Below are 57,671 nucleotides of genomic sequence, written 5' to 3' on the forward strand. Positions count from 1 at the left end.
GATTGAGCCTGTCAAACACATTGTTGACATTGCGTACAAAGCGATGAAAAACCTGGACATCCAGCCTGTCGTTGAACCGATCCGCGGCGGAACGGACGGTTCCCAGCTTTCCTACATGGGACTTCCTACACCGAATATCTTTACCGGCGGAGAGAACTTCCATGGAAAATATGAATTTATTTCCGTTGAAAACATGATTAAGTCAGTTAACGTGATTGTGGAGATTGCAAGGCTGTTTGAAGAACAGGCAGAATAATAACAAAACGCTTTGGAGCATGCTCCAAAGCGTTTTTCTTTTTAATTTTTGCCGTTTTCTTTTCCTTCACTTTCTTTTTCTCCAGCCTTTTCAGGTGCTTTTTCTTCAGCGGGCTCTTTCTCGTTGCCTTCTTTTTCAGCCGGCTGTTTTTCTTCCTGTTCCTGGCCTTCTTCCTCAGTGCCTTTTTCGTCTTCCAGCTCACCTTTTTCCGTTCCATCTTCTTTTTCCTCTTCCTCGCCAGCCTCATCTTGCTCCGTTCCGTCATCTTTTTCCTCTTCCTCGCCAGCTTCACCTTGCTCTTCACCCTGGCCTTCGCCTTCTCCGGCTCCTTCACCTGCTCCTGCTCCGCCGCCCTGGCCTTCGCCTTCTCCGGCTCCTTCACCTGCTCCTGCTCCGCCGCCCTGGCCTCCGCCTTCTCCGGCTCCTTCACCCGCTCCTGCTCCGCCGCCCTGGCCTCCGCCTTCTCCGGCTCCTTCACCTGTTCCTGCTCCGCCGCCCTGGCCTCCGTCTTCTCCGGCTCCTTCACCTGTTCCTGCTCCGCCGCCTTGGCCTCCGCCTTCTCCGGCTCCTTCACCCGTTCCTGCTCCGCCGCCCTGGCCTCCGCCTTCTCCGGCTCCTTCACCTGTTCCTGCTCCGCCGCCCTGGCCTCCGCCATTGCCGGCACCTTTACCTGCGCCCCCGCCTGAAAGATTTTTCACTTTAGCGTACGCATAAAGAAGAGACTGGAATGTTCTGTCATCTACAGCTCCCGTTACCGGCAGACCGTATCTTTTTTGAAAATACTTTACTCCCTGAACTGTCACGCTGTCATAGTTACCCGTAATTTTTCCGGAATAGCTTCCTACTGACTTAAGCATCCCCTGAATGACAGATACATCAGATCCGCTTGCTCCTTTACCGACTGCAGAGCCGGAAAGAGGCATTCCGACTAATAGGATAAGAGCTAAAACAACACTGCTGACTGCTTTTTTTACTGCTGATTTTTTTGTGATCATAAAGCACCTTCCATTTCAGATTTTTTAACAATCCTTACTATCCCCAAAAGCGCGTGGATTGTGCATTAAATTTGAAATTATTTCATGGAAGAAGCTTGACTTATTTTCTTGCGGTCGCCTTAAAATGAGTTCATAATGTCATATGTGGCTTACAATTCCGAATTTGGATATACTTGTGTCCTTTCATGTATAATTATTCACGTGTATACCCGCTGTTATTGAACGTTTTTTCGTATTTTTATATAGATGACTACTTGCTCGGCGCGTGAGCAAACGAAGAGGGAGAATGATCATGACAAACACCATTATTCAGTTTAAGCAGGTCACGAAGCAATACGATAATGACACTGCTGTCCTAAACAATGTCAGCTTTGAGATTGAGCGCGGAAAGTTTTACACCCTGCTCGGTCCATCGGGCTGCGGGAAGACGACGATCCTCAGACTTATTGCCGGATTCACTGAAGCTTCTGAAGGCGAGATCCTTTTTAACGGCAAAAAAATCAACGATGTGCCGGCCAATAAAACGTCAGGTGAATACCGTTTTTCAGGATTACGCTCTTTTTCCGCATTTAAATGTTTTTGAAAATGTGGCATTTGGCCTTCGCATTAAAAAAATGAACAGCACTGACATCAAGTCGAAAGTGAAGGAAGCATTAAGCTTCGTTAACCTTGACGGCTATGAAAACCGCGAGATTAGGGAGATGTCAGGCGGACAGCGCCAGCGCGTTGCGATTGCGCGTGCCATCGTGAACGAGCCTGAAGTCATTCTTTTGGATGAACCGCTTTCTGCCCTTGATTTGAAGCTGCGGACGGAAATGCAGTATGAGCTACGCGAGCTGCAGCAGCGGCTCGGCATCACTTTTATCTTTGTCACGCATGACCAGGAAGAAGCACTTGCCATGTCTGACGAAATCTTCGTTTTGGATAAAGGGAAAATTCAGCAGAGCGGAACGCCTACAGATATTTACGATGAGCCGATCAACCGGTTCGTAGCCGATTTCATCGGAGAGTCCAATATTGTAAGCGGCACGATGGTAGAGGATTACCTTGTGGAATTTACCGGCAAACAATTTGAGTGTGTCGACCAGGGTCTGAATCCGAACGAACCGATCGAAATTGTCATCCGTCCTGAGGATCTTGAAATCACGTCGAAAGAGCGGGGGAAACTGCAGGTGCGCGTAGATTCCCAGCTCTTCCGCGGTGTTCACTATGAGATAAGCAGCTACGATGCGGACGGGAATGAGTGGCTCGTTCACTCGACGAAAAAAGCGGTTGTCGGGGATGAAATCGGTCTTTATTTTGATCCCGAAGCCATCCATGTTATGAGATTTAATGAAACAGAAGAAGAATTTGATAAGCGCCTTGAGGCTTATGAAGACGGAGAAGAGCATGGAAAATAAGCTGACCCGCAATTTGTACATGGTTCCTTATGCACTCTGGATCGCACTTTTTGTTATCGCGCCGATTGTTCTTGTTCTTTACTACTCGTTTATCGATATTGAAGGCAACTTATCGCTTGCCAATTATCAGAATTTCTTTACACCTGTGTATTTGAAAATGACGCTCAGCTCCTTCTGGTATGCGTTTTTAATAACGGCTCTATCTCTGTTGATTTCGTATCCAACGGCTTATTTGCTCACGTATACGAAGCATAAGCATTTATGGCTGCTGCTGATCATTGTTCCTTCATGGATCAACCTTCTTTTGAAGGCCTATGCGTTTCTTGGAATATTCGGAACGTACGGTGTGGCCAACAGCTTCCTTGATGCGGTCGGAATCGGCTCTCAGCAGCTGCTGTTTACAGATTTCAGCTTTATCTTTGTTTCCGTTTATATTTTCATCCCGTTTATGATTCTGCCGATTTTCAACTCTCTGAATGAGCTGAACCCGACTTTGCTCGATGCAGCGAGGGACCTTGGTGCATCAAGCTGGACTGCTTTCCGGAGAGTCATTTTTCCGCTTACGATTGACGGCGTGAAGGCAGGCTGCCAGCTTGTGTTCATCCCGGCCCTGTCCCTGTTCATGCTGACAAGGCTGATTGCCGGAAACCGGGTCATTACGCTCGGAACGGCGATTGAGCAGCATTTCCTTGTTACGCAGGACTGGGGAATGGGTTCGACCATTGCGGTTTTCCTGATTATCTTTATGTTCCTGATTATTTTCCTTACTGGAAACAGAAAGCGGGGTATGTAAGTTGGATAAAAAAATATCCCCTTTGTCACGTATCTTTTTAGTGCTGATTTTCATGATTTTGTACACGCCGATCTTCTTCCTTGTGTTTTACTCGTTCAATAGCGGCGGCACGATGTACAATTTTGAAAGCTTCACGCTTGACTGGTATAAAGAGCTTTTCTCCGATACAAGGCTGCTGATCATTGTGCTGAACACGCTTGTCATCGCGCTGTTGTCCGCTTTGATTTCAACGATTATCGGGGTCATGGGTGCTCTTGCAATCCACTCGTTTAAAAGCAGGCAGACCAAAAATACGCTGCTTTCACTCAATAACGTCCTGATTGTAAGCCCTGACGTAATCATCGGTGCATCATTCCTGATCTTGTTCACGATGGCGGGAATCAAGCTCGGCTTTTACTCTGTTCTTCTTTCACACATCGCCTTCAGCGTACCGATTGTGGTCCTGATGGTGCTGCCGAAGCTGATGGAGATGAGCCCGACACTGCTTGATGCAGCACGCGACCTTGGTGCAAGCAGATGGAATGTGATGACAAAGGTTGTCCTTCCGTTCATCACACCCGGTATTTTTGCAGGGTTCTTTATGGCCCTGACGTTTTCGCTTGATGACTTTGCGGTAACCTTTTTCGTGACGGGGAACGGATTTACGACTCTTTCCGTTGAAATTTATTCCCTTGCACGGCGCGGCATCGCACTGAACATCAACGCGCTGTCCACCCTGCTGTTCCTGTTCACCGTTCTGCTTGTTATCGTCTACTACTTCATCACCCAGCGGAACAGACAAAACGGATGGGGGGTTAAAAAATGAAGAAGCTGGTTCGCGTCTTTATAGCGATCGCACTCGTTTCCGGCATTCTTTTATATACCATCTCTGAGCTGAATTCCTCTCAGGGATATTCAAGCGGCAACACCCTGACCATTTTCAACTGGGGGGACTACATCAATTCAGATTTAGTTGACCGCTTTGAAAAGGAAACCGGCATCAAGGTCATTTATGAAACATTCGATTCGAATGAAGCCATGATGACGAAAATTGAACAGGGCGGGACGACGTACGACATTGCCGTTCCGTCTGAATATATGATTGATAAAATGCGTCAGGAAGATTTGCTGATCCCGCTTGATCACTCAAAGCTTCCGAACTTGAAAAATATTGACCAGCGCTTTATGGATTTGCCGTTTGACCCCGAAAACAAGTACTCCATTCCTTATTTCTGGGGAACAGTCGGCATCGTCTACAACCCGTCCATGATCGGCGGGAAGAAAATCGAGAGCTGGAACGACCTTTGGGATCCAGAGCTGAAAAACCAGATTCTCCTGATTGACGGTGCGCGTGAAGTCATGGGGATGGGGCTGAACAGCCTTGGCTATTCCCTGAATGATACAAACCCGGAGCACCTCGAGGAAGCTAAACGGAAGCTTGATACCCTTACTCCGAATGTTAAAGCGGTTGTCGGGGATGAAAGTCGGATGCTCCTTGAAAACCAGGAGGCTGCCATCGGTCTTGTGTGGTCAGGTGTTGCATCTGAAATCATGTATGAAAACGAAGACCTGGAGTACGTTGTACCTGAAGAAGGATCAAATCTCTGGTTCGACAACATGGTCATCCCGAAAACAGCAAAGAACGTGGAAGCGGCTCATCAATTCATAAACTTCATGCTTGATGCCGAAGTGGCTGCAGAAAACACAGAGTACGTAAGCTACTCCACTCCAAACAAAGAGGCACTGAAATACATGCCCGAGGACATGGTCAGCGACGAACGCTTCTATCCTCCGCCTGAACTGACGGAAAAGCTTGAAGTGTACGAAAACCTTGGGAAAAAGAATCTCGCTTATTACAATGAACTGTTTTTGAAATTTAAGATGCATCCGAAATAATTGGGAGAGGCGCCATTCTGGGTAATGGCGTTTTTTCTTGTGGAATTGGGTGATGTAGGCTTGCGGGAATTTGAAGAATAAGCCAAATTACTTCTATGAACCTGGAAACATCACTTAGAAAGGAGCATTAAATAGGAAGTAAGAACTCTATTAAAATCTGAAGGATGCATGTTGCCCCGAAAAGCAGGCAAATGCTGAATATTTAGGAGGGTTTGGGAATCTATCTGGGCATACGACATTTTAGAAAGGTTTGCGTAGTTCCAGAATGTGATTGGAATTCTGTGAAGGAATTGTGGTTTGGGGCCGGTGCCTGTTATTTTAATCGCAACAGCAAGAGCTTGTCCGTTATCAACCTTCAAAATAAGAGCAGGGCGAAGTTTGTATCCATGATCAGGAGGATCAAAGGGGAAGACGATATCATATATTTCACCCGGCTTCAATTAATCATCCATCCATTTTTTGTGAGATGGATTTTGCGGGTTAAAATTTTCCACTATGCCGCCTTCACCAATCATTAGTGGTTCCTGCTTAGATGTAATTGAATCAAAATCAATCGAGGCTGCAAGTTTTTCATTCAATTTTCTTAGCGCAGCACTGCCGTTTCGAAAGTTCCTCTTAGTACAATTTGCATTCATGCGAGCTGCCCTGCGGCAGGCAATTGTATTAAAAGAAGTTTTTTGTCTCATACGGGAAATCCTCCTTTTTGACACACCAACACCACCCTTAACTGAAAGTGTTATTAGTATATGTCATTTAGTAAAAAGTGATCTTTTTCTTATCCTATAAAAAAGGGCAGTATCTGTCAAATCAAGGAAAACTCTATTTCATACTCGTTTCGTAAAGCACGACTCGAACTCTCTACAAACACAAAATACCTCTTTTTCTAGCAAGTTCTTGACCAATTGTCAGTTGATTTGCGGCCCTGAGCTGCGAAAGTCAGCTAAATCATTACCTGCGCAAATCCTCCACACCCAAATTAAAAACCGGCAGGAACCACTTGGTCCCTGCCGGCTTGCTATATTTACACCATAATCTTGCAGATATCGTTTGTAAACTCTACCGGATCTTCGATTGTCAGTCCTTCGATCAGGAGGGCCTGATTGAAGAGGAGGTTTGTGTACAGGGCCAATTTTTCTTTGTCGTTTGCGTGCGCATCTTTCAGCGAGGCAAAGACGTCGTGGCTGCTGTTGATTTCAAGGATTTTTTCGGCCTTGATGTTCTGGCTGTTCGGCATGGCTTTCAGGATTTTTTCCATTTCGGTTGTGACTTCGCCTTCTGTCGCGATGCAGACAGGGTGGCTTTTCAGACGCTTTGAGATGCGGACGTCTTTTACTTTGCCGCCGAGGATGGTTTTCATCTCTTCAAACAGCTCTTTGCTGTCCTGTTCGTCAGTCTCTGTGGTCTTGTCGCTGTCATCTGATTCAATGCCGAGGTCTCCGCTTGAGATCGACTTGAATTCTTTTTCTTTATAGGACATGAGCATGCGGATCGCGAATTCATCAACTTCGTCAGTGAAATAGAGGATATCATAGCCTTTATCTGCCACAACTTCCGTTTGCGGAAGCTTTTCTAGACGCTCGTGGCTTTCGCCTGCTGCGTAGTAAATGTACGGCTGGCCTTCCGGCATCGCAGCTGCGTATTCATCAAGCGTGATCAGCTTTTTCTCTTTTGATGAGTAGAACATGAGAAGATTTTGAAGGTCTTCTTTGTTCGCTCCGAAATCACTGTACACACCGTACTTCAGCTGTCTGCCGAAAGAATTGTAGAACGTTTCATATTTTTCGCGCTCATCTTTCAGCAGGGTTTGAAGCTGGCTCTTAATCTTGTTTTTAATGTTTTTCGCAATGAGCTTCAGCTGGCGGTCCTGCTGCAGGATCTCGCGTGAAATGTTCAGTGACAGGTCCTCTGAATCAACCATTCCTTTGACAAAAGAGAAATAGTCAGGTAGCAGATCCGAGCATTTTTCCATAATCAGCACCCCGTTGGAGTAAAGCTCAAGCCCCTTTTCAAACTCTTTGGAGTAGTAGTCATACGGAATCTGCTCCGGAATGTAGAGAATGGCATTGTAGCGCACAGCACCGTCGACGCTGATGTGGATATGCTTAAGCGGCTTATCAAAGCCGTAATGCTTTTCGTGATAGAAATTCTCGTAATCTTCATCCGTGAGCTCGTTTTTATTTTTTCTCCAGATCGGTACCATGCTGTTGATCGTCTGCTCTTCAACCGTCTCTTCAAACTCATCTTCGCTGCCGTCTTTTTTCTTGCTGACCGTTGAATCCATCTTAATCGGGTAGCGGATAAAGTCCGAGTACTTTTTAATGATGGCCTTCAAGCGGTACTCTTCCAAAAATTCATCATATGAATCCTCTTCTGTGTTCTGCTTGATGCTGAGGATGATTTCCGTGCCTACTTCCTCTTTTTCGCACGGCTCGATTGTATAGCCGTCTGCACCGTCAGAATGCCATCTGTATGCTTCGCTTGCGCCGATTGTCTTCGTTGTAACCGTAATCGCATCCGCAACCATAAATGCTGAATAGAATCCTACCCCGAACTGGCCGATGATGTCATGCCCGTCCTTCAGTTCATTTTCGCTTTTGAATGCAAGAGAACCGCTCTGTGCGATGGTTCCGAGATTGTTTTCAAGCTCCTCTTTCGTCATTCCGATTCCTGTATCGGCAATCGTAAGGGTGCGCTTTTCCTTATCCGCGCTCACTTTTATGTAATAGCTGCTCTGATCAAATGACAGGCTGTCATCTGTTAATGCCTTGTAGTAGATTTTATCAATCGCATCACTTGCGTTTGAGATCAGCTCACGCAAAAAGATTTCTTTCTGGGAGTAGATCGAGTTGATCATCATGTCTAATAATCTCTTAGATTCTGCTTTAAACTGCATTTTTGCCATATTAAAAATCTCCTTTCAGCTTTTTTAGCACTCATCACCTTAGAGTGCTAACCCACTAAATAAATAACATATATTCCCGTTTCATGTCAACAATCAAACCGAGCAATCCGGTTTACACGGCTGATTTTCTCTGCTATATTAGTTACTTAGGATAACTGTTATCTAAGGTAACTATTTTAAGCGGGGTGTTTTCCATAAAAACGTATCAGAAATTTTTTCAGCAGCTTCTGCTTTTATACAGACCGTTTGAAAACAGGCTGAACCTGGAGCTTGCGAAGCATGATTTATACAGGGCGCAGTGGTCGGTTCTTCATTATTTGTCCAATTACGGGACGGCGACACTTGTTGAGCTTGCCGGCTATCAGGGCGTTGAAAAGCCGACTGTGACAAGGACCATCAGCAAGCTTGAAGAGCTGAACTATGTGGAACAGGTTGCCGGAAAAGATAAACGAGAGAAACGGATGCAGCTGACTGAGGAAGGGAAGAAGCTGTATGCGAAGGTGCGGATCACAATTGATGAATATGAGCTGGACATTCTTAAAGGCATTTCAGAAGAAGAGCAGCTCGCATGTATCCGGGTGATGGAAGACATCCGGAAAAATATTAGAGAGTAAGGTGAAGTCATTTGAATAAAGACAGACTGTGGACGAAGGACTTTATCGTTGTTTCGTCCATTAATTTTTTCCTAACCCTGATTTTTTACTTATTAATGGTCACCATCGCGGTGTTTGCGGTGGATGAATATCATGCTTCAACAAGTGAAGCCGGTCTTGTGACTGGTATTTTCATCATCGGAGCTCTGATCGGCCGGCTGTTCATCGGCAGGCTGATCGCAAGCTTCAGCCGGAGAAAAATTCTTTATACCGGGCTGATTCTCTTTACGATCACCACTTCTTTTTACTTTTTTGAGCTTGGACTCGGGTTCCTTTTAGCTAACCGTCTTCTGCATGGGATTACCCTGGGCATGGCAAGTACAGCGACGGGAACGATTGTGGCACAGATTATCCCTGCCTCTAGAAAAGGGGAAGGAATCGGGTATTACAGCATGAGTGCGACGCTTGCTACAGCGATTGGGCCGTTTATCGGTCTTTATTTGAGCCAGCACGCGAGCTTTCAGACAATCTTCACATTTTGTGTCGCGCTTGGCGTTCTCAGCCTGCTGATTGCCTTTTCCTTAACGATTCCGCCACTTGCCGGTCAGCCCAAGCATGCGGCCGTCAAAGGGTTCAGCCTGGCAAGCTTTGTTGAGCCCCGGGCATTGCCGATTGCGGTCATAACCCTTGCCGTGGCGTTCTGCTATTCGAGCGTTCTGTCCTTTATCAACTTTTATGCGATGGACATTGACCTTGTCAGCACAGCGAGCTTCTTTTTCATCGTTTATGCCGCAGCTGTCCTTGTATCGCGTCCGTTCACCGGCAGGCTGCTCGATCAAAAAGGAGCCAATTATGTCATGTATCCGGCGTTTGTGCTGTTTGCTGCCGGGCTGTTCCTTTTAAGCACGGCGAGCACGAGCACGGTGTTTCTTCTCTCCGGCGTTTTAATCGGACTCGGATTTGGCAATATGCAGTCCGCCACGCAGGCAATTGCAGTTAAACTGACGCCACCGCACCGGATGGGGCTTGCCACGTCCACATTCTTCATCTTTTTAGATGCAGGACTCGGATTTGGGCCTTACCTTCTCGGGTTCGTCATTCCGGTTACAGGCTACAGCACGCTTTACGTCATCCTCGGATTTGCCGTCATTCTCAGCATCGGGCTTTACTACATGCTTCATGGAAAAAAAGAGCACGCTTCACATGCTGAGGTTCAGGCATCACTTTAACGGGCACCCTTTATGGGGTGTCTTTTTTTTTGCATGATGGAAAATGTCCAAAATTTGCTATAAACTTGAAGTATCTGAAATCTATCCTGAGTGGTGAGGCAGTTGTTTAAACTATTATTAATTGAAGATGACCTTTCTCTTTTTACGGAAATAAAAGACCGCCTGAACCAATGGTCGTACGACGTATACGGCATAACCGACTTCAGCAAGGTGATGCAGGATTTCTCGGAAGTCAAGCCGGATCTTGTGATTATTGACATTCAGTTGCCAAAGTTTGACGGGTTTCACTGGTGCCGGATGATCCGGTCTCATTCCAATGTCCCGATCATTTTTTTATCCTCACGGGATCACCCGACTGATATGGTGATGTCAATGCAGCTTGGAGCCGATGATTTTGTTCAGAAGCCCTTTCACTTTGATGTGCTGATCGCGAAAATTCAGGCCATCCTGCGGAGAGTTTATAACTACAGCACGGAACAGGTCCACCTCAAGACGTGGTGCGGGGCTGCGGTTGATTATGAGCGGAATTCCGTTACGAATGATCAAGGGACCGTCGAGCTCACAAAGAATGAAATGTTCATCTTGAAGCTGTTGATTGAACAGAAGAATAAGATTGTGAGCAGGGATAAGCTGATCAACAGCCTCTGGGATGATAAGCGGTTTATCAGCGACAACACGCTGACGGTCAATGTGAACAGGCTGAGGAAGCGCCTTGAGGATATTGGGCTCGGACGGTTTATCGAAACGAAAGTGGGACAGGGCTATGTGGCCCTGGAAGAGGAAATTCTATGATCCGTGTTTTTCTGAAAGAGCGCTTAAGCTGGATTCTCTTTTACCTGTTCATCCATCTTCTGTTCCTTTTTATCTCGTTTATTGACAATGCGGTCCCGTTTAAGAGCGTGCTGTATATCGTCTTTCTATCCCTTTTGTCTTTTCTTGTGTTCCTGGCTGTCCGCTATCAAAAAGAAACGGCCTTTTTCAAAGCGCTCCAGGACAGGGAAAGAAATCTTGATGTGACAAGCATTCCAGCGCCAGGCAGTCCTTTTGAAGAGCTGGTTGAGGAGACGCTGGTTGATCACACCGGGCTACTGAAGAAAGACGCGCAGGGCCATTTCATCTCTCTCCAGCAGGAAAAAGATGATCTCCTGTCCTGGATTCATGAGGTGAAAACGCCGCTGACGGCTATGCACCTGATGATTGAACGGATGGAGGACGGACAGACGAAAACCAATCTAACCTATGAATGGCTCCGCATTCACCTGCTGCTCGACCAGCAGCTCCATCAAAAGCGGATCCCATTCATTGAAAATGACCTTTATATTGAGATGATTGATCTTGAAGATGTTCTCTTCAGCGAGCTGAAAACCCTTCAAACCTGGTGCATCCAAAAGGGCATTGGCTTTGACATTGAGCTCCAGCAGCGGGAAGTGCTCACAGATGCAAAATGGTTTGCGTTTATCCTGAGGCAGATCCTGACGAATGCGGTGAAATACAGCGGGGCGTCTGACATTGAAATCCGTAGCTATCTCGAACATGGAAACACCAAGCTTAAAATCAGAGATTTCGGCAGAGGCATTGAGGCGAGAGACCTTCCCCGGATTTTTGACAAAGGGTTTACATCCACCGCCAATCATCAGGATCAGGCGGCGACCGGAATGGGCCTTTATTTGGCCAAGAAAGCTGCGGCTCCGCTCCTGATTGAGATTCACACAGCTTCTGTCCCGGGTCAGGAAACCGTCTTTACTCTCTCCTTTCCGAAAAAGAACGATTTCGCAGCTGTCATGAGCATGTGACAACAATGTCACATGCTTTGTTTATTTGTTCGCACAATAAAAGGAAAAGACCTTTACCTCTTTCTATAATAAAGGTATTGAATAAAGAGGAGGCACAAACAGATGTCCATTTTAGAAGCAGCCAAACTACAGAAAAGCTACGGAAACAAGTTTAATAAACAGGACGTGCTGAAAGGCATAGATCTTTCAATTTTAGAAGGTGAATTCGTGAGCATCATGGGAGCATCCGGCTCCGGCAAAACCACGCTTTTGAACGTGCTCTCGTCTATTGATAAAGTAAGCGGCGGCACCATCCGCATCGAGAACAAAGAGATGACAGGCATGAAGGAAAAGCAGCTGGCTGAATTCCGGAAGCACCATCTCGGGTTTATTTTTCAGGAATACAACCTGCTCGACACCTTAACTGTGAAAGAAAACATCCTTCTTCCGCTTTCTATTTCAAACGTACCCAAGAAGGAAGCAGATCAGCGGTTTGATATTCTTGCAAACGAGCTTGGCATTGCCGAATTGAAGGACAAATACCCAAACGAAATTTCAGGCGGTCAAAAACAGCGCACATCCGCAGCCCGCGCATTTATACACGAACCGAGCATCATTTTTGCGGATGAACCGACCGGAGCACTTGACAGCAAATCAGCTGCCGATCTGCTTAATAAACTGACAGATCTGAACGCCAAGCGCAAAGCGACCATCGTCATGGTCACGCACGATCCCGCTGCGGCGAGCTACTGCAGCCGCGTCATCTTTATTAAGGACGGGCAGATCTACACACAGCTGAACAAGGGCGGACAATCAAGGCAGGATTTCTTTAAAGACATTATGAAAACGCAGGGCGTTCTGGGCGGTGTGCAGGATGAGCGTTAATCAGCTGATTTTTAAAAATTTCAAGAAGAACCTGAAAAACTATTACCTGTACATTTTCGCGCTTCTTTTCAGCGTGGCGCTGTATTTTTCATTCGTCACCCTCCAGTATGACCCATCTATGGATGCGGTTGAAGGCTCCATCAAGGGAGGGGCGGCGATTAAATCAGCCTCTGTTCTGTTAATTGCTATTGTCACGATCTTTTTGCTCTACGCCAATAACATTTTCATTAAGCGCCGCAGCAAAGAAATCGGGCTGTTTCAGCTGATCGGGATGACAAAACATAAAATCTTCCGGCTGCTGACCGCTGAAAACTTCATGCTGTATTTCGGTTCACTTGCCCTTGGTATTTTTGCCGGATTTGCCATCTCCAAGCTGGTGATGATGATTCTCTTCAAAATTACAGGGACAGATGATGTGGCAAAGCTTCACTTTTCGAGTGAGGCCCTCGTACAGACGCTGATTGTCTTTACAGTCATTTACACGCTGATTATGCTGATGAACTATCTTTTTATTAAAAGACAGAGCATTCTCTCGCTCTTTAGAGTGCTTTCATCGGCAGAAGAGAAAGTGAAGAAAATGACCGCAGTTGAAATCATTATTGGTCTTTTAGGCATCGCCATGATTGCTGCAGGGTACTATGTTTCCTCCAGACTATTCGGCGGAGACTTCAAATCGACAACCAGCCTTTTTCTGGCGATGATTTTTATCTTAGGGTCCGTGATCCTTGGAACCTATTTCTTTTACAAAGGATCTGTCAGTTTTATTTTTCACCTGATCCGCAAGAAAAAAGACGGGTATTTGAAGGTGGATGAAGTTCTTTCTCTCTCATCCATCATGTTCCGGATGAAATCAAATGCCCTGCTGCTTACCATCATCACAACCGTTTCAGCTCTTGCCATTGGACTGCTGTCATTAAGCTATATCTCCTATTACTCCGCTGAAAAAACGGCACAGAATCAAGTGCCTGACGATTTTGCTTTTTCTAGCAGCGGCCATGCCGCGCAATTTGAAAAAGCTTTGGATGATGCGGGGATCGCTTATGATACGTCCTCTATTGAAATTGTGATGACAGCGGTGGATATCTCTGATATATTCACATCGAACATTGAAGAGATTAACTATGAACCGAGTAAGATGGTACTGGCTGTCATAAGCGATACTGCAGCCGGCAAAGAGCTTTCAAAGGAAGAAACCCTCTTTTCCGGCTACAGTGACCTGCTGCAGAAATTCATGCCGCTTGATGACAGCGGAAAGGTTACATTTCTCGGAAAAACAAGTGAAATCCCGCAAACGTATTTGGGAATGGAAAAAGAAGCTCCCGTCTTCTGGTACTTCACCTCAGGCGGATTGCCGGCAGCCATTGTCGATGATTCCGTCTTTCAGCAGCTGAAAAAAGATAAAAACCCAGAGATCCAGCTCCCTGAATCCTTTTACATCGCTGTGAACATTTCGGACAAAGAAGAGCTAAAAAGCGCCAATGACCTTTTCGTATCGATGAAGCTTGGAGAAGATGCCCCTAATGACTCCCAGCTTGAAACACTCAACACCCAAAAGCGCAACATGGGTCTTGCCATGTTTATAGTAGGCTTCCTTGGCCTTTCATTCCTTGTCACATCAGGATGCATTCTGTACTTTAAACAAATGGGCGAAAGCGAAGAAGAACAGCCAAGCTACACGATTCTGCGCAAGCTCGGCTTTACACAGGGAGACCTGCTGAAAGGCCTGCGCGCAAAACAGCTTTTCAGCTTCGGCATTCCGCTTGTAATCGGCCTGCTCCACAGCTATTTCGCTGTTCAGTCCGGCTGGTTCATCTTCGGGGCCGAAGTTTGGACACCGATGATCATTGTAATGGCCCTTTACACAATGCTCTACTCAATCTTCGGTGTGCTGTCTGTCCTATACTCTAAAAAAGTGATTAAAGAAGCATTATAAGAAGAACCTCCGGGTGGCCGGAGGTTCTTTTCATTCTTTATCAAACGGGTGCAGAATATGATCTTCACTCGTATCTATATAGAGGGAGCCGTTAGGTGCAAGAACGGCGTACATGACTCCTTCCCTTGAAAGGCCGCGTTTTGAAAGTTCCCCATCCAGCCAGCCCTCCGTCAGTCCGTTTTCCTTAAGGTTTTCAGCCATCACTTCTCCGTCCATGATGATTTCAATTGGCGGCCTCGCTTCTTTTTCGGAAGGCAGCTGCAGATCCTTTCGGGTGACGTACCTGTACTGCGGTTTTTTTAAGACCGTCAATGTCCCGTTTATTTCAAGAATCGCATAGAGCACCTCTTGAATATCGAACACGTCTTTCTCTCTCAGCTGCTGATTTAAATAATCCAGTGTGTAGCGCATCTTTTTCATATTATGCTCAAGGATTTTCCCGTTCTGAATGACAACCGTAGGGTCGCCTGCGAAAAATTTCCGGTTCTTTCTGCTTTTAAGGGAAAAAACAGCAATGAAAAAAATAATCATGACAAACATGCAGTATGCCAAAACGATATTATGCGCCTCAATAGACGTGTTAAACGCGAGATTTGCAGCGATGGCCCCCATTGAAATGGAAGCAATAAAATCAAAAATGGTCATTTGGGATATCGTACGTTTTCCAAGCACTCTTGCACCGATTAAAAGCAAGCCAAACGCCAAAAAGGATCTGAGAATGACTTCAACGTGTTCAGGCATCGTTCCTAAACTCCTTCCGTTCAGGCTGTCATTCTTAGCTTTGGCAAAATCGGGCTCAAACATGCTACAAACCGTAGCACCGCTTCAGATCCGCAGCATCCATCAAAACACTTGCCTTGCATGAGTCGGTACGGCTGCCTTCTGGTGAGAAGAGGGATACCTCTGCTTCAGCCATGCCGTTCCCTCTAATCAGCTCCATCGCTTTCAAAAGATTTTCCTCTTGATACGATTCAATGAAACTAAGGGAAATGGATTGATCATAATACGTTTCCTCGTTTACTTCCGTACGTTCATCAAGAAAGGAAGTGCCGGTCAGACCCAGTGTCCGCAGCTCATTCTTAACAGTCTCATCGAAGCGGCGGTGAAGACGGAAGGCCTGCAGCTGTTTTTCGAGCACGCCTGTCAGTTCGCCGAGTTCATTCTGTTTATATGGAAGGGATACAATTGGCTCACCCGGCTCTTCTGTCTCCATGTTCAAAGCCAGACTATATGGAACATTCTTTATAAGCTTCGCGGACATTTCAGTAAGCGCGTCTATGATTTGGCCGGCATTTGCGTTTTCGGCCTTTATTTTTCCGCTTGCTTCGATTGTTGCTTCGAACCCAGGCATGAGAATGAAGTCGCTGATTCCATTCTCTTCAAGAATGGCAGCCAGCTTCTGATACTCATCATCTTTTTTTAGGAGTGTTTCATGCTTTTTCGTCACGTAATCCACATGAAATTGAGACAGATCATCGTAAATAGACGCACTGAAACTCAGGTCATCCTCCGTTTTCAAAGTAAGATTATATGTGTCCCCGAAAAGAGAGGCCAACACAATGACAATTGTTGACCCGTACCCTTGCTGTTCCTCTATCTTGACTGTTTCGGCCTTAACGCCGTACAGCTTTTCGACCTGCTGCTCTGTATAAGCTGCCGCTTTCTCTTCATCTGATTCGCATCCGGCAAGCAAAAGGCCGGCGAGGACAGGAAGGATGAGCTTTTTCACAAAGTGAGCCCCTCTCGAATTGGAATGTTTCTCCAAGTATAGCCGGTATTTGAGAGGGCGTCTATCATCCGTTCTTTTTTATGACCGGTATCCAGATCTCACTCTTAAAATCCGGTGATGCCGTATCCTTCTGCTCATTCCAGAGAATTTCCGGACCCTCTGCCAGCTCATAGGACGAAGAAGGAAACCACTCTGAATAGATACGTCCCCATATCTCCTGAAGCGTTTCCGGAAAAGGGCCGCACGCTTCAAAAACAGCCCATGTCATAGCCGGAACCTTCAAGATATCAAGGTGATCAGGGACCTTCCTCGTCGTGGCTGCGCCAATGTAATGATCGAGCTCGCCTTTTTCCTCCATCCTTCCTTCAGAAAAATTTGCAGATGCGCTTATAATACCTGATGGTTCAGCATTAGAAAGGTCTTTTAATTCTTGAATGGCATCCATGGTCAGGCTTTGCCACATGGCGGCAATCTCAGGGTTCACCCCATTGAATATAATGGGTACTCTTTTTTTGATGCCTGCAATCTGAAAAGCTTCCTTTTCTTCTAAACGATATTTCATCTCGCTGCCTCCCTTAATGATTAACTGGAAGGTCATCCTCGGAAAAGCTTTAAGCGTATGTCTGCCTGTTCTCGCTTCAGACGGCGTCAGTCCGTGAAGCTGCTGAAACGCCCGCGTGAACGAATCCGGAGAAAGATATCCATACTTGATTGCGACATCAATCACTTTCACTTCTTTGTTCTTCAGTTCAAATGCCGCAAGGGTCAGCCTTCTTCTCCGGACATATTCAGACAGAGAAATGCCCGCAAGAGATGAAAACATTCGTTTAAAATGGTACTCCGAACAGAGAGCAATCCTGGCTGCCTCCTTGTAATCAAGCTCTTCCGCCAAATTTTCCTCTATATAAGACAACGCCTCATTCATGTGTTCCAGCATTCCCATCAGATGACCTCCTTTGATAACAGATTAGCAGGAATTTCGTGCGGGCTACCGACCTTTTTGCATTCAGTTTTGCAGGATTTTTATTATTGTTACAAAAAAACTCCCTCCCCATAAGGGAGGGAGCAAAGGACTTACTGATTACCGCCCAATACCTGCTTTGCCATTTGCTTGTAATCTTCCAGTCCTGATTTCTGCGCAAACTCAGCAATACCAATTGGATATGCTGCCGTTAATTCAATAATGTGTTTTTCCATGTTGGGCCAAACATAGCCGCCCGCTTTTTCATACTGCAAAATAAGATCCTTCAAAGCCTGTTCTCCAAAGGTGCGTAAGTGCGGTACAAAATCATTTGCAGGATCTGTTACTGAGGCCTCTGTCCAGTCAATGATACCGGTCACTCGAGCGGATGAATGAATTAAAATATGACCCGCATGCAGATCACCATGAACAAGGCACGTTTCAGCAGGCCATAGCATGTCGTTGTTCACCCAGTCCTGCCACCTTCTCCACAGCTTTTCGTTCACATCAAACTCAGCTCTTACGTTTTCCATTCGTTTCATCATATTCTTTCTTGCCTCTTCAGCGTTTTCTACTGGCAAATTAGCCGTTTCAACTGCTTTACTCTGAATGCGATGAAGCGATACCATTGCCTCTGCAAGGGTTTTTGTAAATACAGACGGCACATTCTTTTCGTCAATTTCCCACACATAAGCCATTGCCTCGTGATCAATGGTTCCAGCAGGCACACCCGTTAACTGTCTGTATGCAATTAACTCATCGGTATATACGCGCCACTGCGGAACTTCAACAGCAATACGCGGCACAATCAGATCCAATGTCCGTTTTTCCTTATCCGCAGATGGCAGAACATCTTCTCTTCTCGGAAAGCGCAAAGCCCATCTTTCCCCCTCTGCATCCTCTGCAAAAACAATAAGAAAATCAAGTCCTGACTGATTAAATGTCAATGAATCCTCTTTAACATGAATAGCATGTTTATGTGCGATTTCTATCACTTTATCTTTGTTCATATCAGCTTCTCCTTTTGATTCGTATTTTTTATAAATACAGACAATCAAAGAGGGAAATGGTGATAGAAAAAGAAGTCTTTCCAGGCGCTGTCATTAAAAAATGCCCCTTCTTCTTATGCGTATCGCTAAATAAAGGTTTCCCTAAGCAGGCAGACCACTTCCATTTACTCTGCTTGTGTGCAGAGCCTTTGATTGTATGCTAGCAAGCGTTCAAAGCCTGGAATCGAAGTCTAATAGATGCTGTCATTAAGAAAACCCCCATTTCCTGAAAGATAGATTTAACGTATCACACAAATGAGATCAAATCAACGAGTGAAGGCGTGTTCATAAAGACTCAAAACCGTGACAAAAACGCACCCGCTGCAAGCCCCGAACGAATCGCATGCTCGGCTTTAGAAGCAGAGGATTTGCTGTCTCCCTTGAATGCATCTCCTCCAATAAGCAGCGGTTTGTTCACTCCCACATTCAAAAAAGGGTGTTCGATCTGCTCAATAGCCTGAGCATAGCGCCATCTTTTCACCTGAACGCTTAGCATGTCAGGTTCATCGCCTAAAACGGTGCGAATCGATGGCATCGCCTGTGCCAGAATCTCTTCATCAGGCAGGTCGTAATGCCGCGATGACCACTCGTTATCCATATGAACGGTTAATGCCCCGGTTTCACTGATGCCTTTTGCACGATTATCAGCCATCCAGGAAATTACACCCGGAACAGGCTCCTTTTTATAGGAAAGGCCTGAGTCTCCGGAAAGCTCCATCAAAACGGCGAGGCAGGGAACATATTTCACTCTTTCAAGCTCATTTCGCTGTCCGGCTTTCAGCTGCACATTTCCTGCATCAAGAAGCTTCAGGGTTTGAGGAAGAGGACAGGTCATGAAGAGGGCGCGGGCCTTCAGGATAAACGGCTCGTTCGTTTTCTTATTCAACCCTTCGGCTGCATAATACTCTCCATGATCCACAATTCTTTCAACCTCATACTCACACTCAACGCGAAGACCTTCAGCCACCCGCTTTGCAAGCCCGTTCATGCCTTCAGCAGCCACAAACCTCACGGCGTTTTCCTCAAACCACGGACGGATCCAGCTGCGCTGCTGCCAGTCCTCCAGAAGATCTTGGCATTCCCTGCTGGAAGCAGAAAGGAACTGGGCCCCATGATCAAACGTACCGCTTCCAATCCTCCTGGTGGCAAACCGTCCCCCGGGACTCCTGCCTTTATCAAGAAGAAGCACCTTGTTTTCAGAAAGCTTCTGCACGTTTTGGGCAGCAGCCAGACCGCTGATTCCCGCTCCGATGATTAACACATCTTCAAGATTCATGAGGCACTCTCCTTTTTGCTTTTGATTTTATTATAGGAGAGTAAAAGACTTGGGCAAAATTAGAGTGTTTTTTTGAAACCTGCAGACTGCTTTACCACCTTTTCCGCCCGATCCATCCTAGAAAAAACCGCCAAAAACCCAATACCCAATATCAAACAGGAAACCCCCGCCCATGAAAGCAAATCCAGCTGTTCACGAACCAGCACCACCCCAAGCATGGCGGCGGTCAGGGGCTCTGCCAATGCCAGTGTGACAGCGGTCGAGGAGGGAACGTGCACGAGCGCCTTGGCAAATAAAAGATACGCAGCGCCTGTCACAAGCAGGCCGAGGTGCAGGCTAACGGCCAATCCACCCGGCTCAGCCATCCAGCTCATATCATAGAAAAAGAGAACCGGAGATAAAAAGACGGCACTCAGCGTAAAGACGACAGCGACAACCGATAGGGAAGATGCGGTGTGCACCAACCCTTTGCTGACGATTGTATAGACAGCAAAGGACAGACCGGCGCCAAGAGCCATAAATATGCCCGAAGGATCTGCATTTGCAGCACCTTTATTGAAAAAGAGCAGAATGCACCCGATGATGGACAGCAATGTCGAGATCCACCATCCTTTTGACGGCGTTTTTCTAAGCAGCAGCCACTCTAATGCACCGGATAAGAGAGGAGCGCTTCCGATGGCGATGACAGTTCCGACAGCCACTCCTGTCTGCTGCACGGCGGTAAAAAAGAGAGGCTGATAGGCAGCCATGCACAGTGCAGCCGCAACGGTCACTTTAATGGGCCAGCTCCGCAGATTTAATTGTCCAAACAGTATGGCGACAAGCAACAAAGAAAGACCTCCTACCGCAAGCCGCGCTGCCCCGACAGCAATAGGATGCGCCGCATCCGGTGCATACGTCTGTGCCGTGCCCGTTGTTCCCCATAGTACCCCTGCGAGCAGCACCCACAGAGGAGCAAGTTTTTCTTTCATCCCAATCACTCCAATAAAAAAGACCTTATCCTCATCATAAAGAAGAACAGGACGTTTTTCTTTACAGAGAGTAAGGTTCTTTTTAGCCGTTTTGCCTGAAGGTTTTCGGAGAGACGCCTTCACGCCCCGTAAACCATCTCGAAAACGAAGAAACGTGTTCAAACCCGATGTCTTCACTGATGCGGGAGATGGTTAAGTCCGTTCCTGAAAGCAGCCGTTTTGCTTCCTTCATCCGCAGTTCTGAGAGATAAGCCTTTGGACTTTTCCCCGTTTGCGCTTTAAACCAGGCCGCATAATAATTCGGATGATAGTGCTCAATCTCCGCCAGCACCTCCAATGTGACTGGACGGTTGTAATGCTCATGAAGCCAGGCAATGGAAGGCGGCAGTGCCTTGTGCAGTTTCTGAGTCACGTATCGCGTAAGCTCGTTCAGCCCCGACCTGCTGCCGGCCGCCTCTTCCAGCAGCAAAAAGCGGATGGCGGACCACTGCTGATCAAGATTCAGAAACAGACTATCCGTTTCATCCGGCAGATAGTACGTCGGAATATCCAAAATCAGAAATTCATTCCTATCATTTGAACGGTACACATGATTATATCCCGGCGGTATGTAAAAGCATGAATCCTCGCTTAAATGGATCTGCTGACGGTCTGTCCGGATCTCAAGCGAACCCTGCAGCGGAAAAAGAAACTGCCCGAAGTCATGCTTATGGGAGTGAAACTCTCTCGAATACGTTCTTTTTTCGCAAATTACCTGCCTGCCGCTTTCCATGCCCATCACTCCTTCTCCCCCTATTATATAGGAAACATCCAAACTGGAGTCCACCCCAAAAACGTTCTATAATGTGACATATTCCAATGAACGGGGTGTCAGCACATGCAGCTTCAGCAAATCGCCTATCAGTTTAATGACTATCCTTCTCTCTTGTTCGTACCGGCAGGCCGCAAGTATCCGGAGATCCGCTCGATCGGCCATAAAGAGGAACGCGCGGCACTGTCAAGGCTGCAGCAGGCAGCCGCGCAGGAACTCCAGTCAGTTCCTGAAGAAGAGATGACCCTTTTGAAAACCTTTCTCGGAATAGACCGGCCTTCTATTCCGCTTCCGGTCTACAAACAGGAACGGCTCTATCCGCACCTGATCAGGCCTGAAATGTTTCTCTGGAAAAAACATTCCGTTCAGCGCGGACTCCCCATCAACAGCAGCTTTTTTTATCCGGAGGTCTATGGCACCTTATCAGCTCAAGACCTCTCCAGGCATGTGAAAAAAGTGGTGCAGGAATACCTATTTTGCGCACGTCTCAACAAATTTGAACGCAAACATTGGCTCGAGAAAATAAACTCCGCCTACACGCAGCATCCTTTGATCAGGCTTGCATCAAGCAAAGAGGCTGTCATACAAGCGGTCGAAATCATGAATAAATCCTCCCTGCTCGGCGTTTTGAAATATCCGGAGGACATCTCCTATTGGCGGCACCGCGTCGAAATTGTCATGCGTCCTTACCGCAGCATTCCGCCGGCATGGCAATGGACGGTCTGCAGCCATGAAAAAGAGCTCACACTGCATGCGGATACAGATTCAATCATCTGCACATGCAGCGCCTGCCGCTACTCGGTTTCCTATCACGTTTCAAAGGATGAGGCTTCCCTTCCAGATGAAGTCAATATCCCACAGGCAACGAAGAGGATTGCAACCATCGAACGGCAGTTCAATGAAATCGCCGTACAGTCTGAAGAAACCATGGAGAAGCTGCACGCGTTAAAAGAGATCCAAACCGAATTAGCACAGCACGCTCCAATCATCACACACATTCAAGACTTCCAAACCCGGCTTGAGAACGCTTCGGAAACACACCCTGCAGCAGCAATCTACACAGAGATTGAGAAGCTTGACTTTCCAAATGCGATTCGGCCAGACCTGCTAAGTCTCGCAAACATCTCTGTGCCGGATGCATCTGTCCTTAGAAGAGCAGAAAGCTGGAGTAAGCAGCACTCTCACGATTTGGGCGAAAGCCTTGCCCGTCATCTCCAGAAGCTTCAGGAGCTTGCAGAACAACACAAACCGCAGGCAGATGACGTCATGTTTGAAATCAAAGAATTCCGGCTGCTTCGGTCACACCTTGAAAAAATCCAGCTTTTCCTGCAGGAAGAAACTGTTCCAAACCATATGCTCGTGCAGATCCTGAGGGGAGAAGCCACAAGCAAAATCCGGCGCAGCGGCTTCCATGAAGCTGAAGTCTTCGGTCTTTTAAACGAATGGCCGGCGAAATATATCACAAAAGCCATCATAAAAAGCTGCTGAGGTCATCAGCAGCTTTTTACTTTAAATTTTTCTCCTGTCTCATGACATAAAGCCACATAGACCCGTATGTCACAAAAAGCAGCAGGAGAAACACGGGTACAGATAAAACATCGCGTATCAGCATCTCGCATCCTCCTTTACTTTAGGTTTCCCCATGAAAACGGGAAGAATAAGTAAAAAAGAATGACGGCTAAAACAGATAGTAAAATAGCAATAGAAGGCTTCCTGTAATGGATGGTCAGGACGATAAACAAGAGCAGATTCAGCGGGATATTCAGCCAGCCGTTCCATCCGTTGTCATACACATACATGCCCTTATGCGAAAAAATCCACTCCAGCGCGGAATAAAAGGCCGTCCAGACCGCTATGTAGATCCACTGATTTCTTCTTTTAGCAGGAAATCTCTGCAGATAAATAATCAGCCCCATCGGACAGATGAAAAAGGTAAAAGCGGCATTGATGATTGAATGATTCAGCCATTCTGCCGTCACCCCTCTGAATGCCCAAAGCGTGTGGTCGTAATAAAAATAATTGTACGTCATATTCACGACAATAAAAAAAAGCACCGTCGGATACTGCTTTTCCCATTGTTTCCAGTCGATAAATTTATAAGCAAATAAGATCCAGACTGCGATTACAAGCAAGAGATACATCGATTCACCCCAAACGTTTAATCATACTTGCATTCTTAACGCATTATGGGGCTTGTATACACGCTCACAGCAAAAAGGTGCATTGCCCGGGGCAATGCACCTTTTCCTGCTTATAGTTGTCCAAATCCCCTTCTTTTTGGGGTCCTAGCTATAAACGAGTTCTTTTTTTTTCACAAGACCAAGCGTTTTCCCGGTCGACTCCTCCATCTTGCGGAAAAGCTCAGGATGATCCGACAGGGACAAGCCGTAGGAAGGAATCATTTCCTTAAGCTTTGGCTCCCATGCTGTCATATGCTGCGGGAAGCATTTTTCAAAGACCTCGAGCATGACATGAACAGCCGTTGAAGCACCAGGAGATGCTCCGAGAAGGGCGGCAACTGAACCGTCTCCGGCACTGACCACCTCTGTACCGAACTGAAGTGTTCCTTTGCCGGCATCCGTATCTTTGATAACCTGTACGCGCTGGCCTGCAACGACGATGTCCCATTCCTCGTTTTTGGCGTTCGGAATGAATTCGCGCAGTTCATCCATGCGTTTTTCATGCGACAGCATGACCTGCTGAATCAGATACTTGGTCAGCGCCATTTCTTTCACGCCTGCAGCAAGCATCGTCATCAGGTTGTTAGGCTTGACTGAACTGATCAGATCCATGTTTGAGCCCGTTTTTAAGAATTTCGGCGAAAAGCCTGCAAACGGTCCGAAAAGCAGGGATTTCTTCCCGTCAATGTAACGTGTGTCAAGATGCGGAACAGACATCGGCGGTGCGCCGACCTTTGCTTTTCCGTAAACCTTCGCATGATGCTGCGCGATGACTTCCGGATTTTTGCAGACGAGGAACAGTCCGCTGACAGGGAAACCGCCAATCTGCTTCGACTCCGGAATACCTGTTTTCTGCAGCAGATGCAGACTGCCGCCTCCGCCTCCGATAAAGACAAATTTCGCCCGGTGGCGCTCAACCTGTCCGAAACCGTTCTTCACTTTCAGTTCCCATGAACCGTCACGCGTCCGCTTTAAGTCCTCCACGCTGTGCTTGTAGTGGACCTCCACATTTTTTCTCTCCAAATGATCGAAAAGCATCCGCGTCAGCGCGCCGAAATTCACATCCGTACCTGAATCGATTTTCGTCGCTGCAATCGGCTCGGACGATGTACGGCCTTCCATCATAAGCGGAATCCATTCCTTCAGCTTTTGATGGTCGCTTGAAAATTCCATTCCGTGAAACAGCGGACTTGCTGATAACGCTTCCAATCTCTTTTTCAGGAACGCGACATTTTTTTCCCCTTCCACAAAGCTCATATGCGGAATCGGCATGATAAAATCCTCAGGATTGCGGATCAGATTTCGTTTAACCAAGTAGGACCAGAACTGCCTTGAAAGCTGGAACTGCTCATTCACCTTCACAGCCTTGCCGATATCTACCGAACCGTCCGCTTTTTCCGATGTATAGTTAAGCTCGCAAAGCGCAGCATGACCCGTTCCTGCATTGTTCCACTCATTTGAACTCTCTTCACCCGGACTTCCCAGTTTTTCAAATACTTTAATGTTCCAATCCGGCGCTACCTCTTTCAGCATCGCTCCAAGCGTTGCACTCATGACCCCGGCACCAATTAGAACCACGTCTGTTTTGTTCTTTAAGCTGCTCATACTACCCATCCTTATCCCCTAAATTTGCAAAAACGAGCAGGCTCCCGCATAAACATGCAGGCAGCCACCTTTGAACATACACAAGTCTTCTGAATATCAGTTTATCACAGTCTATTATGAATAGATTAAATTTTACTATTATCTGATAATTATAAACCATTTCCGGGCGGTTAAAAAGGATAAGTTCTCAGCGGATATGCAATTCCCTAATAAATGTATGAATTTTCACGGCAAAAAAGACTGATTCGAATATCCTGTGACGGCAGCTCCGCGACAAACGCATCCAAAATCTTTATAACTTAACATTTACATATCTTGTTTTTTAAGGAAAACCATGTATAATATATCTAAATGATATATATCTTTTAGATAGGGTGAAAAGATTTGAAAACCTACAACGATACAACCTACGCCATTCTTGGGATTTTAACAACAGACTGCAGAACCGGCTATGATATTAAACAGCTGATCGACAGGAGTTTAACTCATTTTTGGAAGATCAGCTACGGGCAAATCTATCCGACCCTTAAAACCATTGTCGAAGATGAACTGGCAACCGTCACGATCTCCTCTCAGCCGTCGAAACCGGAACGAAAGGAATATCATCTCACGGCACAAGGGAAGGAAACGCTTAAGAACTGGCTTGAAGAACCAGTTAAACAAATTCCGGCCGAGCGCAATGAAATTCTGCTTAAATTGTTTTTTGGACGTCATCAGCCAAAAGAAAACACGGTATCCACTCTAGAGGATTACAAGAAAAAGTTAGAGGCACGATACCTTACATATATAAACATCGAAGAAAGCATTACGGCCAACAAAGACCACGCAGAGGATGCCGTCTACTGGCTCTTCACACTGGATTACGGAAAACGGATGACAAAGGCTGCGATTGAATGGTGCACAAACACTCTTGAACAGTTACTGAATGAGGGGGATTAAAGATGACTGATAAAAAGTTTGCCGGGCGGTACACAACGGACAATCAGGACGATCTCGTTGTCTTTCTAATCGGAATGAGGGTAAACAAGCGACTCGCCCTTCATAAGTGGCTTCCCGTCTTTTTTGCCATGCCGGGAATGATCAGGGAGCTCTATATGAACAAGGATGAATTAGGCTTTCTGTCCATGGAAAGCTATTTCGGGCTGAGAACAACGGTCATGATTCAATATTGGCGCTCGACGGAGGATCTTCTTGCCTATGCAAGAAGCGAAAAGCACATGGCGGCATGGAAAAACTTCAATCAGAAGATCGGCAGCAATCCATCTGTAGGCATATACCATGAAACCTATAAAGTAAAAGCCGGAGACTACGAATCAATCTATGGGAACATGCCTCCGTATGGCTTAGGTAAAGCGCTCAACGTTATTCCTGTTGAAGCACACCGCGCCTCGGCAAAACAGCGGCTGGGGAAAAATGCAGCCAAAACCACTTCCATCTAAAACAGAAAAGAGGCTGCCACGCAGCCTCTTTTCATCAGGTCAGGGACCTTTTTTTCGCAGAATACAGGACATACAGCAAGATAAACCATACAGGCGTCAGCATCAGTGCCGGACGTGTCTCTTCCGCCACAAGCATCACGATCAGAATCAGCCCGAACAGCGCCAGCACCGCATAGTTGATGTACGGCGCAAACGGGGCCTTGAATGCGGATTTGGCATGCAGGTCACCGCGGGTTCTGCGGTATTTAATGTGACAGATCAAAATCACGCTCCATACCCAGATAAAACAGATGGCGCTGATTGTCGTCACAATACCGAAGGCCTGCTCGGGAACCAGCTTGCTTAGAAGCGCACCTGCTGAAACAACGGCAGCTGACAGCCACAGCGCATTGCCGGGCACATGCTGCTTAGTCAGCTTCCTCATGGAGGACGGCGCCTGGCCGCGTTTGCTGAGCGTAAACAAGATCCGGCTTGTTGAAAACAGCCCGCTGTTGCAGGCAGACGCAGCAGACGTCAGGACAACAAAATTAATGATTCCCGCCGCAAGCGGAATGCCGATCAGGCTGAACGTTTTCACGAAAGGACTCTCTGAAGCGTTCAGTTCCGTCCACGGATTGATGCTGAGCAGGACAATCAAAGCCCCGACGTAGAAGAACAGAATCCGGAGCGGAATTTTATTGATGGCAGACGGAATGTTCTTTCTCGGATTAGACGTTTCCGCGGCAGATACCCCGACTAGTTCCACTCCGACAAACGCAAAGACGACCATCTGGAACGAAAGCAGGAATCCGGTCATGCCGTTTGGAAACAGGCCGCCATGCTCCCAAAGATTGCTTACAGACACGGTTCCTGCATCTGTCTTGAATCCCATTACAATCAAGATTACCCCAATGACGATCAATCCCAGAATCGTCACTACTTTGATCAGCGCAAACCAAAACTCGAGTTCTCCAAAAAGCTTCACCGTGAGCAGATTGAGGCCGAGCAGCAGAAGCAGGCACACAATTGCCGGAACCCACTGCGGAATGTCATACCAGTACTGCACGTACACACCGACCGCAATGACATCGGCCATCGCCGTCATGATCCAGCAGAACCAGTACGTCCACCCTGTTACAAACGCCGCCCGCGGGCCAAGATAATCCTCTGCAATATCCGTAAACGACTCATACCCCGCCTTTGAAAGCAGCAGCTCCCCAAGCGCCCTCATCATGAAAAACAGCGCAACCCCTACAATCAAATAAGCGAAAATAATCGACGGTCCCGCAAGCTGAATCGCCTTGCCCGATCCTAAAAACAACCCCGTCCCAATCGTTCCGCCTATTGCAATCAGCTGCACATGGCGGTTCGCCAAATCTCTCTTTAATTCCTGCTGTGCCATTTTGAATTCCTCCTTCTTAGATGTAAAAAAACCAATAAAAAAAGAGACGGGAAGACTCCCAATCTCTTTTTGAAGAATACCAAAATAGCATTTGCCGCCCGAAAAACGGGTACACCAAACTCTAAATCTATACTCTTCTGTCCTTTTGCCTGAGATTGTGAACCCTTCGGCGCCGCTAAAGCGGTCTCTCCAGAAGCTGCTCCAGCTGTAGTGTGATCCACAGCTATCATAGCTTTCTCTATTAAAATTTGAGTATTTCTGAATAATGCTTAATTGTAGGCGGTGGGGCATTCCTTGTCAACAGTCCTGCAATGACAGGGATAATGTTCCATATTCTAATTGATAATTATTTTCATTGACAACCCTTCAAATTGAGGATAAATTAATGATAATGATAACTGTTATCAAATAAACTAGTGCTAAGGAAGGAACGACAAATGAATACAAGATGCAGATTTTTAACACTGGCTGTTTCTCTACTAACTGTACTTTTGATTGCGCTTGCGGGCTGCTCAGGCGGGCAATCAGGCAGTTCGGAAAAGACATCTGATAAGAAAGCTGATTCAAAAGAATCAAATACGCAATACCCAATCACGATCAAGCATGCATTCGGCGAAACGGTCATTGAAGAGAAGCCGGAACGCGTTGCGACCATTTCATGGGCCAACCATGATGTTGCACTTGCTTTAGGTGTAGTGCCTGTAGGTTTTTCAGCAGCAAACTACGGCATTCAGGATGACAGCGGCATGCTGCCTTGGACGAAAGAGAAAGTGAAAGAACTTGGAGAAGACAGCCCGAACATTTACCAGGATACGGACGGATTGGACTTTGAAGCGATTTCCGACTCACAGCCGGATGTCATTTTGGCCGCCTACTCAGGCATCACGCAGGAAGAATACGATACATTGAGTGAAATCGCACCGGTTGTAGCTTATAAGTCGGCGCCTTGGGTTGCTTCATGGCGCGAACAGGTAACCTACAATGCAATGGGTATGGGAATGGAAGAGGAAGGCAAGAAGCTGATTGAAGATACAGAAAAACTCATCCAGGAAAAAGCAGGTGAGCATCCTGAACTTAAAGGGAAGAAAGCGGCATTCGTCAGTATTTCAGCTGATGATCTATCCAAATTCTACATATACACTCCAGCAGACCCGCGCGGAGAGTTCCTGAGCGAGCTTGGGATGGAATACCCTGAAAGCATGACGAGCGAGCTTAAGGATGAAGACGGTTTCTACCTGGAATTAAGCGCAGAAAATGCGGATATGCTGAACGATGCTGAGATTCTTGTTTCTTATGGAAATGAAAACACCTTAAAAACATTGCAGGCAGATCCTATTTTCGGAAAAATCCCTGCGGTTCAAAGAGGATCTGTCGTGATCATCGGCGACAATACTCCTCTTGCAGCGGCCGGCAATCCAAACCCGCTTGCGATTGAATACTCCATTGATGAATACTTAACATTACTTTCAGAAGCTGCAGGCAAAGTAAAGTAACATGACGAACCAGTCCGTTACAGAAAAGAAGCAGCTGATGATACCCAGAAACTTCATAAAGGTTTTGATTTTCTCCCTCATTTTGCTCGGCTTATGCACAGCGGCTTCTCTTATGTTCGGGTCCCGTACGGTTGGATGGAAGGAACTCATGGACGGACTGTTTCATCCTGACGTACAGTCCCACGGAGCAAATGTTGTCCGGCAAAGAATTGCACGGACGGTATTCAGCCTTATGTGCGGCGCGGCCCTTGGCATCTCAGGCGCCCTCATGCAGTCTGTCACGCGCAATCCGATTGCAGATCCGAGCATACTGGGAGTAAACACAGGAGCGGCACTCTTTGTCGTCTGCGGCATTACCTTTTTAAATATCAGCACGGCAAGCCAGTATATCTGGCTTGCACTTGCGGGGGCAATCATAACGGCCATTTTTGTATTCGGAATCGGTTCAATGGGGAGTGGCGGAGCCACGCCCCTTAAACTCGTTTTAGCGGGTGCGGCCACAAGTGCAGCCTTATCATCGCTTGTGATGGCCATCATGATTCCCCGCTCAAGCGTCATGGATCAATTCCGTTATTGGCAGGTAGGGAGCGTCGGGGCAGGGAACTGGGACTCTATCTCTCTGTTTGTTCCGTTTCTTCTCACCGGAGTCCTGATTGCCGTCTTGTCGGCTCCTGCACTGAATGCACTTGCTTTAGGCGATGAAGCTGCGTCAGGTTTAGGCGTGCGGACAGGCACTCTCAGGCTGTTTGCTGCTTTTGGCGGCGTTCTGCTGTGCGGGGCAGCAACGGCACTGGCAGGTCCAATCGGCTTTATCGGTTTACTTTCCACTCACGTGATACGGCTCGTCATCGGTCCTGATTTGCGTTATGTCATTCCGATGTCAGCTCTTTCAGGGGCCATTATTTTAACGGTATCTGATGTGTGCGGAAGGCTTGCAGGAAGACCCGGCGAGCTTGAAGTCGGCGTCGTGACCGCCTTTATCGGGGCTCCCATCTTAATCCTATTAACTATGAAAGCGAAAATGCGTGCCTTATGATGAACGATACGATTAACCTTATTATGACAGGCAGAAAAAAGAGACGGCTCCGGTTTATCCTCGTGACTTCCCTTCTCGCAGTCATTGCGCTTGCCCTAAGCTGTGCCATGCTGATGCTCGGGAATACGATCTATCCCGTTCAGGATGTCATACGTGTCCTGATGGGGGAAAAAGTACAAGGAGCTACGTTTACAGTAGGCACACTCAGGTTACCTAGGATGATTGCAGGCTTGTTTGCCGGTTTTGCTTTTGGCGCTGCAGGAGTAGTCTTCCAGACGATGCTGCGGAATCCTCTGGCGAATCCGAACGTCATCGGGATCACCGCCGGTTCCAGTGCAGCCGCCGTTTTTTGCATCGTTGTCCTTCATGCAAGCAATACCGTTGTCAGCATTGCTTCTATCTTTGGCGGCCTTGCAGCTGTGCTCGTTATTTTCCTTTTGTCAAAAGGCTCCTCTTTTTCAATCGGCCGGCTGATCTTAATCGGCATCGGCATTCAGGCCATGCTTGATGCCGTGATTTCTTATCTGCTGCTGATCGGCCAGGAGCATGATATCCCTACTGCTATGAGGTGGCTTAGCGGAAGCCTGAATGGATCAAAGATGGAGACCCTCTATCCTCTGATCATCACCGTTCTGGTTTTCACCCCTGTCCTTATTGGACTCGGAAAGCGTCTCGACATGCTGGAGCTCGGGGAGGAGGCTGCGTCATCACTGGGCGTGGACACGGATAAAACGAGACTTGCCCTGATCATCAGCTCTGTCCTGATCATTGCGCTTGCCACCGCTGCAACAGGACCGATCGCATTTGTCGCATTTCTTTCCGGACCGATCGCAAAAAGACTGACGGGTGCCGGATTTTCATCAATTATTCCAGCAGGTCTTACAGGCATCATCCTGGTGCTGTCATCAGACCTTATTGGCCAGTTTGCCTTTACTGCCAGGTACCCGGTCGGCGTCATCACCGGCATTCTTGGAGCGCCGTACTTGATTTACCTGCTGATCCGAATGAACCGGAAAGGAGATTTATAATGAAACCGGCACTTACCTTTAAATCCGAAAAAATCACGGCTGGATACGAGAACAACCTCATCCTTCACGATGTCAGCCTTTCAATTCCAAGCAATAAAATCAGCATCATGATCGGAGCAAACGGCTGCGGAAAATCCACCCTGCTTAAAACAATGGCAAGGCTCATAAAACCAGCTTCCGGACAAGTCACCCTTAACGGAAAACCCATCAGCAAAATCCCGCCAAAACAGCTTGCAAGAGTGCTCGGGCTATTGCCCCAATCCCCGATCGTCCCTGAGGGGATTACCGTTGCAGACTTAGTCGGACGCGGGAGGTACCCTCATCAGACGTTTCTGAAAGGCTGGACAAAAAAGGACTATGAAGCCGTCGCCGAAGCCATGGAAATCATGAACATCACCGAATTTGCCGACCGCAGCATCGACGAGCTTTCAGGCGGCCAAAGGCAGCGCGTCTGGATAGCCATGGCTCTCGCACAGCAAACAGACATCCTGTTTCTCGATGAACCGACAACCTATCTGGATATCACCTATCAAATCGAAATTCTTGATCTGCTGACAGACCTGAACCGGAAGCACGGAACGACCATCGTCATGGTCCTTCATGACATCAACCTGTCCGCCCGCTATGCCGACCATATCTTTGCCCTTCAGCAGGGACGGCTTGTCGCGGAAGGCGCACCGTCGGAGGTCATCACAAGCTCATTGATCAAAGACATCTTCGGCCTCAACTGCACCGTCATACAGGATCCGGTCTCAGGCTCTCCTTCTGTGGTGCCGATTGGACGTCATCATGTGAAGAGGGAGTGCAGTGTGTATTGATGCAGGGGAAGCCCCCTCTGTTCTCAAGATTTAACCATGCTAAAGAGACTAGCTTGAAGAAAGCTAGTCTCTTATTTAGTAATGAAATAATGAGTGTAAATTGCTACAGGCGCTTCCCCCCAAGCTCCTCAAACGTCTTCCTGCTAAATTCCTTATAAGGCGAGTCCGGCATTCCCTCAAACCGCTCCACCGCTTTCCGCGCCGCCGCTAAAGCTTTTTCTGGATCCCCCAGCTTTTCATAGCACATGGCTTTGTAAGTATCCCTCAAGTAAAACTGGGACAAATCAAACGGGTGGTGATGATAAGGCGGAACTTCCGCCAGATCCAAATAGCCGATGGCTTCTTCATATTCCTTGAGGCCATGCAGGGCTTTCCCTTTTTGGAGGAAGAACCATTCTTTGAATTTCAGGCCCATTTCTGCCTTCTCCAAGTACGGATTGATCAGATCAAGCGCCGCCCGGTAATCATGTTTGACCAAAATGAAAGCTTCAATTTGAAACAGCTGATAGCTGAGCCAGGAGCCTTCATCTTCTGAGAATTCAGCATACTGCTTCAATTTCATGATGTAGTAGGTATACAGCTCTGTATCCTCAGCCATCAGGGCAGAAGCAGCTGCCATCCGGTACAAATCATCAATCAGGTAATACATTTTATTCTCTTTTGAAAAGGCGATCGCCTCATTCATCACGCGTTTTGCAGACATGGTATCGCCGACTGCAAAGTGCATGATGGCTTCATGATAATCAAGATCAAGCCGCGTGATCGGGTCAATATAGGCAAACCTTTTTTCGATTTCTTTCCGCTCAAAAAGCAGGACCTCAAGCGCCTTTTCGTAATGGTGTCCGATAAAGTGGACGATGCTCCTGAAAAGGCCCGTGCTTGCCCGCTTTTGAGTCAGGTTCATCTGTTCATAAAGCACGGTCGCTTTGTCAATTGGTTCCTTCCACTCTTTTTTCTCGCTGCACATGCTGCGGCCGTACAGTTCCAGCAGCCTTGCCGCTTCATACCCCTGCTGCAGCTTATGGACATGCGGTTCTATCAGCTTGATGAGCTTTTTATATTTATCAGCCGGATCTTCCTTGTTCTCGCTGTATATTCTCTCTGCCTCATCAAGCACCGCTCTCAGCTCATCCACATTTACTTCATTAACAAGCTGGGACACATCCACCTCAAGCCTCTTCGCGATATAGGCCAGGCTTTCCATGGACGGATTCGCTTTGTTGTTCTCGATCAGGCTGAGCATCCCTTTAGTCAGTTCGGATCCCGCAAGCTCCGCAAGAGTCAGTTTTTTCTGCTTCCGCAGCTTTCGTATTCGTTCGCCAATCATGGTTAACACCCCAATTTTTCTAATTAGTTTAATTTTATTAAACTTTCGCTTGAAATGGAAGAGCAGAATGCGGTATAATTTGTTTAATTAAATTAAACTTTTAATATATGGAGGGTTTTTAATGGATGAAATAAGAAAATTAAGAATGGCGACCTACCATTTGTTCACCTTCACCATCAGCAAGCTCATCTCAACGTTCGGCGCACAGGTGTATGCCTTTGCCATCAGCTTTCACATCCTGCAGATCACGGGATCGGCGACAAGCTTTGCTGCAAACCTGCTCTGCAACATTCTGCCGCGGACGCTGATTTCACCCTTTGCAGGCTATGTCGCAGACAAATACTCACGGAAAAAAATCGTCATCCTCGCACAGATCTCGACTACCTTAGCCATAAGCGGACTTCTTTACGTAAGCCTGACACACGGACTCTCACTGACCGCGATCTACATCACAACAAGCATCCTTGCCATCGCATCCGCCTTTTCTTCCGTCACGTTCTCATCATCCATCACCGGCTTAGTCGACGAAGCACGCATCCAGCGGGCCATGTCACTGAACCAGATGGCCATGTCCTTCGCCGCAATCGGCAGTCCCGCAGCCGGCGGATTGTTATATGGAGCCGTTTCAATGGAAACCTTTCTGATCATCTACATCGCCGCTTCCATCATCGCCGTACTCCTTGAATCCACCATGAATTTCACCCTTTTTGCAAAGCGCAAAACCGAAGGAAAGGTCAAAGAATCCATGTGGCAGAGCATGAAAGCAGGCCTGCACTACTTAAAAACAAAGCAGGTGCTCATGACCCTGATCTGGCTCTGCCTCATCGTCAATTTTCTATTCGGTGCCTTTGAGGTAGGCTACTCCTACGTCCTGATTGAAAAGCTGAACCTTGCGTCCCAGCATTTCGGATTCACCCAAGGAGCCTTCGCCGCCGGCATGCTTATCCTATCGATCTATTTCTCTGTCCGAAAAGAAGTAAAATACCCATTTCTCGTTTCAAAGCGCGGCATTCTAGCCATCGGATTCATTCTAGGAGCCACTGCGCTGCCGCTCATGATTGATTTGTCCTACTGGTCCATCTTCACCTTCTACATGATTCTGATGTTCAGCTTCGGCGCCATGATCATCATCATCAACACACCTATTCAGGTCATGATGCAGAAAATGATCGAAGACGACTACAAAGGCCGCGTCTTCTCCCTGATCGAAACGATGGCCATGGCCCTCATGCCGCTCGGGATGATCCTATTCGGATTCCTGTACGACGCCGTACCGGGCCAGTACATCCTGCTTGCCTCGGCAGCAATCCTGATTGGAGTGGTTGTTACCCTGGCAAGACCGAGCGTTGTAAAGAAGGTACATCCGGAGCTTGGCGGGGAAAAGAGAGTGCTGTCTGAAGCCGGGACGGCTGTATGAGATGATTTAAGCCATTCTAATAAGTTTGGTTCATACCTTTCTAGTCCATACCGCCCGGTGAAGATCTGCCTATATACAGCCCGGCCATTTTTTGTTAGGTTTTGGTTGTGTAAAAAAATAGGAACTTTTCAGGGAAGGATGACGAAAATGAAGAGACGATCAACATGGTTAGGTTCACTCCTGCTAGGTATCGCTTTATTGACCCCTTCACCAGGAGTGCAGGCAGACGCAAATGCACAGGCTGAGGACAAAGGACAGGAAACGTTCAGAGTCTATATCCAATCTGAGAAAAGTGATTTTATACAGCAAGCGAAAAACAAGTACGGTTCCAGATGGAACTTAGGTGATCATTCATTTTCAACAAGCGTAAACCAAAGCCAGTTTGAAGCCCTACAAAACAATAAAAATCTTTCCGTTCAAAAAGTTTCTAAAGTGAAGGTTAACATTCTCGGAGGATCGAATCAAACCGTTACCCCTGAGGATCAGACTCCATGGGGTATTGAAGCAATGTATGAGGACCCTGCCATCAAGGCAACAAGCGGCGGTGAAAACATTCGTGTAGCCGTTTTAGATACAGGTGTAAAGACCAATCATCAGGATTTAAAGAATCGCTCTGAGCAATGCAAAGATTTCACAGGTCTCCTTTTACCGTTAAAGGATGGAAGCTGTTATGATCTGAACGGTCATGGAACCCATGTATCAGGAAGCGTTCTGGCCGATGGAGGAGACAGCGGGACAGGGGTTTACGGAGTAGCTCCGGAAGCTAAGCTCTGGGCATACAAAGTGCTGGGAGATACCGGCACAGGCTTCTCCGACGACATCGCTGCTGCCATCCGTCATGCAGCTGATGAAGGAAAGCGCCTTGGCGTAAATACGATCATTTCCATGTCTCTTGGTTCTGAAGGAAAGGACGAATTGATAGCTGAGGCCATATCCTATGCAAATAAGAATGGAACTCTAGTCGTGGCAGCTGCTGGAAACTCAGGCCCTGATGAAAACACGATCGGATATCCAGGCGGTCATCCGGATGCGGTTGGAGTGGCTGCACTTGAGAACACTTTCGAAAACGGATCGTACCGCATTGCAGATTTCTCTTCAAGAGGAAATCCGGCAACTGACGGAGACTATGTGATCGGTGAACGTGACGTAGAAGTGTCTGCTCCCGGTAAAGACATCTTATCTACTTGGAAAGACGGAACGTACAATACCATCAGCGGCACGTCAATGGCGACTCCTCATGTGTCTGGACTTGCAGCAAAGATTTGGGCAGAAAATCCGTCCCTGTCGAACGCAGATGTCAGAAAGGAACTGCAAAACAGAGCGAAAGCCAAGGATATACTTGGCGGCCTGCATGCCGCTCAAGGGGATGACATTGCTTCAGGATTCGGTTTCCCGACAGTTAAATAAATCATTTATGAAAAAAAACAGCCTTCTTTCTCACATTTTTACAGTGTGGGAAAGAAAGGCTTTTTGTTTATTACATGATTTATAACGCGGACTTACCCGATATACAGGAACGTCCGCGTTTTTCTATTTATAATGATTGATAGGCCCCGCATCCATCACAACCTCAACCATATTGTCAGCGCCCATTCTAAGCATTGGTCTGTACTCTGAGTTCTGCAAGCTGTACAGCTCAAGCGGGCTGATGATCACGCCATCTGGGGTATTATGGAGAATTCCCGGCACGCACGTGTAAATCCGGTCGTTGTCATTGGCGTTTTTAGCGGAAATCGTAACGGAGGTTCCGCTATGGTTGTCGATGCTCATCGACACTTTGTATCTGTAGAAAGAACCTGTTCCGTTGGACTGGGCAGAGTAGACGACTGGCACGACGGCAAGGATGTCGTTTGTCAGCCTTAATTTAATGACCTCTTTCTTTGTTGAAAAGCTGTTGCGCCCGACATCTCCCATGTGCTCCACGGCTCCGCCTGCGAACTTCCTGAGCGGAGGGACCCCTTTAGCCCCGAACATTGCGACATCAACCTGCCTGCCGTCCTTCGTGTAAACGAGCGCATAGATATCATAATCCGTTCCGGTCTTCCAGGATACCGTAGCCGTAATTTCCGGCGTTTTTTCAATCATGATTGACTTCTGGCCCTTGTCGAGATTGATCTTGCCCTTTACCTTCTCAAGAACGATTTTTTTCTCAGGAGCAGGCGGCGCCTTTACAGGTTCTTTGACGGGCGGAGTTTGAACAGCTTTTGGAGGCGCAGTCTGCTCCTCCGGCTCCACTTCCACACCGAAATTCCTGCACAGACCTTCAAGGCCCGAATCAAATCCGCGCCAGATGGACTTCGCCTTCGTCTGGCCATTTCGCACATACAGCTCCAGCACCACAATCCCGTTTTCCTTTGAAAAACTGGAAGGCGTTAACTCAATCACCGTATCACCCGAGCGCACCTGTGCCTTTAGATTCCGCACATTCGCAAACCCCGTGTGGTTATCCTCTGTCAGTGTAATGGCGATCTTGCTGATTCCGGCAGGCGCTTTGCTCAAGTCAAACTGAAGGTTATGTATGACCGTATTCCCTGCATTTTCAGACGGCAGCAGAGTCGCAACACCGGCAGGACCATTCGGCTGATTATAAAAAATAATCCCGCTGTCCCCCTGCACTTGATCTGTATCTGTTAAAAGAAAGGCCGTTAACGAAATGTCGATTGTATTTGACCGGTCAAAACTCACTGTTACATAGCCTTTTGGAGAGCTTAATACCGTATTCCCGCCCATTTGAAGCATGGCATTCATTTATGACCACCCCTTGTTTCTATTCATCTATCACCACCGCAGAAAAAAGTCTTCTGCGTACAGCTTGCTTGTCTATTATTTCACTGTAAATTATACCATTTTATTGAAATGATGCGGGTGAAAATGACTAGATTACAAAAAAACAACCGCAATGCACCAGCTGCCGAAAAAGTTCCCATTAAACTTTTGTCCTATGTAAGGAGAGATTCCGCCAAACAATTACCAAACGTTTTATACCGTCCGCAAAGTGCATCTGTGTTATCATAATTAAATTGTTTATTGCGCAAGTTCATCTAAGAAGGAAGGTCATTATGAACACTACAGAATTGACTAAGCGCCACTGGCTGCTTATTTTAACATTATCCTTATTAACATTTGTTCTCGGAACAAGCGAATTTGTCATCGTCGGGATCCTAACCGACATTTCCTCGAGTCTTGGAATCACAAATTCGCAGGCAGGCACCCTTGTATCCGCCTTTGCGATCACGTTTGCCATAGCCACACCACTCGTCATGTCAGCAACAAGCCATTTTTCAAAGCGAAAATGGATGCTGTTATTAATCGGGGCGTTCATCATTCTGAATGCTTTGTGCATCATTTCATCAAGCTACCTCCTGCTCCTTGGTCTCCGCATGCTGACGGCCATTGTCACAGGGGTCCTGATATCGCTTGCCATGATGGTTGCCAGTGAAACGATGCCGGCAGCTAAACGCAGCCTTGCCATCTCCTTTGTATTTGGAGGCTTTACCCTTGCAAACGTAGTTGGCGTTCCACTGGGCACGCTGGTCGCCGGCTGGTTCAACTGGAATGCAACGTTTATGCTGACGGCGCTTCTCGGGGGAATCGCCTTTTTGGCTGCGTTCTTCGTCTTGCCTGATTTAAAGAAGCAAGCCCGAAGCTCGATGCGCGATCAATTCTCGTTATTAACGCACCCGAGAATTCTGATGGCCTTTTTCATCCCGTCTCTCGGATTTGGAGCAACGTATGCCGTCTTTACGTATCTCGTCCCAATCCTGAAGCAGATGGAAGCGCCAGGCGGCTCCATCAGCCTGATCCTGTTCGGCTACGGATTCATCTCGATTTTCAGCAACATCCTGGCAGGCAAAATCGCGAGTCGCAACGCCATCGGACGACTCAGATTTGTCTTTCTCATCCAGGCCCTTGTCCTGATCAGTCTATACTGGACGACCAATCAGTTCACGCTCGGTCTGATTAACATCGGCCTCATGTCCCTCATGGCCATCCTGTTAACAACATCCACCCAGCTTTACCTGATCGACCTTGCCGGCATCTACCAGCCAAAAGCAACAGGCCTCGCCGCCTCCCTCATGCCTGTCGCAAGCAACGTCGGCATCGCATTCGGCTCCGCGCTGGGCGGAATCGTTTACCATCAGGGAGACCTGATGAATGTAACGTGGGTAGGCGGAATCGTTGCCGTCGCCGCAAGTCTGCTGACGTTCCTGAGCTATCGGTTAGATCAAAAGCAAAAAGAAACAGTTATTAGAGAGAAAGTGCGGATCTCTTGATACAAATGCCTAAATAAGAATGGAGTACCAAAGAGCATTGAGTTGTTCTTTGGTACTCCTTTTTTAATAATTGAGCATGATTTTCACGCCCTGCTGCATAAGTTATAGGCCCTTTCCTTTTGCTTATTCATCCATCCTGAAGCAGTTTCGTATAAAAAAACGGTTTCCCCAGATATAATGGACTTGAAACACGTCTTCCCTTACATACGAATTCAATAGCTGAAAGGAGAGCGTTCAATGAAAGCATTTCAAGTAACAGGCTACGGCGGGATAGAGAGGCTGGAGCTCGCGGAAGTGCCTATTCCAGAGCCGAAGGACCATGAAGTACTGGTTCAGGTGAAAGCCTGTGCCATTAACAATACGGAAATCTGGATGAGAGAAGGGGCTTACGGAAGCGGAGCTAAATCAGGCTGGAAGGCGGAAGGTGTGGACTTTCCCCGGACACCCGGTTCTGATATAGCAGGCAGAATCGTAAAAGCGGGACAAGCGGTGGATGAGGCGATGATCGGAAAAGACGTTGTCCTCTTTCCTTTCACTTCCAGCGGGGAACCTGGTCTCGAGCATATTTCAGAAGATATGTCCTTCATTGGTTCTGAATACGATGGCGGCTATGCAGAATATGTGGTGTGGCCTGCGGCTCTTTGCTATGATATGCCCCTTTCTGATTATACGAAAAGTGCGGTCTTTTCCGTCAGCGGCTTAACGGCCTGGCATATGAATGAGCAAATCGGGGTTCAGCCAGGGGAAACCGTAATGGTCACGGGGGCAAACGGCGGAGTAGGCTCCTTAAACGTCCAAATCGCCTCCAGAGTATTCGGAGCCAAGGTCATCGCCATTGTCGGTGATCTGGCACTGGAAGAAAGAATGAAAGAATTGGGTGCCTCACATGTGCTTTCCTATAAGTCCGAAAAGCTTAGTGAAGAAATCAAAGAATTGAATGGCGGGCCGATTGATGCTGTCCTGGACGTTGTTGGAGATGCCCTGTTTTCCACCTCCCTGGAAGTTCTGAAGAATGGCGGGAAGTTCTGTACCTCAGGGTCTGCCGGCGGCCAAAAGACAGAGCTTGATCTCAGAACGCTCTACTTAAAACATATCACCCTATACGGCTCCGTCTTGGGGACCAAAGAGGAGTTCAGACGGATGCTCCGTGCAATCTCTGAAGGAAAAATCAAGCCGGTCATCGACCGTACGTTTCCTCTTGAGAAGGCAAAAGAAGCGCAGGTTTATTTTAAGAATTCCGGAAAAGCAGGAAAGATTGTGCTGCTCCCTGGGAATTGAAATACGATTATTCACAATAAAAGAAGTACCAAGAACTTTGAGTGTTCTTTGGTACTTCTTTTTTATCACTTAATTGATTTGGATCGAGGCAGATCTTCATTTCCCAATACATTTCCCATATAGTTTTTACCCCATTCGTACATGGAATCTAATATAGGCATTAGTGTTTCACCTTGTTCAGTCAGTGAATATTCCACTTTTGGGGGAACCACAGGATAGACCTCACGTTTTACTATAAGATCTTCCTCAAGCTCCCTAAGCTGATTCACTAACATTCTTTGGGTAATGCCGGGTATAAGAGATTTCAATTCACCAAAACGCTTCGTGCCTTCTTTCCCCAAGTGCCAAAGTATAAGCATTTTCCATTTACCTCCGATGACAGACAGAGTCAGTTCTTTCTCACAGTTAAATAATTTATCTTGTGTGCGGGACATGATGTGCACCTCCGTTAGTTGAATAATACACACTATAACACATAGTATACTTTTTAACACTATGTAATATTTTAATTACTATGTAAAAATAAAGTGCGTACTTTTAATTATATTGCATATTAGTTAAACTTACATCTACAGTCCTTATTCAAACAGAAAGAAGATAAGGACTCTTAACAAATCGTCACCAAAAAATCCAGTAGGAGTGATATACATGCAATTACAACTAGCATTAGACCTAGTGAATATCCAAGAAGCCATTCAGTTGGTTAAAGAAGTTGAGGAGCACATCGATATCGTAGAAATCGGAACTCCTGTCGTCATTAACGAGGGACTTCGCGCCGTAAAAGAAGTAAAAGAGGCATTTCCGCACTTAAAAGTACTGGCCGATTTAAAAATTATGGATGCGGCTGGCTATGAAGTGATGAAGGCTTCTGAAGCCGGTGCAGATATTGTGACTATTCTTGGCGCTGCAGAGGACATGTCCATTAAAGGTGCTGTAGATGAAGCGAAAAAACAAGGAAAAAAAATCCTAGTAGACATGATTGCTGTAAAAGATCTTGCCGAGCGCGCAAAACAAGTTGATGAATTAGGTGTTGACTACATTTGTGTTCACACTGGTTATGATCTTCAGGCAGTCGGGAAAAATTCCTTCGAAGATCTTCAAACCATTAAAAATGTCGTTAAACATGCAAAAACAGCCATTGCCGGCGGAATTAAGCTGGAAACATTGCCGGAAGTGATTAAGGCTCAGCCGGATCTTGTCATTGTAGGCGGGGGAATTACCGGTAAAGAAGATAAGAAAGCGGCAGCTGCCCAAATGCAAGAAATGGTGAAACAAGGTTTACAATAATGCAGACATCACGCTTTTTAGCCAAAATAATAGAAGAGCTCAGCCAATCCGTACACTTGATTTCTGATGAAGAAGCCGAAAAGCTTTTAAACGGCATACTTGGCTCGAGCAAGGTCTTTGTTGCCGGAGCCGGAAGATCCGGCTTCATGGCTAAATCCTTTGCCATGCGTATGATGCATATGGGCATAGATGCTTACGTCATAGGCGAAACAGTGACCCCTAATTTTGAAAAGGATGATATTTTAATTATTGGTTCTGGATCTGGGGAAACAAAAAGCTTAGTATCCCTTGCACAAAAAGCCACTGCCATTGGCGGAAAAATAGCCGCGGTTACCTTATTTCCAGACTCAACCATCGGCAAACTTGCCGATATAACCGTCACCTTGCCCGGCTCACCCAAGGATCGAACAGAATCAGAGTATAAAACCATACAGCCGATGGGCTCACTATACGAACAAACCCTTTTACTTTTTTATGATGCAATGATCTTGCGATTCATGGAGAAAAAGGGACTAGATACCGATAAAATGTATGGCAAACACGCTAATTTGGAATAGATGTGTTAACCTCTTAGGCAGAGATCACTATTTGTCTCTGCCTTATTTTTTAACTGGGAGTGAATTGTTATGGCTTCAATAAAAGGAAAAGCAGCATTAATTACAGGTGCAGGAAGAGGCATTGGGCGATCTACTGCCATCGCTTTGGCTAAAGAAGGCGTAAACCTCGGGCTGCTGGGACTAAACCCGGACAACCTTGAAAAAGTGAAAACCGAATTACAGGAATACGATATCAAGGTGTCAATCGCATCTGGTGACGTTGCCGACCTTGAATCCGTCACACAGGCTGTCGAGCACATCAAATCCGAGCTTGGATCCATCGACATTCTCATCAACAATGCAGGAATTGCTCAATTCGGCGGTTTTCTCGAGTTATCACCCGAAGAATGGGAAAAAATAATACGTGTAAATGTAATGGGCGTCTACAATGTAACGCGTGCTGTTCTCCCTGAAATGATCGAAAGAAAAACAGGCGATATCGTGAATATTTCATCCTCTGCCGGTCAAAAAGGAGCACCTGTCACCAGCGCCTACAGCGCGTCAAAATTCGCAGTATTAGGGTTGACTGAATCCTTAATGCTGGAAGTACGCAAACACAATATCCGTGTAACAGCACTAACTCCAAGCACAGTAGCCACCGATTTAGCCTATGATGCCAACCTGATCAATGGAGATCCGGAAAGGGTCATGCATCCAGAGGATCTGGCCGAACTCCTTGTTTCCGGATTAAAACTAAACCGCAGAGTATTCGTAAAAACAGCCGGGTTATGGTCGACGAATCCATAAAAGAAGTATATTAAATAAAGGATAGATGAACAGAGTTTTTCTGTTTTGATCTATCCTTTATCTATTTATCCTTCTATCATGCCAATGTCGCCTTGGATTTGAAACAACGTACGCCGCCTTTACGGATCTGTATTAATTCTGAAACTGATTCTTCTTCCTAAAAGATACGGCGCTTCAATCACTGTGTTCCTTATAATTCCCCATCTATACTCCGTTTGAATTTATAGCTGTTGAAATGCAGAATTTCCACGTTGACTTTCATCTCTGTGAGAGATTCCTGATCGAGATAAAAGGTTCGGTTTTTCTTTAATTGCTGAAACTGCTTCGGGTGCTTTCTGTACCATTTCTCTCCTGCATCCAGGATATCCAGCTTGTTTTCCACCCCTTCATTGTAAATAGATTCGACTTTTGCTTTGATATCTTCTTCTATCTGCTTTTTCAAACCGTTCATTGTCAGGTCCTTCTGTATTTTTTCCAGGAGATCCGCGCTGACGGAAATTTCTATAGAAAACTTCGGTTTATCTGCCGTTTCATCATACATAATTTCCATCTTCGGCTCTCCAAGCCTGACTGCCGCTGCAAGTTTTCCAGCCTTTTCAACCCTCCGGTCAACAGAAATTCCCTTTTCCGTCAGCCAATTAATGATGACCGCATGGTCTAGAGGAATGTCCGTTTTATATTCCTGGTGCTGAAACGTGGAAAACCCATTGAGATATAAGATTGGATAGTCTTGATTTGCCTTCCAGCTGCTTTCATCAATTTTGACAGACGGAATTTTTGCCGTTCCCATCGGCTCATAATAATCACGAAGGAAGTCCATCATCGTAATCGCCTTCAATTCATTCTGTGCCAATTGACTGATTTTCGCCTTAAACAGAACAGTGTAAATGGCAGGGTAGTTGAAAAGAGCCGGTATATTGAAAACATCCTCAATTTTCTCTTCTGTTGTAAATACTTTCATGGTCGGCCGCAGGGAACGGTTCCGTCCAATTTCCTCCAGTACTTCACCGGCCTTGCTTTGGATAAGACGGGTCGTTACCAGCAGCGTATTCACATGGCCGAAGTAAAGGGGCGGTTCAGATTTCCCGTAAAGCTTGCTTACGGCCATATTCAGCGTTTCTCCTCTTGATGAGGCGATAAAAATAGGAATTGGATCCACCGATTTTGCGCCCTCCTGCTTGGCGACATTGGCAAAATTCAGCCCCTGAAGATATACCACATATTCTTCCTCTGCCTCATCAAAGTCCATCCCAATTGCCACAATATAGGTAAGATCTTGGATGTTCTTTACGCCTGAACATCCTGTAAGGAATAAGACACAGAATAGAGTGAGTAGTTTCACCTTCCCCATTACGATTGGTCCCCCCTTGTAGGATCATTTGGACTGGTGGAGGTCGTTCGTGATTTATAAAATTGGATAGGTGCCTTAAAAAAAGCCTTAATGATCTCTTTCAAGCTGATAGGAGCCAGTGAACCGAAGTATGGTGTACCAAATGACGTCAGCGTTGAAAAATAGAATACGGTTAAAATGAACCCTAACACCACACCGAACAATCCCAGGAAGGTACTAAGGATGATGGCGCCGAATCTTACGATGGTGATGGCAGAACTAAGCGATTGATTTACCAAGGTGAAGGAGGCAATATAGGTGATGGCCGCAACGACCAGCATAGTCGGAGAGGTCAGGCCAGCCCTGATGGCAGCATCTCCTACAATTAAGCCCCCGAGAACGGCAACGGTTTGCCCGATTGCGCGGGGCAGGCGCACTCCCGCTTCATTAAACAGCTCAAAAAGAAAAAGAATAACAAACATTTCAATTGGTGCAGATAACGGCAGTCCGAACCTTGAGACAGAAATAGTTGCCACAAGAAGATAGGGAATCTGCTCAATGTTAAAAGCGGAGAACGCTATCCAGATGCTCGGCAAAAAGCCGGATACCGTGATCCCTATAACCCGGATAATTCTCTCCAATGACACATAGGCATAGTTGATGTATGTGTCTTCAGGAGATTTGGTCTGCAGCAGCAAATTAATCGGCGCATACGAGACTGTGGGGTTCCCATCAACCAGAATGGCAAATCTCCCCTGGTTCAAAATCTGTACGATAAAATCCGGCCTTCCTGTATAATCCATCGTTGGAAAGACGGAATATGGCGTATCCCTCACGGTGGATTCCAGTTCATGAATACTGGTCAAAAGATCTACCTCTACCCCATTCAATCTTTTACGAACTTCATCAAGAACTCTTGGATCAATGACATCATCCAGATACATGAGGACCACTTTTGTGTTGCTTCTTTTTCCAATTGTAAACTTTTCAAGGCAAAGGGATGTTGTATTAAGCCTTCTTCTAATCAGGGAGATATTCGTTCTGATATCCTCTACAAACCCATCCTTTGGCCCTCTGATGGATGTTTCCAGCGACGATTCCTCGGGCTGGCGCTTCGGGAAATCCCCTGCTTGAATGCTTAAAAGCCTCTCATTGATCAGAAACAGCACCTTGCCTTCAAAAATCAGCTGAGACAGCTCATCTGCCGACTGACAAGTCACATCCTCTGCCTGAAACAGCGACCTGATTGTCCTTTCGATTGTTCCTTCATGGACCTCTCCAAGCTTCGGCAGAATCGATTGATTCATAAAATTACTGTCGATCAGCGTATCCAGATAAATAAGTTCAAAGCTGCCGATTTCCGTTTCTTGCTTCTTCCAGACCAGATCCTGGCTTTTTGAGAAATTCCCCTTCAGACCCGCTGCTTTCTCAGCCGCACTTTCCTTACCCTGTAGAGTTGATCCTGGTGTCATTGCCATGCTTCCCATCCCTTTTTTTGATTACGAATATAAGTAGCGCTGATACTAGTATCTGGATTAAAAAGAATGCCATGCATGCCGGCAGAAAGTATTGATAAATGACTTGAGTAAAGGTATAGGTGTCAACATCGATCATAATGGCTAAAAATAACAGCAAATACATGATGATGACTAGTTTTGCATTCAGCCGGTAATGGTGTTTTTTCTTTGTAAAATAGGCACCAATCAAATACATAAACAAGCCAATGCGGATGACAGCCCCGCTCAGCCACTGATACAAAGCAAAAAAATCGAGATGGGAGATGAAGTCCCCAATTTTCAGGATACGCCACTGTTCATAGGCCGGATAGCGGAAGGTAACTGCTTCTGTCGGACCGAATTCCATAATGGCGGCGGTAAGAGGACCGAGAATCAAGCCAATCAAGATGATCAGAAGCACAAGAAGCTGATGAAACTTAATCCGTGCCTGGGAGAAGGGCTGCAGGAGGATGACAAGATAAATCTCAAGCAGACCTGCCAGTGTGTAGATTCCCCCTTTTAAAACAGGCTCATAGCCATCTGCAAGTAAAGGAAACAGGAGCTGCGGATCCTTTACGCTCGAATTTGTAATGGCTATAAAAATGCCAAAAAGCATCACAAGCGGCAGAAGAAAGCCGCTGGATATGGCCATTGCTCTTATCCCGGCCCAAGTAATGGCACAACAGACAATAATGAGGATGATATTAATCATCAGCAATGAGGCATCCGCAAGAAAATAAGCGTTCAGCCATATAACAAGATCTTTGAAGGTTAAATACGAACTGCAAAACAAAAAAAGAACGACTGGAAGCGATAAAAGAGCGGAAAAAACCTTCCCAAACCGATTCTGGACCATGCTGAAAAAACCTTCGTCCGGACAATTTTTAACAATGTAGTAAATAAGCCATAAAAAAAACAAAGCTACCGGGCAGCACAAAAGAACACTCAACCAGCTGTCCCTTCCTGAAGCGGTAAGCAAATTCGGGATGAGGATCACGTGATTAAGCAGGCCAGTGGATAAAATCAGGAGCGTAAACAGCTGTCTTGGTATAAGGATTTTCGTTAGACTTTGCATAGGCATCTCCATATGTACAGATTTACCTTTTTATGGTTGCCAGAGGGTTGGTTTATTATGTAAAAAAGAAGGACCAAGAACGTTGGGATGTTCTTGGTCCTTCTTTTATCATCGCTAAAACCATACATAAATGTCTTGTTTTAATTGGTTATAAAACCATAAGATGTCCTTACACCATACTGATTAGAAAACATATGCTAAACCTAAAAATGACAATAGGAGGGAAATGCTCACCATGTATGTAACAAACAGCCTTCCATTTTTTCATGGATATTATGCTCCCATCGGGACAGGTCATGCAAATCTTTATAGACAAATCGAAAATTACGGTGCTAAAGGAGCACTAAATGCAGCAACGCTGTCTTTTCCTCAAATGCTGACTTACGCACTTCAGGATGAATATCTGGCTCAAGCAAGATACAACAATATCCTAGGAATATTTGGATATATCCCTACATTTTCACGAATTAAAGAAGCAGAACTGAGACATATAAGCGCATTATTGCCACTCTTTGAACGCTATCAGGTACCTTTACCTGAAGATACATCACTGTCATTCGTGACAACGCCACAAAACATTAAAGCAGCCTATGCAGCCGGAGTTCAGGGGGAAATCGACAATATCGGCATGTACAACAGATTCTTGACGTTCAACATCCCAAATGATGCGAGAGTGGTATTTACTCAATTGAGAGATGCATCGCTTAATCATTTGGCTGCTTTTGAGAGAGGGGTTGGGAGGGGGTATTAAGGACCTTCATATTATCTTTAAGAGTTTATATATGAGCCTTCCATAGTCAGACTAAAAATCAACAAAGTTAAAACATCAAGAGAGTGCATTCTTCAGTAGAAGTACACTCTCTTGGTGTTGTCATTTCTAATTGTTACTCCTATTATTTATGATACGGTTCACTGCGATGAATCTATTTACGGTTTTTCACTCTGAATTTCCATCCATTTCTCCGCTTAATTTACTTTGTAAAAACATTGACTATATGGACTTTATCTTGTATTGCAGACTCTTCCAATATTACCTAAACTTAAATGAAGTTCTTGTTCCTTAGAACGGTAATTTTCCGCTGACTCCAATTATATTCTTACCAAAAACAACTACTACTGACTTTTCCCGTTCGAGACTGAATTCCCCATAGAGCCTTCACCATGTAAGGACACATAAAAAAACGAAAGGCATATGCCTTTCGTTTTTATAGATTGCTTTGTTTTGGTGTAACCAAAATTTTGATGTGTTTTTTATCATTAAGGTTTGTTTCAAAACCTTCTTCCACTAAATCATCTAATAGAATTTTTTTCGTGATTAATAAATCTAAATCCACGATGTTGCTTGCATAAATATCAATCACTTCTGGAAACTCCTCTGAGTAGCAAAATGAATTAGAAATCATTGCTTCACCCATTGTTAAGTCTAATGGAAATAAGCTGACTTCTTTCTCATATAACGCGACAATCATCAATTCTCCATTTTTAGCCAAACATTTCGTTGCAGCAGAGAATGTCGGTTGTACACCAGCAGCTTCAAATGCAACGTCTACTCCTCCTCCTGTTAATTCTTTGATGCTTTCAACTGCGTTTTCCTTCAGCGGATTAATCACGGTTGTTGCACCTAATTTTTTTGCCATTTCCAAACGGTCTTCTGCTACATCTATAACAATAATTTGGCTAGCTTTTTTAGCCTTTGCCATGATAACGAGTAAAAGTCCGATAGGACCTGCACCGAATACTGCCGCAGTTTTTCCTTCCGTTAATCTTGATTTATTAACAGCATGTAATGTTACGGCTCCAGGTTCTACCATAGCTGCATGCTCTAGAGATAAGGTATCAGGAATTTTTATACAGTTTTGTGCCTCGACTAATACTTTTTCAGCAAATGCACCGTTAGCTGTGAATCCTAGTAAACCATAACCATTTACACCCATTTTTGCACATAAATTACGTTGTCCAGCTTGACAATATTTGCACTCTCCACAAACATCTAAGTTAATACAAGCTACACGGTCGCCTACTTTAACATTTGTAACCCCTTCTCCCACTTCTGCTACCACACCAGAGAATTCGTGTCCCATAATTGTTCCAGGAACAGCGTTTAGGGGTCCTGCAACATACTCATGAATATCACTACCACAAATACCGATCCATTCCACATTCACAACGGCATGTCCTGATTTAACTGCAGGAGCAGACACCTCTTCAATTCTAAAGTCTTTTGCTTTATAAAATTTTGCAGCTTTCATAACACTAAATACCTCCTATTTAGAAATTTTCATTTTATCGACAGGTGAAATATCACCTTCATTATTGTGTAAGCGTTTATAATTTTAATCCAGTTAATATTGTGCAACAACCAACAGATTTTATCTATTTGTATAGTTTTAAACAAAAACTACGTATTTGTATAAAACTTTTTTGTTATAAATTCCTTTATATAACCTGACAATAGTATAAAACCTTTATATAATTTTAATCTTATAATTAAAAAATGAACTACTGAGGTAATTATTATGGATCGTCGTATAAAAAAAACAAAAGATGAAATTAAACGAGCATTGTTGGAAGCTTCCACTATTAAAGGAATCGACCATGTAACCGTACAAGATATTGTTGATCGTGCAGATATTAATCGAGCAACATTTTATTATCACTATAAGGATAAAAGAGATTTAGTAGAAAGGATTGAAAGCCAAACACTTGAAGGATTGATACAAAATATCCATATACCAAATGTTCCATTCAATTCATTTGCAGACATTATTTATCCTCCTATCCTTGCATCACTTGAACACGTTAAGAACTTTGAAGAGGTTTATAAAATTTTATTAAGTAATAATGGGATCTCAAATTTTCGTTGGAAAATGTTAGAAACCATAAAAATATCAGTAAGCGAAAGTTTTGAGCCCTTCCAAAAGAAAAATATTGAAATTATCAATGATAAATCATATTTGGTAAATTTCATTGCAGGGGCACACTTATCAGTGATCATTGATTGGGTTAATACTGGCTTAGAAAGTGAACCAAAAATATTAGCTAAACATATGGCCAGTATGCTAACAAATGGTGTGACAATAAAATTTTGCTAATTGCCTATTGGTCTCTTCAACATCCATATGCATTTTCTAAAAAATCAAATAGCCTGAGTCCCTTGTTAATTTTGGAATCAGGCTTAATGATTGTGTTTATAATAATTGCCACCACTTTTAATACAGCAATTGGAACTTGAATGGTTGTTTTTCCTTAGAAAAAACTTATTTACTTATGATACGGCTCCCCCCGATTAATCCGAAAAGCTCTATAAACCTGTTCCACCAAAATCAATCTCATCAACTGATGCGGAAACGTCATCTTCGAAAACGACAGGGTATCATTCGCTCTCTTCATGACCTCATCACTCAATCCCAAAGATCCGCCAATAACAAACGCCACTTTACTCTTTCCATATGTAGCAAGACGGTCCAGATCAGCTGCAAGCTCCTCGGATGATTTCATTTTCCCTTTAATCGCCAGCGCTATGACATGAGTGTCATCGGAAATTTTTGAAAGGAGGCGCTCGCCTTCTTTTTGTTTGACCATTTCCATTTCGGATTCGCTGAGGTTTTCGGGGGCTTTCTCGTCCGGGAGTTCGATGATATCGACTTTGGCGTAAGGTGTGAGACGTTTGAGGAATTCGTCGATTCCTTGTTTCAGGTATTTTTCTTTTAGCTTGCCGATTGTGCAAATTGTGATGTTCACAGGCTATCCCCACTTTGATTCAGATTACCAACAAATGTTATCCACATTTGTGTACAACTTATCCACATTTAGTGTGCGAATATTAGTTCCCCACTATATATACAGCAGGGTTTGTGCACAATTCACAGGGTGTGGATAACTTGTTGATTTCTCTGATTTTTTCGATTTCTGGAGCGATTTCGTGCTCGTCTACGTACATATCAATTGCTAGTTCAATGTGTTCTTCGCAGCATTTCATTTATAAAACTCCTTATCCACATCTAGAAAAGCGTAAGCGCCTGTTCAGCTCCGACAGACAGATAACAAATCACGCGAAAAGTCCGGTTTTGACTTTTTGGGGGATTTTGTTCTGGCCGAGGAGTTAGGCGCTGAAGCTGGACATCAATGTGGTAAATTCTTTTTTTTTGGTTTCCTCTTCAAAGAAAAAACAGGAGAAGTTTACCCCTCCTGTTCTTCTCCGAGCTTTAGCTTCACTGATTTCTGTTTGCCTTCACGGTAGTAGGTGATGTCGATTTCTTCGCCGACTGACCGTTTGTAGAGCTGCTTGCGCAGGTCGATGATGTCTTTGATTTCCTGTCCGTCAAATTCCGTGATGACGTCCATTTCCTTTAGGCCCGCCTGTCCTGCAGGGGAGACCGGGTTCACGCTCATGACGACGACGCCGGATAATACTTTGTCAGGCAGCTTGAGCGTCTGTTCCCAATGATAGCTTGAGACTTCGTTTAAGGATCTCATGCCGATTCCAAGGAACGGGCGTCTGACTTCGCCGTATTTCTCCAGGTCTTGGATGATTGGAACAGCAAGGTTGATCGGGATTGCAAGACCAATTCCTTCTACCGCTGATTCGGCGATTTTCATGGAGTTGATGCCGATGAGCTTGCCGTCGATGTTGACGAGCGCCCCGCCGCTGTTGCCGGGGTTGATGGCTGCGTCTGTCTGGAGGACTTCCGCGTTCCAGTCGACTTCTCCGTCCTGGTTCGAGTCGACCGGAATGGCGCGCTCGGTGCCCGAGATGATGCCCTGTGTGACAGAGCCAGAGAACTGGAGGCCAAGCGGGTTTCCGATGGCGATGACCGGTTCTCCAGGCTTCACGTTGTCGGAGTTGGCAAATTCGGCTACCTGCTCGACGGCTTTGCTTTCGGATCTTAAAACAGCAAGGTCCATGAGCTCGTCGCTGCCGAGTACCTCAGCAGGGATCCGCGTGCCGTCGCTCAGGCTGAGCTCGATTTGTGTGGCTCCTTCAATGACGTGGTAGTTCGTGACGATGAAGGCACTTCCGCCTTCTTTTTTGTAGATGACGCCAGATCCGGTTCCGGCTTCGCCTTTTTCATTCCAGAATCCCGCTTCTTGGATGTTGACGACGCCAACGACCGCTTTTGAGACGCTATCTACAGCCTTCGTGACCGCCGTGCTCACATCCACGGATATGTTCCGGGATGGAACAGTCGAATTCGGTGTTTCGTCCTCTTTATCTTCCTCGTCCCCGCCTAGTGCGAGGTCATAAGGAAGGATGTTCATGTTGGCAAGGATCGGAACGGAAAAAAGGACGAGCAGGCCGCCAAGGATGGCGCCGAGAAGGCCGGGCAGAAATTTGCCGCCGCGGTTGCCTTTTTGCTTCCGGTTGTAGTGTTCATAGTCCTGATCATAGTACCCCATTGGTTATCCCACCCATCTTTTATGTAGCGCGAAAGCTCCTTTTTATCAGGAGCTTTTGCAGGACGTTATATAGATTCAGTATACCCAAGGATCTTCAAAAAAACTCCATTTACTGTGCTAAACAAGCACAAGGGGGGTGGGGGTTTTCGGGTCTGTGTCGTAAAGATCGAACTGCTCTCCAGGCATGTAGCCTTTGCCTTCAAGCGTCTGCTGGACAGACATGCGTGCGAGCTCTTTCATATTGTTGTCTTTGCTGAGATGGGCAAGGTAGATGCGCTTTGTGTTGTCGCCGATGACATCGGTCATGGCAAGCGCCGCGTCTTCATTGGAAACATGGCCGACGTCGCTCAGAATCCGGCGCTTGACGCTCCATGGATAGTGGCCCATGCGCAGCATGTCCACGTCATGGTTGCTTTCAAACACGAAGGCATCCGCATTGTGAATGATGCCTTTCATTCTGTCGCTGACATATCCGGTGTCTGTGATCAGGGCGAGCTTTTTCCCTTCATGGTGGAAGGTGTAGAACATTGGCTCTGCCGCATCATGGGACACTCCGAACGATTCGACGTCGATTCCGCCGAACGATTGAACGGTCCCGGTCCCGAAGATGAATTTCTGGTCGGGATGGATCGCACCAATCAGGCCTTCCATCGCCTGCCACGTTTTTTCGTTGGCGTAGACAGGCAGATTGTACTTCCGTGCCAGAATGCCGAGTCCTTTGATGTGGTCGCTGTGCTCATGGGTAACGAGTATCCCGGACAGCTTATTGATTTTTCTTCCGATCTGCTGAAACAGGGCTTCCATCTGCTTGCCGCTGAATCCGGCATCAACGAGCAGCGAATGCTTGTCTGTTTCGACATATGTTGCATTTCCCGTGCTTCCGCTTGCGAGAACACTGAATTGCAGACTCATTGCGTTCACTCCAATTTTTCATTAGAACGGATGACCTGTCCTTCTAATGCATTTACGTAATAATCCTCCGAATCATTGACGACGATGTGCCAGGTCGGGGCGAGGATCTGTTCGCCCGAGAGCGGGAACGGCGTATAATAGCCGAACTGAACCTCTGTCACCGTGCTGTTCGGTTTTAAGTCATTCTTGTTGTACAGGGCCTCAAGCGCTTTAATGGCAGGAAGCGTGTCCTGCTTGCCCTCAAGGTCCTGGATGTTTTCAAGCAGCGTCTGCTCGTAGCTGACGAGCTGGTTTTTATCATTTAAAAACAGTGTCAGCATCCCGATTTTCTGGTCGGCTGACAGGTCCTGAAACACAAGCCGGTCATTGTATGTCTGGATGTAGATGATCGTGTTCTTCACGTTATCCGTTTTCCAGAAGGCATATTGGTCGCCCGAGAAAATGTTTTCTCTGACAATCTGATTAAGCTTGCTTTGTGTGTTCGTTTCAGGCAGGGTGAAGGGCTTTTCAAATTCCGCCCGCAGGGACGTAATTTTATCCTCGAGATTCAGAACATCCTGGGCAGGGAGGGACTCCAGTTCTTCCTCTGTAAACACCTTGCTCTCAGCCGTAATGTAGGCGCCTGTTTCATTGCCTTGCGGAAGCTTCTTGTACGTAATGCCCTCTGCCGCAAGCTGCTCCTCGATCATTGGCTCTTTTATGACATCATACCGGCTGTTGGTAATGACGATATTGAAATATTGAATGGCTAAGAAGGTGTTTAGGACAAGGAAAGCCAGAATGAAAATGGTTTTCGTTTTACTCCAGTCCATCGCTGTTCCCTCCAAGCGTTTCAGTTTGCAGCTTTACGTATTGGCCGCCCGTTGTTTCGGCGTACCAGTACGGTTTGATGGCGACGATTCTCGGCTCTGCTGTTGCCGACATCTCATAAGCAGGGAAGACCCGCTTCACTTTGTCCGGTTCGATGCTTTTTTTCTGCTTCAGCTGGCTGACAACTTCTTTGCTTGAAGGCATGTCTACAGAACTTGGGTTATATCCTGAATTTAGACGGTAGAGCGGTCTTGAGTAGGTGGCGATTTCATTTTCTCCCCAGCGCATCGAAATCTCAGTCGGTCCGAATGTTTTAGAATTGTTTTCAAAAACGGGAATGGAATCAATCATCAGCCTGAATGAGACGAGCTGGCTGTCGGGATTCATGTTGTAGAAGTGGTACTCATCCGTCCATCCTCCGTGATCATTCAAAAACTCAATGCTCTGCTTCATCGCTTTTCCCCGTTCAATAAACATGCTCGGGTCAATGGTCGGGTTCACAAACCGCAGACGCTCCTGACTCGGGTAGATCGTCAAAAGACTCGTTCCGTCTGTATAGATGTTTTGTGTCGGTTTCATTTCCCGGCGGACGTAGTCGGGATTTGTAAAGAGCGCCCGCTTGAACGCTTCGCCATTGACGGAATTAATGATATATTCATTTTCATTAAGAGCAATCCGGCTCTCAGGAAGGAGCAGCCGGTTGCCTTCAGCAATTACCTCAGGCACGAAGCGGTCAAGGTTTTCCCGCTTTTCAATCACAGACGCAATGATGCCTTTGGCGTTCTCATTGCTGATGGAAGCTTCATAGACGAGTCTTTGCTCCATTGAAATAAAGAGGATCTTTTGAAACGACCCGTTTTTTCCGCTTGGAAGGACAATCCGGTCAAATGAAGAGTAGATCGTCTTTTGTGACTTGTATTGAAAAATAGACTGAAAGAGTTCAAACGGAACTTTGTCGCTGAAGAGAAACTCGATCTTTCTTGATTCGCTTTTTCCCGTCAGCCACTCATCCAGCTCATCAGCCGTGTATTTGCCGGACACGTTTTTCACTTCGCCCATGTTCCAGTTTTTCAGCTGATTCCAGACAAAGTCGATCCGTTCAGGCCGATAGGTGCCATAGTGCTCGGCTTTGTCGTGAACCATCATCTGATAGGGACGGATGACGTCCTCCGGTTCATGCTTCACGTTGCTGATCGGCTCGTTTTCAAGATACTGGCTGCTGTCGATAAAATCGTAGTTCGGCTTAAACGTCCAAAGGTTGTAGGTGAAAAACACACTTCCGCAGACGAGCAGCACCAATATAACGGTTTTTATATTTTCACGATTCATCCCACTCATCCTCTTGATCCCTTGTAAATGGAAGGGTAAACAGGATTGTGGTCCCTTTGCCTTCCACGCTTTCCGCCCAGATTTCACCGTCATGGGCCCCGATCATTTCTTTTGCGATGGCAAGCCCCAGTCCTGTGCCGCCAAGCTTTCTCGTTCTTGCCTTATCCACGCGGTAAAACCGCTCAAAGATCTTATGCTCTGTTCCTTTTGGAATGCCCATGCCCTGGTCGGTAACGCTGATCTGCAGCATGTCATCAATGATTTCTGTCTTAAAAGTAATCAGTCCGCCCTCTGGAGAATATTTCAGGGCGTTGGAAATAATGTTGTCTAACACCTGTGTTATTTTATCAGGGTCAATATCGACATAGAGCTTTTCTTCCGGCAGATCGCGGAGGAAGGAGACATGCTGCTCTTTCGTCATTTCAAACCTGTCGATAATCTGATTGAAGAAGGCTGTGAAGTTGACCCACTCTTTGTTGATGCGGTAATCCTTGCTGTCGAGCTTTGACAGCTGCAGAAGATCGTTAACAAGGCGGATCATCCGCTCGGTTTCATTCTGCGTCACATTCAAAAACTGCGGGGCAATGTCCCTGTCTTCCCACGCGCCGTCAGCAAGTGCTTCAAGGTAGCTGCGCATCGTCGTAAGCGGCGTCCTCAGCTCATGTGACACGTTCGCAACGAATTCGCGGCGTTCCTCATCAATTTTCTCCTGCTCCGTAATATCGTAGATCACGGCAATCAAACCGGTGATGCGTTTTTGCTCCTGCTGAATCGTCGAAAAGTTGACCTTCAGGATGTACGGTTTGTCCTCTGTGCTTGCATCAAGGATGAGAGAGTCCTGCTGGTCAATTAAACTATCAAACGTATATTCACCGTCAATGCCGAGAACCTTTGTAATCGGAACATCAATCACCGTTTCACGTGAAACGTTCAGCATTTCTATCGCTGGACTGTTCACGAGAATCACGTCGCCTGCGCGGTTTGTCGCGATAACACCATCAGTCATATGAGCAATCACGGATGCAAGCTTTTTCCGCTCGCCTTCTGTGGATGCCTGCGCTTCTTCAAGCTTGTCTGTCAGGTTATTGAACGTCACCGCCAGCTGGCCGATTTCATCCTCGCCGTAAACGCGCACTTTTCGCGAGAAATTACCCTTTGCAAGCTCCAATGCCTGCTTTCGCATATCAGACATCGGCCTTGTAATCGTCCTGGCCAGAAAGACGCCTAGAAGCGCCGTAATTGCCAAGGAAATACCGGTTCCGGTCGCAAGAATTCCGTTGATAACCCGCATTTGAGAAAAAACTTCTTCCATTGATGCGACTAGGTACAGGGCACCAATCGTTTCCTGATTGATGTTTTTAATCGGTGTGGATGAAATTTTCACGCGCCTGCTTGTTGGTTTATCTATATAGACTTTTTCATCCGGCTTTTCAAAGACGAGGGTACGCTTGACGAGTACTTCCGTCGTCCGCTTGCCGATAATGTCGCTGTTGTTCGGATCAGACGTAGCAATGACGCGGCTGTTTTTATCGATGACACGGATTTCCTGGATTTCATCTTTGGCGAAATCCTTTAGTATGGCCGTGATGTCTTCTTCAAGAGTGGGAAGGGTTCCGGTAGGATCCTCCGTCCTCTCCTTGGACATTTCCTGCTCGATGCTGTAGTTGATGAAATTGATCCGCTGCGTGATCGATGTGTTGAAATTTTCGGTGAGGGACCGTTCAAGCTGCTGAACGAAATAAACACCGATAATCTGCATGGCAATCATGATCAGGAGTACATAGACCATGACGAATTTGAAATGGATGGATCTGAAAAAACCGACTTTGTTCATGAATCCTACTCCTGTTCAGGGTTACGCAGGTAGTACCCGACACCTCGTCTTGTCACGATCCATGTTGGATGACTCGGGTTATCTTCAATTTTTTCCCGAAGTCTGCGGACTGTTACGTCGACTGTGCGCACATCTCCGAAATAGTCATAGCC

At 46.2% G+C, this 57,671-nt stretch carries 53 protein-coding genes, 2 pseudogenes and 1 riboswitch (2 of these 56 only partly in view); of the genes and pseudogenes, 27 read left to right on the forward strand and 28 right to left on the reverse strand.

The window, feature by feature from the left end; all coding sequences use genetic code 11:
* Positions 1 to 256, forward strand: the end of a protein-coding gene (pepT, locus tag ACK1LH_RS20625) for a peptidase T (protein ID WP_411334204.1). Its footprint begins 974 nt before the window's first position; 256 of the gene's 1,230 nt are visible here — the last part of the coding sequence; its start codon lies beyond the left edge, outside the window; the stop codon is at positions 254 to 256.
* A gap of 41 nt (positions 257 to 297) precedes the next feature.
* On the opposite strand, the gene ACK1LH_RS20630 is transcribed toward pepT, so the two are convergent.
* Positions 298 to 1,251, reverse strand: a complete 954-nt coding sequence (locus tag ACK1LH_RS20630; RefSeq protein WP_411334205.1) for a peptidoglycan-binding domain-containing protein — start codon at positions 1,249 to 1,251, stop codon at positions 298 to 300.
* Between the two features lie 292 nt (positions 1,252 to 1,543).
* Here ACK1LH_RS20630 and ACK1LH_RS20635 point away from each other — a divergent pair.
* The 4 genes and pseudogenes from ACK1LH_RS20635 (at position 1,544) to ACK1LH_RS20650 (ending at position 5,319) form a co-directional block, all read left to right on the forward strand.
* Positions 1,544 to 2,651, forward strand: a pseudogene (locus tag ACK1LH_RS20635) (ABC transporter ATP-binding protein).
* Complete coding sequence (locus ACK1LH_RS20640) at positions 2,641 to 3,444, forward strand: ABC transporter permease (protein ID WP_029283071.1); 804 nt, start codon at positions 2,641 to 2,643, stop codon at positions 3,442 to 3,444. Before ACK1LH_RS20635 ends, ACK1LH_RS20640 begins: the two are co-directional and overlap by 11 nt.
* Before the next feature lies 1 nt (position 3,445).
* Positions 3,446 to 4,249, forward strand: a complete 804-nt coding sequence (locus tag ACK1LH_RS20645; protein ID WP_029283069.1) for an ABC transporter permease — start codon at positions 3,446 to 3,448, stop codon at positions 4,247 to 4,249.
* Positions 4,246 to 5,319 carry a PotD/PotF family extracellular solute-binding protein gene (locus ACK1LH_RS20650; protein ID WP_029283067.1) on the forward strand — a complete coding sequence of 358 codons (1,074 nt, stop codon included), beginning with the start codon at positions 4,246 to 4,248 and terminating at the stop codon, positions 5,317 to 5,319. Before ACK1LH_RS20645 ends, ACK1LH_RS20650 begins: the two co-directional genes overlap by 4 nt.
* 440 nt (positions 5,320 to 5,759) lie before the next feature.
* Here the strand turns inward: ACK1LH_RS20650 and ACK1LH_RS20655 are convergent, their stop codons facing one another.
* Complete coding sequence (locus ACK1LH_RS20655; protein ID WP_411334207.1) at positions 5,760 to 6,005, reverse strand: hypothetical protein; 246 nt, start codon at positions 6,003 to 6,005, stop codon at positions 5,760 to 5,762.
* Positions 6,006 to 6,340: 335 nt separating this feature from the next.
* Positions 6,341 to 8,221 (reverse strand): molecular chaperone HtpG, encoded by a 1,881-nt coding sequence (gene htpG / locus ACK1LH_RS20660; RefSeq protein WP_029566518.1) that lies wholly within the window; start codon positions 8,219 to 8,221, stop codon positions 6,341 to 6,343.
* 185 nt (positions 8,222 to 8,406) lie between these two features.
* Between htpG and ACK1LH_RS20665 the strand changes: the two genes are divergently transcribed.
* The 6 genes from ACK1LH_RS20665 (at position 8,407) to ACK1LH_RS20690 (ending at position 14,633) form a co-directional block, all read left to right on the forward strand.
* Complete coding sequence (locus ACK1LH_RS20665; RefSeq protein ID WP_081414217.1) at positions 8,407 to 8,835, forward strand: MarR family transcriptional regulator; 429 nt, start codon at positions 8,407 to 8,409, stop codon at positions 8,833 to 8,835.
* 11 nt (positions 8,836 to 8,846) lie between these two features.
* On the forward strand, positions 8,847 to 10,043 hold the full coding sequence (locus ACK1LH_RS20670; RefSeq protein WP_411334209.1) for an MFS transporter: 1,197 nt from the start codon (positions 8,847 to 8,849) through the stop codon (positions 10,041 to 10,043).
* A gap of 102 nt (positions 10,044 to 10,145) precedes the next feature.
* Positions 10,146 to 10,835, forward strand: coding sequence for a response regulator transcription factor (locus tag ACK1LH_RS20675; RefSeq protein WP_282033592.1), 690 nt, complete (start codon positions 10,146 to 10,148; stop codon positions 10,833 to 10,835).
* Positions 10,832 to 11,836 (forward strand): sensor histidine kinase, encoded by a 1,005-nt coding sequence (locus ACK1LH_RS20680; RefSeq protein ID WP_411334210.1) that lies wholly within the window; start codon positions 10,832 to 10,834, stop codon positions 11,834 to 11,836. The genes ACK1LH_RS20675 and ACK1LH_RS20680 overlap by 4 nt, the downstream gene beginning before the upstream one ends.
* Positions 11,837 to 11,938: 102 nt before the next feature.
* Positions 11,939 to 12,700: an ABC transporter ATP-binding protein gene (locus ACK1LH_RS20685; RefSeq protein ID WP_411334211.1), complete on the forward strand. Its 762-nt coding sequence runs from the start codon at positions 11,939 to 11,941 to the stop codon at positions 12,698 to 12,700.
* Positions 12,690 to 14,633 (forward strand): FtsX-like permease family protein, encoded by a 1,944-nt coding sequence (locus ACK1LH_RS20690; RefSeq protein WP_411334212.1) that lies wholly within the window; start codon positions 12,690 to 12,692, stop codon positions 14,631 to 14,633. Before ACK1LH_RS20685 ends, ACK1LH_RS20690 begins: the two co-directional genes overlap by 11 nt.
* A 30-nt stretch (positions 14,634 to 14,663) precedes the next feature.
* Here the strand turns inward: ACK1LH_RS20690 and ACK1LH_RS20695 are convergent, their stop codons facing one another.
* The 7 genes from ACK1LH_RS20695 to ACK1LH_RS20725 all read right to left on the reverse strand — a co-directional run bounded on the left by ACK1LH_RS20695 (position 14,664) and on the right by ACK1LH_RS20725 (position 21,397).
* A complete protein-coding gene (locus ACK1LH_RS20695; protein WP_411334213.1) occupies positions 14,664 to 15,374 on the reverse strand; it encodes a DUF421 domain-containing protein in 711 nt (236 codons plus the stop codon).
* A 64-nt stretch (positions 15,375 to 15,438) separates the two neighbouring features.
* Entirely contained in the window at positions 15,439 to 16,362 is a 924-nt protein-coding gene (locus ACK1LH_RS20700; protein ID WP_411334214.1) for a hypothetical protein, read from the reverse strand.
* A gap of 64 nt (positions 16,363 to 16,426) precedes the next feature.
* Positions 16,427 to 17,305: an AraC family transcriptional regulator gene (locus tag ACK1LH_RS20705; RefSeq protein WP_282033587.1), complete on the reverse strand. Its 879-nt coding sequence runs from the start codon at positions 17,303 to 17,305 to the stop codon at positions 16,427 to 16,429.
* Positions 17,306 to 17,436: 131 nt separating this feature from the next.
* Entirely contained in the window at positions 17,437 to 18,333 is an 897-nt protein-coding gene (locus ACK1LH_RS20710) for a macrolide 2'-phosphotransferase (RefSeq protein WP_411334215.1), read from the reverse strand.
* Positions 18,334 to 18,667: 334 nt separating this feature from the next.
* Positions 18,668 to 19,648: an NAD(P)/FAD-dependent oxidoreductase gene (locus ACK1LH_RS20715; protein WP_411334216.1), complete on the reverse strand. Its 981-nt coding sequence runs from the start codon at positions 19,646 to 19,648 to the stop codon at positions 18,668 to 18,670.
* 59 nt (positions 19,649 to 19,707) lie between these two features.
* Complete coding sequence (locus ACK1LH_RS20720) at positions 19,708 to 20,619, reverse strand: EamA family transporter (RefSeq protein ID WP_411334217.1); 912 nt, start codon at positions 20,617 to 20,619, stop codon at positions 19,708 to 19,710.
* Between the two features lie 82 nt (positions 20,620 to 20,701).
* Complete coding sequence (locus ACK1LH_RS20725; protein ID WP_411335130.1) at positions 20,702 to 21,397, reverse strand: AraC family transcriptional regulator; 696 nt, start codon at positions 21,395 to 21,397, stop codon at positions 20,702 to 20,704.
* Positions 21,398 to 21,496: 99 nt separating this feature from the next.
* Between ACK1LH_RS20725 and ACK1LH_RS20730 the strand changes: the two genes are divergently transcribed.
* Positions 21,497 to 22,918 (forward strand): RQC-minor-2 family DNA-binding protein, encoded by a 1,422-nt coding sequence (locus tag ACK1LH_RS20730; protein WP_411334218.1) that lies wholly within the window; start codon positions 21,497 to 21,499, stop codon positions 22,916 to 22,918.
* A gap of 137 nt (positions 22,919 to 23,055) precedes the next feature.
* Here ACK1LH_RS20730 and ACK1LH_RS20735 read toward each other — a convergent pair whose 3' ends face one another.
* Both ACK1LH_RS20735 and ACK1LH_RS20740 read right to left on the reverse strand, forming a co-directional pair.
* Positions 23,056 to 23,571, reverse strand: a complete 516-nt coding sequence (locus ACK1LH_RS20735; protein ID WP_029283033.1) for a CBO0543 family protein — start codon at positions 23,569 to 23,571, stop codon at positions 23,056 to 23,058.
* A 144-nt stretch (positions 23,572 to 23,715) separates the two neighbouring features.
* The gene (locus tag ACK1LH_RS20740) at positions 23,716 to 25,215 is read right to left on the reverse strand and encodes a malate:quinone oxidoreductase (RefSeq protein ID WP_411334219.1); all 1,500 of its coding nucleotides are present in this window, start codon (positions 25,213 to 25,215) and stop codon (positions 23,716 to 23,718) included.
* A gap of 384 nt (positions 25,216 to 25,599) precedes the next feature.
* On the opposite strand from ACK1LH_RS20740, the gene ACK1LH_RS20745 reads away from it, so the two are divergent.
* Together ACK1LH_RS20745 and ACK1LH_RS20750 are read left to right on the forward strand one after the other, a co-directional pair.
* Entirely contained in the window at positions 25,600 to 26,154 is a 555-nt protein-coding gene (locus tag ACK1LH_RS20745) for a PadR family transcriptional regulator (protein ID WP_411334220.1), read from the forward strand.
* Between the two features lie 2 nt (positions 26,155 to 26,156).
* Entirely contained in the window at positions 26,157 to 26,654 is a 498-nt protein-coding gene (locus ACK1LH_RS20750) for a DUF4188 domain-containing protein (RefSeq protein ID WP_411334221.1), read from the forward strand.
* A 34-nt stretch (positions 26,655 to 26,688) separates the two neighbouring features.
* On the opposite strand, the gene ACK1LH_RS20755 is transcribed toward ACK1LH_RS20750, so the two are convergent.
* Positions 26,689 to 28,035, reverse strand: a complete 1,347-nt coding sequence (locus ACK1LH_RS20755; RefSeq protein WP_411334222.1) for an amino acid permease — start codon at positions 28,033 to 28,035, stop codon at positions 26,689 to 26,691.
* Positions 28,036 to 28,162: 127 nt separating this feature from the next.
* A riboswitch (glycine riboswitch) is annotated at positions 28,163 to 28,238 on the reverse strand.
* Positions 28,239 to 28,472: 234 nt separating this feature from the next.
* Between ACK1LH_RS20755 and ACK1LH_RS20760 the strand changes: the two genes are divergently transcribed.
* From ACK1LH_RS20760 to ACK1LH_RS20775, 4 genes are read left to right on the forward strand one after another with little or no spacing between them, the layout of a single operon-like run.
* Positions 28,473 to 29,528 carry an iron-siderophore ABC transporter substrate-binding protein gene (locus ACK1LH_RS20760; RefSeq protein ID WP_411334223.1) on the forward strand — a complete coding sequence of 352 codons (1,056 nt, stop codon included), beginning with the start codon at positions 28,473 to 28,475 and terminating at the stop codon, positions 29,526 to 29,528.
* 1 nt (position 29,529) lies between these two features.
* Positions 29,530 to 30,564 (forward strand): FecCD family ABC transporter permease, encoded by a 1,035-nt coding sequence (locus tag ACK1LH_RS20765; protein ID WP_411334224.1) that lies wholly within the window; start codon positions 29,530 to 29,532, stop codon positions 30,562 to 30,564.
* Positions 30,561 to 31,592 (forward strand): FecCD family ABC transporter permease, encoded by a 1,032-nt coding sequence (locus ACK1LH_RS20770; protein ID WP_411334225.1) that lies wholly within the window; start codon positions 30,561 to 30,563, stop codon positions 31,590 to 31,592. Before ACK1LH_RS20765 ends, ACK1LH_RS20770 begins: the two co-directional genes overlap by 4 nt.
* Entirely contained in the window at positions 31,592 to 32,410 is an 819-nt protein-coding gene (locus tag ACK1LH_RS20775; protein ID WP_411334226.1) for an ABC transporter ATP-binding protein, read from the forward strand. Before ACK1LH_RS20770 ends, ACK1LH_RS20775 begins: the two co-directional genes overlap by 1 nt.
* Before the next feature lie 103 nt (positions 32,411 to 32,513).
* On the opposite strand, the gene ACK1LH_RS20780 is transcribed toward ACK1LH_RS20775, so the two are convergent.
* Positions 32,514 to 33,737 carry a helix-turn-helix domain-containing protein gene (locus tag ACK1LH_RS20780; protein WP_411334227.1) on the reverse strand — a complete coding sequence of 408 codons (1,224 nt, stop codon included), beginning with the start codon at positions 33,735 to 33,737 and terminating at the stop codon, positions 32,514 to 32,516.
* Between the two features lie 121 nt (positions 33,738 to 33,858).
* Here ACK1LH_RS20780 and ACK1LH_RS20785 point away from each other — a divergent pair, with 121 nt between their 5' ends.
* A complete protein-coding gene (locus ACK1LH_RS20785) occupies positions 33,859 to 35,154 on the forward strand; it encodes an MFS transporter (RefSeq protein ID WP_411334228.1) in 1,296 nt (431 codons plus the stop codon).
* A 147-nt stretch (positions 35,155 to 35,301) separates the two neighbouring features.
* On the forward strand, positions 35,302 to 36,561 hold the full coding sequence (locus ACK1LH_RS20790; protein WP_411334229.1) for a S8 family peptidase: 1,260 nt from the start codon (positions 35,302 to 35,304) through the stop codon (positions 36,559 to 36,561).
* A gap of 123 nt (positions 36,562 to 36,684) precedes the next feature.
* Here ACK1LH_RS20790 and ACK1LH_RS20795 read toward each other — a convergent pair whose 3' ends face one another.
* A complete protein-coding gene (locus tag ACK1LH_RS20795; protein WP_411334230.1) occupies positions 36,685 to 37,902 on the reverse strand; it encodes a TerD family protein in 1,218 nt (405 codons plus the stop codon).
* A gap of 311 nt (positions 37,903 to 38,213) precedes the next feature.
* Here ACK1LH_RS20795 and ACK1LH_RS20800 point away from each other — a divergent pair, with 311 nt between their 5' ends.
* Positions 38,214 to 39,428 carry an MFS transporter gene (locus ACK1LH_RS20800; protein WP_411334231.1) on the forward strand — a complete coding sequence of 405 codons (1,215 nt, stop codon included), beginning with the start codon at positions 38,214 to 38,216 and terminating at the stop codon, positions 39,426 to 39,428.
* A gap of 237 nt (positions 39,429 to 39,665) precedes the next feature.
* Positions 39,666 to 40,706: a zinc-binding dehydrogenase gene (locus ACK1LH_RS20805; protein WP_411334232.1), complete on the forward strand. Its 1,041-nt coding sequence runs from the start codon at positions 39,666 to 39,668 to the stop codon at positions 40,704 to 40,706.
* Between the two features lie 65 nt (positions 40,707 to 40,771).
* Here ACK1LH_RS20805 and ACK1LH_RS20810 read toward each other — a convergent pair whose 3' ends face one another.
* The gene (locus tag ACK1LH_RS20810; protein ID WP_029566491.1) at positions 40,772 to 41,140 is read right to left on the reverse strand and encodes a winged helix-turn-helix transcriptional regulator; all 369 of its coding nucleotides are present in this window, start codon (positions 41,138 to 41,140) and stop codon (positions 40,772 to 40,774) included.
* Between the two features lie 214 nt (positions 41,141 to 41,354).
* On the opposite strand from ACK1LH_RS20810, the gene hxlA reads away from it, so the two are divergent.
* From hxlA to ACK1LH_RS20825, 3 genes are all read left to right on the forward strand, one after another.
* Positions 41,355 to 41,993, forward strand: coding sequence for a 3-hexulose-6-phosphate synthase (gene hxlA / locus ACK1LH_RS20815; RefSeq protein ID WP_029566490.1), 639 nt, complete (start codon positions 41,355 to 41,357; stop codon positions 41,991 to 41,993).
* The gene (gene hxlB, locus ACK1LH_RS20820) at positions 41,993 to 42,550 is read left to right on the forward strand and encodes a 6-phospho-3-hexuloisomerase (protein ID WP_411334233.1); all 558 of its coding nucleotides are present in this window, start codon (positions 41,993 to 41,995) and stop codon (positions 42,548 to 42,550) included. The genes hxlA and hxlB overlap by 1 nt, the downstream gene beginning before the upstream one ends.
* Positions 42,551 to 42,619: 69 nt before the next feature.
* Positions 42,620 to 43,336 carry a 3-ketoacyl-ACP reductase gene (locus ACK1LH_RS20825; RefSeq protein ID WP_029282993.1) on the forward strand — a complete coding sequence of 239 codons (717 nt, stop codon included), beginning with the start codon at positions 42,620 to 42,622 and terminating at the stop codon, positions 43,334 to 43,336.
* 190 nt (positions 43,337 to 43,526) lie between these two features.
* Here the strand turns inward: ACK1LH_RS20825 and ACK1LH_RS20830 are convergent, their stop codons facing one another.
* Genes ACK1LH_RS20830 through ACK1LH_RS20840 form a run of 3 tightly spaced genes read right to left on the reverse strand, consistent with a single transcriptional unit; the run spans position 43,527 to position 47,237 of the window.
* Positions 43,527 to 44,687 carry a Ger(x)C family spore germination protein gene (locus ACK1LH_RS20830; protein ID WP_411334234.1) on the reverse strand — a complete coding sequence of 387 codons (1,161 nt, stop codon included), beginning with the start codon at positions 44,685 to 44,687 and terminating at the stop codon, positions 43,527 to 43,529.
* A complete protein-coding gene (locus ACK1LH_RS20835) occupies positions 44,687 to 46,144 on the reverse strand; it encodes a spore germination protein (RefSeq protein ID WP_411334235.1) in 1,458 nt (485 codons plus the stop codon). Before ACK1LH_RS20835 ends, ACK1LH_RS20830 begins: the two co-directional genes overlap by 1 nt.
* Positions 46,110 to 47,237, reverse strand: coding sequence for a GerAB/ArcD/ProY family transporter (locus ACK1LH_RS20840; protein WP_411334236.1), 1,128 nt, complete (start codon positions 47,235 to 47,237; stop codon positions 46,110 to 46,112). The genes ACK1LH_RS20835 and ACK1LH_RS20840 overlap by 35 nt, the downstream gene beginning before the upstream one ends.
* Before the next feature lie 310 nt (positions 47,238 to 47,547).
* Here ACK1LH_RS20840 and ACK1LH_RS20845 point away from each other — a divergent pair.
* Positions 47,548 to 47,988 (forward strand): annotated as a pseudogene (locus tag ACK1LH_RS20845) (ferritin-like domain-containing protein); the annotation flags it as partial.
* 454 nt (positions 47,989 to 48,442) lie between these two features.
* Here ACK1LH_RS20845 and ACK1LH_RS20850 read toward each other — a convergent pair.
* Positions 48,443 to 49,486 carry a 2,3-butanediol dehydrogenase gene (locus ACK1LH_RS20850; protein WP_411334237.1) on the reverse strand — a complete coding sequence of 348 codons (1,044 nt, stop codon included), beginning with the start codon at positions 49,484 to 49,486 and terminating at the stop codon, positions 48,443 to 48,445.
* 267 nt (positions 49,487 to 49,753) lie between these two features.
* Between ACK1LH_RS20850 and ACK1LH_RS20855 the strand changes: the two genes are divergently transcribed.
* On the forward strand, positions 49,754 to 50,329 hold the full coding sequence (locus ACK1LH_RS20855; protein ID WP_411334238.1) for a TetR/AcrR family transcriptional regulator: 576 nt from the start codon (positions 49,754 to 49,756) through the stop codon (positions 50,327 to 50,329).
* A gap of 169 nt (positions 50,330 to 50,498) precedes the next feature.
* On the opposite strand, the gene rlmH is transcribed toward ACK1LH_RS20855, so the two are convergent.
* From rlmH to yycF, 8 genes are all read right to left on the reverse strand, one after another.
* On the reverse strand, positions 50,499 to 50,978 hold the full coding sequence (gene rlmH / locus ACK1LH_RS20860) for a 23S rRNA (pseudouridine(1915)-N(3))-methyltransferase RlmH (RefSeq protein ID WP_411334239.1): 480 nt from the start codon (positions 50,976 to 50,978) through the stop codon (positions 50,499 to 50,501).
* An 82-nt stretch (positions 50,979 to 51,060) separates the two neighbouring features.
* Positions 51,061 to 51,216, reverse strand: coding sequence for a CxxH/CxxC protein (locus ACK1LH_RS20865; RefSeq protein ID WP_411334240.1), 156 nt, complete (start codon positions 51,214 to 51,216; stop codon positions 51,061 to 51,063).
* A 200-nt stretch (positions 51,217 to 51,416) separates the two neighbouring features.
* Positions 51,417 to 52,634, reverse strand: coding sequence for a S1C family serine protease (locus tag ACK1LH_RS20870; protein WP_411334241.1), 1,218 nt, complete (start codon positions 52,632 to 52,634; stop codon positions 51,417 to 51,419).
* A 117-nt stretch (positions 52,635 to 52,751) separates the two neighbouring features.
* Positions 52,752 to 53,546 carry an MBL fold metallo-hydrolase gene (locus tag ACK1LH_RS20875; RefSeq protein ID WP_411334242.1) on the reverse strand — a complete coding sequence of 265 codons (795 nt, stop codon included), beginning with the start codon at positions 53,544 to 53,546 and terminating at the stop codon, positions 52,752 to 52,754.
* A 5-nt stretch (positions 53,547 to 53,551) separates the two neighbouring features.
* Positions 53,552 to 54,358: a two-component system regulatory protein YycI gene (locus tag ACK1LH_RS20880; RefSeq protein WP_411334243.1), complete on the reverse strand. Its 807-nt coding sequence runs from the start codon at positions 54,356 to 54,358 to the stop codon at positions 53,552 to 53,554.
* A complete protein-coding gene (locus tag ACK1LH_RS20885) occupies positions 54,345 to 55,685 on the reverse strand; it encodes a YycH family regulatory protein (protein WP_411334244.1) in 1,341 nt (446 codons plus the stop codon). Before ACK1LH_RS20885 ends, ACK1LH_RS20880 begins: the two co-directional genes overlap by 14 nt.
* Positions 55,675 to 57,519: a cell wall metabolism sensor histidine kinase WalK gene (gene walK, locus ACK1LH_RS20890; RefSeq protein WP_411334245.1), complete on the reverse strand. Its 1,845-nt coding sequence runs from the start codon at positions 57,517 to 57,519 to the stop codon at positions 55,675 to 55,677. The genes ACK1LH_RS20885 and walK overlap by 11 nt, the downstream gene beginning before the upstream one ends.
* A gap of 5 nt (positions 57,520 to 57,524) precedes the next feature.
* Positions 57,525 to 57,671, reverse strand: partial view of a response regulator YycF gene (gene yycF, locus ACK1LH_RS20895; RefSeq protein WP_029282964.1) — the end only. It continues 558 nt past the right edge of the window; 147 of the gene's 705 nt are visible here — the last part of the coding sequence; its start codon lies off the right edge, out of view; the stop codon is at positions 57,525 to 57,527.

It is taken from the genome of Metabacillus indicus (assembly GCF_046603695.1).
Lineage (GTDB): Bacteria > Bacillota > Bacilli > Bacillales > Bacillaceae > Bacillus_P > Bacillus_P indicus.

Bases quoted from the DNA above. Each gene is read 5' to 3' on its own strand.
- ACK1LH_RS20630 (WP_411334205.1), bottom strand. From the start codon at position 1,251: ATGATCACAAAAAAATCAGCAGTAAAAAAAGCAGTCAGCAGTGTTGTT.
- ACK1LH_RS20640 (WP_029283071.1), top strand. From the start codon at position 2,641: ATGGAAAATAAGCTGACCCGCAATTTGTACATGGTTCCTTATGCACTC.
- ACK1LH_RS20650 (WP_029283067.1), top strand. From the start codon at position 4,246: ATGAAGAAGCTGGTTCGCGTCTTTATAGCGATCGCACTCGTTTCCGGC.
- ACK1LH_RS20655 (WP_411334207.1), bottom strand. From the start codon at position 6,005: ATGAGACAAAAAACTTCTTTTAATACAATTGCCTGCCGCAGGGCAGCT.
- htpG (WP_029566518.1), bottom strand. From the start codon at position 8,221: ATGGCAAAAATGCAGTTTAAAGCAGAATCTAAGAGATTATTAGACATG.
- ACK1LH_RS20680 (WP_411334210.1), top strand. From the start codon at position 10,832: ATGATCCGTGTTTTTCTGAAAGAGCGCTTAAGCTGGATTCTCTTTTAC.
- ACK1LH_RS20685 (WP_411334211.1), top strand. From the start codon at position 11,939: ATGTCCATTTTAGAAGCAGCCAAACTACAGAAAAGCTACGGAAACAAG.
- ACK1LH_RS20690 (WP_411334212.1), top strand. From the start codon at position 12,690: ATGAGCGTTAATCAGCTGATTTTTAAAAATTTCAAGAAGAACCTGAAA.
- ACK1LH_RS20695 (WP_411334213.1), bottom strand. From the start codon at position 15,374: ATGCCTGAACACGTTGAAGTCATTCTCAGATCCTTTTTGGCGTTTGGC.
- ACK1LH_RS20705 (WP_282033587.1), bottom strand. From the start codon at position 17,305: ATGGGAATGCTGGAACACATGAATGAGGCGTTGTCTTATATAGAGGAA.
- ACK1LH_RS20710 (WP_411334215.1), bottom strand. From the start codon at position 18,333: ATGAACAAAGATAAAGTGATAGAAATCGCACATAAACATGCTATTCAT.
- ACK1LH_RS20715 (WP_411334216.1), bottom strand. From the start codon at position 19,648: ATGAATCTTGAAGATGTGTTAATCATCGGAGCGGGAATCAGCGGTCTG.
- ACK1LH_RS20720 (WP_411334217.1), bottom strand. From the start codon at position 20,619: ATGAAAGAAAAACTTGCTCCTCTGTGGGTGCTGCTCGCAGGGGTACTA.
- ACK1LH_RS20725 (WP_411335130.1), bottom strand. From the start codon at position 21,397: ATGGGCATGGAAAGCGGCAGGCAGGTAATTTGCGAAAAAAGAACGTAT.
- ACK1LH_RS20730 (WP_411334218.1), top strand. From the start codon at position 21,497: ATGCAGCTTCAGCAAATCGCCTATCAGTTTAATGACTATCCTTCTCTC.
- ACK1LH_RS20735 (WP_029283033.1), bottom strand. From the start codon at position 23,571: ATGTATCTCTTGCTTGTAATCGCAGTCTGGATCTTATTTGCTTATAAA.
- ACK1LH_RS20740 (WP_411334219.1), bottom strand. From the start codon at position 25,215: ATGAGCAGCTTAAAGAACAAAACAGACGTGGTTCTAATTGGTGCCGGG.
- ACK1LH_RS20750 (WP_411334221.1), top strand. From the start codon at position 26,157: ATGACTGATAAAAAGTTTGCCGGGCGGTACACAACGGACAATCAGGAC.
- ACK1LH_RS20755 (WP_411334222.1), bottom strand. From the start codon at position 28,035: ATGGCACAGCAGGAATTAAAGAGAGATTTGGCGAACCGCCATGTGCAG.
- ACK1LH_RS20760 (WP_411334223.1), top strand. From the start codon at position 28,473: ATGAATACAAGATGCAGATTTTTAACACTGGCTGTTTCTCTACTAACT.
- ACK1LH_RS20765 (WP_411334224.1), top strand. From the start codon at position 29,530: ATGACGAACCAGTCCGTTACAGAAAAGAAGCAGCTGATGATACCCAGA.
- ACK1LH_RS20770 (WP_411334225.1), top strand. From the start codon at position 30,561: ATGATGAACGATACGATTAACCTTATTATGACAGGCAGAAAAAAGAGA.
- ACK1LH_RS20775 (WP_411334226.1), top strand. From the start codon at position 31,592: ATGAAACCGGCACTTACCTTTAAATCCGAAAAAATCACGGCTGGATAC.
- ACK1LH_RS20780 (WP_411334227.1), bottom strand. From the start codon at position 33,737: ATGATTGGCGAACGAATACGAAAGCTGCGGAAGCAGAAAAAACTGACT.
- ACK1LH_RS20785 (WP_411334228.1), top strand. From the start codon at position 33,859: ATGGATGAAATAAGAAAATTAAGAATGGCGACCTACCATTTGTTCACC.
- ACK1LH_RS20790 (WP_411334229.1), top strand. From the start codon at position 35,302: ATGAAGAGACGATCAACATGGTTAGGTTCACTCCTGCTAGGTATCGCT.
- ACK1LH_RS20795 (WP_411334230.1), bottom strand. From the start codon at position 37,902: ATGAATGCCATGCTTCAAATGGGCGGGAATACGGTATTAAGCTCTCCA.
- ACK1LH_RS20800 (WP_411334231.1), top strand. From the start codon at position 38,214: ATGAACACTACAGAATTGACTAAGCGCCACTGGCTGCTTATTTTAACA.
- ACK1LH_RS20805 (WP_411334232.1), top strand. From the start codon at position 39,666: ATGAAAGCATTTCAAGTAACAGGCTACGGCGGGATAGAGAGGCTGGAG.
- ACK1LH_RS20810 (WP_029566491.1), bottom strand. From the start codon at position 41,140: ATGTCCCGCACACAAGATAAATTATTTAACTGTGAGAAAGAACTGACT.
- hxlA (WP_029566490.1), top strand. From the start codon at position 41,355: ATGCAATTACAACTAGCATTAGACCTAGTGAATATCCAAGAAGCCATT.
- hxlB (WP_411334233.1), top strand. From the start codon at position 41,993: ATGCAGACATCACGCTTTTTAGCCAAAATAATAGAAGAGCTCAGCCAA.
- ACK1LH_RS20825 (WP_029282993.1), top strand. From the start codon at position 42,620: ATGGCTTCAATAAAAGGAAAAGCAGCATTAATTACAGGTGCAGGAAGA.
- ACK1LH_RS20830 (WP_411334234.1), bottom strand. From the start codon at position 44,687: ATGGGGAAGGTGAAACTACTCACTCTATTCTGTGTCTTATTCCTTACA.
- ACK1LH_RS20835 (WP_411334235.1), bottom strand. From the start codon at position 46,144: ATGGCAATGACACCAGGATCAACTCTACAGGGTAAGGAAAGTGCGGCT.
- ACK1LH_RS20840 (WP_411334236.1), bottom strand. From the start codon at position 47,237: ATGCAAAGTCTAACGAAAATCCTTATACCAAGACAGCTGTTTACGCTC.
- ACK1LH_RS20850 (WP_411334237.1), bottom strand. From the start codon at position 49,486: ATGAAAGCTGCAAAATTTTATAAAGCAAAAGACTTTAGAATTGAAGAG.
- ACK1LH_RS20855 (WP_411334238.1), top strand. From the start codon at position 49,754: ATGGATCGTCGTATAAAAAAAACAAAAGATGAAATTAAACGAGCATTG.
- ACK1LH_RS20865 (WP_411334240.1), bottom strand. From the start codon at position 51,216: ATGAAATGCTGCGAAGAACACATTGAACTAGCAATTGATATGTACGTA.
- ACK1LH_RS20870 (WP_411334241.1), bottom strand. From the start codon at position 52,634: ATGGGGTACTATGATCAGGACTATGAACACTACAACCGGAAGCAAAAA.
- ACK1LH_RS20875 (WP_411334242.1), bottom strand. From the start codon at position 53,546: ATGAGTCTGCAATTCAGTGTTCTCGCAAGCGGAAGCACGGGAAATGCA.
- ACK1LH_RS20880 (WP_411334243.1), bottom strand. From the start codon at position 54,358: ATGGACTGGAGTAAAACGAAAACCATTTTCATTCTGGCTTTCCTTGTC.
- ACK1LH_RS20885 (WP_411334244.1), bottom strand. From the start codon at position 55,685: ATGAATCGTGAAAATATAAAAACCGTTATATTGGTGCTGCTCGTCTGC.
- walK (WP_411334245.1), bottom strand. From the start codon at position 57,519: ATGAACAAAGTCGGTTTTTTCAGATCCATCCATTTCAAATTCGTCATG.